We start from the raw sequence: 57,671 nt of genomic DNA on the forward strand, positions 1-57,671 counted from the left end.
TGCGCCCACTCACGCCGCCTCGCCGAGAACCATCCACAGGTTCTGATCATTGCTCTCCATACCAGTGGGGGCCGGACAATTTTAAAGTTCTTTGGAACGATGTCCTTCAGCTAGTCGAGGATCGTCCCGACGACCCCCTCGCTACGCACTTCATGGGTTCGCTGGTCCTCGCTCCAGTGCCAGATAACATAGCTGGCAGTGTCACTCGCTACCTCGTGGTCGATGGTCAGCAACGATTGACCACGGTGACGCTGTTGTTGGCAGCCATACGTGACCATCTCAGGGAGAACGAGCCCGCGTCGCAACGTGTCTTCGACCGAATCCATAACCAGCTACTTACCAACCAATACGAAGACGATCCGTACAGGCTCAAGCTTGTGCCTACTCAAGCTGACCGTCACGTGTATTCGGCAGTTATCGACGCCAGTCCCACGGCCGGTGGAGACGACGCAGTTGGCGGTGCATATCGATTTTTCCGAGCGCGTCTGTCGGACCTCTCTGCCATTGACGAACAGTTGACTGCAATCCAGATATACGACGCAGTTACTTGCGGATTGTCGGTTGTATCTATCAGCACAGACCCGCGCGACAATGTGCACCGAATTTTCCAGTCACTCAACAACACTGGTCTCCAGCTGACCCAAGGTGACTTGCTCCGAAACTATCTATTCATGCGTATGCCTGACCGCGGTGAGGAAATCCACCGCAAATTTTGGCGACCCCTCGAAGAGGCGCTTGACAGTAATGATCAGATCGAAACACTTTTCTGGCTCGACCTCGTTCACCGCAGGCCCATCGCCAAGCGGACCCAGACGTTCACAGGGCAACAAGCCCGTATTGACCGCTTCACAGACGAAGCGGCCGTTGTCTCCGAGGTGGAGCGCATCGCTCGGCTGGGTGGGCTGTACCGCCTGATGCTCCACCCTAGTGAAGAAACCGATCCTGCGGTGCGCGAGCGACTGGCACGACTTGCAGAATGGGACTCAACGACACCAGCTCCACTGGTACTGCATTTGCTCGTGCTTCGAGACCAGGGTGAAGCTAGTTCTGAGCAGGTTGCTCGGGCTTTACTGTGCATTGAATCGCTGCTCGTGCGCCGTTTCCTCGTCGGACGCGCCACTCAAGGCCTCAATCGGCTATTTCCAGCGGCGGTCCAGGAATTGGACTCCTCTCTGCCGGTCGACGAGGCTCTGCACCGGTACTTGTCCGAAGGACGCAAACATTATGCGACCGACGACCAGCTCCTCGCCGCGATTCTTACCTCGCCGCTGTTTGTCACTGGCCGCGCGGCTCATCGTAAGACCATGCTGACGTGGATCGAGAGACTCTTTGGTAGCAAGGAAATCGTCGACGACGCCAAGCTCAGCATTGAACACGTGATGCCGCAGACGCTGTCGCGGGAGTGGTGTGAGCAACTAGCTGCGCTACATGGCGCGGACAATATCGACGAAATTCACGACCGGCTCGTGCACACCCTCGGCAACCTCACCTTGACGGGCTACAACGAGAATATGGGCAACCGTGAGTTCGACTACAAGCGGAAGATCCTGCGTGCCAGTAGTATCCGCATGAACCAGCGCATCGCAAGTGGCTCCGAATGGGGACCTGAACAGATCGAGCAGCGTGGTCGAGATCTAGCGGCGCGAATCATCACCGCGTGGCCAGGTCCGGTTATCACAGGCAAAGCAAGCCCTGAGGATAGCCCGCTGTGGCACTCGCTCAATCAGCTGTTGGCTCTGTTGCCGGCAGGCCGATGGACAACCTACGGAGATCTGGCCAAGGCCATCGGAACCGGCCCGCAAGCTGTTGGTAGCCGTATCGCGACCTCACCTGCGCCAAAAGCTCACCGCGTTCTGAACGTGCAAGGGCAGGTATCGGAAGGATTTCGATGGTTGGAGCCCGAACGCACCGATGATCCCCGTAAAGTACTGGAACAGGAGGGGCTGCGTTTCAGTGCAGCTGGCAAGGCTGACCCCACACAGCGGCTGTCGACCGCAGATCTTGAACAGCTGCGAGCAGCGGCAGACGATGAAATCGAAGTCGGTTCGCGCGCGGAATGACTAGTCAAAGACGGCTTTAGGCTCTTTGCTGCCTTTCGCTGGTCTGTTCATCACAGCGCAGATGGTCATGATATCCCGATGATAAGAAAAGGCGCCTTCGTCGATGCTCATTATGAGTTCACTCGCGAATGCATGCGGCCAATAACTCTACGCTCACCGTTAGTGACGAGCGATAGGTGCTGGTCATAGTGTCAGTAGAAATGGAATGGGGGTAACGAGGTGCTCGATGACTCGGGTCGAGATTGCCTTCATTGAAACGAAACTTTTGTGTCTCAAGTCTCGTGGTCGTTGGCCAGTTCAGTGCTGACCGACTCAAAGGAATTTGGTCCAGGAGCTTTTGTCAGAAGTACTTAGTACGTGGGATCACAACAAGAGATGTTAAAAGACGACCAGTCAACTGCTGATATCTGCGCGAGAATCGCGGACTTATCTAGCTGAGGCGAAGGTTTGTTCGTGTGGCATTTTCGGTGTTTTCTACAGCAGATCACCGTGATTCGTTGTCGTTGAATTGGGGTGCGGGTTGCCCCGGTCTGACGGCGCGCTATGCCAATGGAGCACTGGCAACAGGCCGACGCATAGAGTGATCTCACTCCGGAGAGTGAAGGCCCGGCCGGTCGACATCGGAACCTGAAACAACATAGAGCGGAACCAAACGATGATTGCGAATGAGGAGGGGCGTTGACGGAGGCAGTTGCGATTGGTGGTCCGCGGTTGCCGGAACACGGGCAAGTCGTAGAGGTGCGCGGTTCGACGTGGGCCGTCGCCAGTGTTCAGGCGCAGGGCCTTCCGCGTAGTTCAGCGGACGATGCGATCGCTCAACTCAATCATGTGGTCGAGCTTCAGTCGTTGGACGAAGACCGGCTCGGTGAGCAACTGAGCGTGGTGTGGGAACTTGAGGTCGGCCACACGGTCACCCCGGCGCAGGGGTTGCCGGACCGCATTTCTACGGAGTCGTTCGACGACCCGACCACGCTCGCGGGTTTCGTCGACGCGATGCGTTGGGGGGCGGTAACGTCGGCCGACCCGAACCGCTATCAGGCGCCGTTCTGGTCGGGAGTCAACATCGAGGCCTACCAGCTCGAACCGCTGCGCCGCGCGCTCGGGGCTCCGCGCACGAACCTTCTGCTCGCCGACGACGTGGGTCTGGGTAAGACGATCGAGGCTGGTCTGGTGATCCAGGAGTTGCTCCTGCGGCATCGGGCACGCACTGCGGTGATCGTGTGTCCGCCGAGTTTGTCGCTGAAGTGGCAGGACGAGATGCGCGACAAATTCGGTCTGGGGTTCACAATCGTGAACAGTGAGCTGATGGCTCAGATCCGTCGGACGCACGGGTTGCATGCCAATCCGTTCCTGATGTTTACCCGGGTAATCGTGAGCATGGCGTGGCTGCCTCAGGTTCGTGCACAACGCCTGCTCCGTGACGTGTACGCACAGGCCGGTAACCCGAAGTCCGGCAAGAGGTTCGCCTTCGACCTTCTCGTCGTCGACGAGGCTCATCACGTTGCACCATCAGGCCCTTCAGTGGTAGCAGGTGGGCGTGGATACTCCGTCGACACACAACGGACAGTCGCGGTCCGGCAATTGGCAGACAAGTGTGAGCACCGCCTGTTTCTCAGTGCCACCCCGCACAACGGGCATCCGGAATCGTTCACAGCACTCCTGGAGATGATCGACCCCCGTCGGTTCTCGCGCGGCGCGCTGCTCGATTCCAAAGCACTCAAGGACGTCACCGTGCGGCGACTCAAGCGCGATCTAGTTGGGAAGGGGTTTAGACAGCGCAAGGTGAGCGCAGTGCCGTTCATGCCGAGGGCAGACGAGCAGGAGATGTTCGCACTGCTCGACGAGATCGTCACCAAGAGCGCAAAGCTCAACGGCACCAAGCCCGGTGGTGACATCGTCACGATGCTCCTTAAGAAGCGTTTCCTGTCCAGCCCTTTCGCATTCGGCATGACGCTAAGCCACTACCTGGGCTCCAGAGCCGGGCGAGGACTTTCTGAGGACGACTACGACGACATCTTCGGCGAAGGCCAGTCCGATGAGGAAGAGGGCCTCTTGGATCAGGACGAGGCCGACCGGCTCCGCGAGTCGAAGGGTTCCGACCCACTCAGTGCCGCCGAGCCCGGCCAACTGCAGATACTTACAGAATGGGGTCTGGGCTTCGAAAGCCGAGCAGATTCCCGCCTCGACGAGCTGCTGAAGTTGCTCGACGCCGTCTGCCGTCCGGACGGCAAGCACTGGACCACCGAGCGCGTCGTCATCTTTACCGAATATGCCCACACCGTCGACTGGCTCACTCGTGTACTGACGCAGCGTGGATACGCCGACGTGCTCGCGGTGATCCAGGGCTCCACTAAGACCGAGGATCGTGAGTACATCCGCTCCCAGTTCACCGAGGACCCGTTGAACGAGCCGGTTCGCGTATTGCTGGCGACGGATGCTGCTGGCGAAGGCATCGACCTTCAGACGTACTGCCATCGGCTGGTGAACTTCGACATCCCGTTCAACCCCTCACGTCTGGAACAGCGGATCGGCCGCATCGACAGGTACGGGCAGACCGAAGAACCACAGGTCTTTCACTTCCTACCCGACGCCGATTCATCCACCTATACTGCCGACGCGGGTTTCATGGCACGAATCGCGAAGAAAGTGGCGAACGTCGAACAGGATCTCGGCTCGGTCAACGAGGTGATCGGTGGAGAGATTCAGAATCACTTCGCCCGACGGATGCCGACCCGGACAAAAGCTAAGGGCGTCGACCCGAACGAGGTCATCAACAGCGCTCTTGCCGGCGGCATGGAACTTAACGCGCGACTTACGCAACTCGAGCAGGGCTTCGACGCTTCGCGCACCGAGATGCACCTGGACCCGGCGAACCTGCGACGCGTGGTCGACACCGCCCTGCGAATCAACCACCAATCGGCGCTTGTTCTCAATCGTGATTTCGCCCAGGATACCGACGCCGAGGTCTTCGATGTCCCCACACTGACCTCTGGATGGCATGACACGCTCAACGGACTCGACACACGACTACGGCCAGGTGTCTTGCGCCCGATCACGTTCGACCCTGTAGCTGCCAAAGATCACTACGGCAAAGATCGCAGCGACCTGGTGTACGTCCACCTAGGGCATCCGATCGTGCAGAAGTCGCAACGCCTGCTGCGCCGGTCATTGTGGAGCGTTGACTCGCCCCTCAATCGCGTCACCGCTGTGGTGGTCGACGATCTGCCCGAGTCGTTCGTCGCGGCGGTCACCCGCATGGTCCTTGTCGGTCGTGGTGGCCTACGCCTGCATGAGGAGGTCTTCCTTGCAGGCGTACGTCTGACCGGTCGCCGTGCAATGGCTGAGGAGAAAGCCGAGGCCGCGCTAGACAAGGCGCTCGACGGCGACAATCTCGAGCTCGCGGACGATAAGGTCCGCGACCAGTTGTGCGACATGTGGAATGTCCCCGATGCTCCGCTCCGCGCGAGGCTGGAAGAGTCGATGCAAGCTCGCGCGGCCCGGCGCCACGACTTGGTCATGGAGCAGCTTGCGAAGCGTCAAAGTGCGGATGTGCAGCGCGCACGCGAGATCTTCGCGGCCTTCCGCACTAATCTTCACGACTCACTCAGGGCGTTCGGGACTGACGACGAAGAGGCACAGATGATGCTCTGGTCCGATGACCAGCAGCGTCAGCGTCGCCGTGACATCGAGGCGATGAGCCGCCGCCTTGATGAATTGGACGACGAGGAAGCACGCGAGATCGCCGCGATCACCGACCGGTATGCGGACGTGAAACCTCATACCACCGCTGCTGCGGTGGTATTCGCGCTGACCCGCACCGATGCTGAAAGATGGATGGACTGATGGCACGCCAGACTCGGCGCAACGCGCCGACAACCAATGCTGCCGACCTGCACCGAGGATGGCTCGAACTCGTCGACACCGAGGGGCCATTCCTCGCGATCCCGCCGCTGAAGAGGGTGTGGCCTAATGGCATCCCCGACTTCCGGAAGAATCACCCGGACCGCTTCGGCGTGCTCGTCGATGCCCGGAAGAGCTTCGAATCGGCGTGGGAGGCACTCGACCGAGCCCTTGACTACGAGGTGACGCTCGATTCCTACCGCACCGCCCGTGATGTGTGGATCGAGACAGTCTTGTGTGAGGTCGCAGGGTGGGCCGAATCGCTGTCCTGGGGCGAAGTTCCCGCCGTGCAGGCACAGTCGCCGAACCGCATTGTCACCGTAACTGCGCAGGCGGCACTTCGGGGCGCCGACGGCATCGGTGCGTTGGTACATGTCGTCGACCCGGTCGACTCGCTGCGGCAGACGCCGAGCGACGTGTGGGCCGCGACTCCTGTTGATCGCCTCGAAGTGTTGTTGCGTGAGAACAAGAGCGAGATCGGTATCGTTACCGACGGACGTTGGTGGGGCCTGGTCTTCGCACGCGAAGGCAGCATGGCCGCCTCCGGCATCGTCGACGCACTGACCTGGGTCGAGGAGCCGCGTACGCGGGATGCCTTCCTCACTCTGATCGGTCGGCAGCACATCATTGGCGGTGAGCCTTCCGAACGACTGCCGGTGCTGTTCGAAGAGTCGGTGGCCGCAGCAGAGGAAATCACCGAGGCGCTTGGCGGGCAGGTGCGCAGCGCTGTCGAACTCCTTATCCAGTCGTTCTCGGAGTCGGCCGCCGACGCCCGCCGACGAGGTCTACCCGATCCACTCCCTGCTCGTACGCATGACACCTACGAGGCTGCCGTCACCGTCATGATGCGCGTCGTATTCCTCTTGTTCGCGGAGGAACGCGGTCTACTCCCGACGGGAGAGTTGTTCGAGCAGGGGTACGGCATCTCTCGTGATCTGGCCCGACTCGTTGCGCGTGAGAGCGAGGAGAGCGAAGAAGCGCTCGACGCGATGTCTTTGACGTGGCACCGCCTGCTTGCCACAAGCTCAGCTCTTTACAGCGGAGCCTCATTCGAAAGTATGCGGATGCCGGCGTACGGTGGATCGCTATTCGACCCGGCGCGGTTTCCATTCCTGACCGCCCTCAACGAGCAAGGAACCCTCGCGATTACCGTAACTGATCGCGTCATGCTGCATGTGTTGCGCTCGGTGCAGTTGGCTGTACTTAAGGGTGGTGAGGCGCGCCAGATCTCATTCCGCGACATCGATGTTGAGCAGATTGGTTATATATACGAAGGCCTACTCGGCTACACATGCGCAACCGTTGACGAGGTGCATGTGGGACTGCTCGGCAAGACCGGTGAGGCACCGGAAATTCCGCTGTCAAAGCTCGAAGAGCTGTCCGGCGCCAACCCAGACCCGAAGAAACTGGCGACCGCGATCCGCGAGTGGGTAGCGGAGGATCAGCCGTCAGCAACTCTGCCTTCCACAGCCGCCATTGCCAAGGCGATGATCGCGTCGGTGGACCCGAGCGTAGTGAGCGCCCTCGCCCAGGCAATGGGCGACAACCAGGCTCTTCGCGAGCGTGTTCGGCCCTGGCTGGGGCTCGTACGCTCAGATTTGCGCAAGCATCCGTTCGTCGTGCTTGCTGGTGGGCTACTAGTCAAAGAAACCCCGTCACGGAAGAACGCGGGCGCTCACTACACGCCAAAATCTCTCGCTGAAGAGGTCGTCCTCCACGCTCTTCAGCCGCTATGCTACTCACCGGGTCCGCACCAGACAGCTGCGGAGTCGGCGTGGAAACTGAAGTTTTCCGATGAGCTTCTCGATCTCAAGGTCGTAGACATAGCCTGCGGATCAGGCGCATTCTTGGTGGCTGCTGCCCGCTACCTTGCGGACCGCGTCGTAGAGGCGTGGATCAGTGAGGACTCTGCCAATAGCCAGCGGAACGATCTTTACATTCGGGCCATTCGCAATGTTGTAGCGAACTGCCTTTACGGTGCGGATATCAATGACATGGCCGTGGAGATGTGCAAGCTCTCGCTGTGGTTGGTCTCCCTAGACCGCAACCTGCCGTTCTCCTTCGTCGACGACAAGGTTTTCATCGGTAACTCGCTGCTCGGACTCACAAGACTTGAGCAGATCCGCCAGTTGCACATTGATCCGAGTCAAGCGTCGACTCAACGAGTGTTCGACATGTTCGACGTGGATATCGACGATATTCTCCGCAAGGCGGTAGATCTGAGACGAAATCTCGCGACAGTTGTAGATGACGACGATCCCACGCAAAGCGCCACCACCAAGCGGCGCCAACTTACGCAGCTAAATGAGGTAACCGGGAAATTGAGCAAGATCTCGGACGGAGTTATCGCGGCCGGCCTTTTATTCGGAGGAAAGGCAGGAAAGCCGCTAGATGAGGCGTACGAGAACTTGAGGGAGGCCGTGCGTTGCGTTTATCCAACGAACGGGACAGGATTACGGCACACAGAACAGCTCGATTCGATCATACGTCGCGGGCTGACTCCCAGCGTTCAGACCGATTACGAGCTGTGGCGGCCACTTCACTGGGTGCTTGCGGCGCCGGACGTTACCGTCGAACGCGGTGGATTCGATGCGGTCATTGGAAATCCGCCATTCCTAGCCGGCAAGAAGATTGCTACCGCATACGGTCCAAACATTGAGAGCTGGATCAAGCTTGATCTTCGAGGACAGCGAGGAGCAGCTGACCTTGTCGCGCACTTCATCCGGCGGGCGTGGGCATTGATTAATGATGGCGGATCGCTCGGTCTCATAGCGACCGATCGAGTAAGCCAGGGCGACACGGCAATGATGAGCAATCAAATTTTGGCTGATGAAGGACAAATATACCGTGCGGTATCAGAATTCCGATGGCCTGGAAAAGCTTCCACAGGAGCCGCAATCATATGGGCGAGCAAAGGAAACTTTAGAAATCGAGATTTGCCTGTAAATCTGGACGGGGCCGGCGTACCTTCGATCTCGCCCTCGCTCGCCGATGGCAGAGAAGCCGACATATCGACGGCACTTGCCCTAACCCTGCCGTTCCTTGCCGGAAAAGGAATCGGCCTGTACGGAGAGGGGTTTGTGCTTGACGCCGACGATCCGATGATAAGTACCCTTAACGATCAGGAACTGCAAGCATTACGACCATTTGTGAACGGTCAGTCACTCCTTTCGGGCTCCTCATCCGGTCGAGTAGCTATTGATGCGGGCAGATTTAAAGACGAAACGGCTCTAGTATCAGAGATGCCAGCACTCGCGAAACACCTGCAGCGTACAGTCAAACCATTACGCGATGCGATAACGAGCCAAATTCACGAACGCAGGTATTGGGCGTTCTGGGACAAACGTGACCGCTTAATATCAGCCACTCAGCAATTAGATCGGTTCATTGTGATCGCGCGTGATACGCGAGTCCCTGTTTTCGTATTCGCATCTGATCACGAATCGATATATTCGGACAAAGTAGTAATTATCGCTACTGATTCGCCGTTAATCCTCGGCATTCTCTCGTCGACTGTGCATGCGGCATGGTTTGAACGAACTCGAACCAGTCGCGGAAGTACGAGTTGTTATATCGTCTCGCGGTGCCTTCGAACATTTCCACTTCCTCCATCCATAGATGACACCTTGCTGGATGCATCCCTCCGTTTTTCGTCCGCGCGAGACCGCGCACTGGCTGAACTGATATCAGTAACTCGATTGTACAATCTGGTCGATGATCCCGCTGTAAACGAACCGGTGGTGGTCGACTTTAGAAATGCCCAACGGGAGCTCGACCACGCTGTGTGCCGAAGCTATGGTTGGAACGATTTATCAATCGAACACGGCTTCTTTAAACTTGCCGATGTGCGGCGGTTTACATGTAGTTCAGTTCAACGAGCAGAGATGTGCCGTCGCCTACTAGTAGAAAATGGTACTCAGGCCGCTAAAGAAGAAAAGATAAAATCAACTGGGAAGAGGCGTGCATCTAAGCGTGTATCGGAAGAGTCGGAGACCCTGTTTTCATGAATATTCCTGGGTATGCCGCAGCCTCGGACATCTACCGGTTGAATTACGAACCTGACGGCACATCGTTCAATGTGCGAGAGAACCTCGTGGACATCTTGGATCGCGAACTTCTCGGGCCAATTCATGGTCCGGAAGAGATTCTGCCGTTCAGTCCTCGGACGCAGTACCTTGTTGGCCACATCGCGCCGGTCAAGCTCACCGGTGCCACCATCGCTAGCGACGACACTGGGGGATCGGCGGAAAGAGGCGACCTTGTCGAGGCGCGCACCGACGGCGACGCCCAGTTTGAGCAGCGCGGGGTGCCCGCCCACGCGGCTGACGAAACGGAAGCTGATTCCGAGGACGACGACACCGAGGATCGAACTCCCAAGCAGGGGTTGATGATCCCCGCGTCGATGGGGCTGCGGTTCCAGGTACCGTCGAACCTCGAGTCGTTCACCGTCACCTCGTCATGGGGAATGTACGAATCGGTCGAAACCGAGAGGACGACCAAGGCTGGACGGCCGATCCGCGACTTCCAGCGCACACCGGTGGAGGAACCGCGCACGATCAGGCTCGCTGACCTCACACCCGGCCAGACCACTGGGATCCCGTTGCGAGACTCCATCTGCCTGCGCGTGGACCGGTACGACGACCCCGAATTCGGGCGTGTGCTGGTGGAAATCGCACTGTGCAACGATCGCGAAACCCCCATGCCCATCCCGATGAACATGTGGATGTTCCAGACCAAAATCAGCATTCATGCGGGCGGAGCGGAGGTGTTCCTGCCGGTCCGAGATGTAATGGAACACTACTGGCCCGAGCACGACGACGAAGTGCGCCGCCTGAACCTCCAGTACCGAAACCGCCTGGAGTTCGCGATAGGACGAACCTGTTCGGTCGACTGGGTGGCAAAGGACGGCGCACGTCGCGCGACCGAGGTATCCACAACCTGGCTCCCTGTTGGAGAGACGCCCCAGACACGCGCGCGATCTGTGAAAGACGCGATGCTGTCCATGGACGCGCTTTCATCCGTTACGCCTGACGCACTTCGCGCCGGACTGGAGCCACTGGTGAAGGGGTATGCCGCTTGGATTAGCAGCCAAGAGGACGCTGCCCACGATCTACCCGACCACTTGAAGGAGACCGCAGAACTCGCGCTCTTGGAGGCCCAACAGGCACATAAACGGTTAGCTGCGGGCCTTGAGCACGTCGCGACCGATCCCGAAGCGCTGCAGTGCTTCCAGTTCATGAACCGCGCGATGCGCGATCAGCGGATCGCTTCTCAGGTAGCAGCAGCACGAGCCGCGGACGGCACCATGACCATCGAACATGCACAGGCCGAAGTTGCCGCCCGAGGTGCTGGAGCGGCATCATGGCGCCCATTCCAGCTGGCATTCATCCTGATGCAGCTCGGTGCGCTGACTGACCCTGCCGAGCAACTGCGCAGCGCCGAACATCATGCGCGGGTGGAGTTGCTGTTCTTCCCGACCGGCGGTGGTAAAACCGAGGCCTATCTCGGCCTCGCTGCGTACACCTTCGCGATTCGCCGCAGGCAAGGCGTCATCGAGTCCGGCGACGGACCTTTGGATGGCCGCGACGGGGTTGCAGTTCTGATGCGCTACACGCTCAGGCTCCTGACCGCCCAGCAGTTCCAGCGTGCGACTGCCCTGATGTGTGCGGCGGAGCTCGCCCGGATCGAAGACGAAACCACTTGGGGTGTCGAACCGTTCCGGATCGGCCTGTGGGTCGGAACAGACGTCAGCCCCAAGCGGTTCGAGGAAGCCGACGAGCAGCTCACCAAGGCCAACGAGTACGGCTCGCATCGATTGACAGTGCTCCAGATTCAGCGGTGCCCGTGGTGCGGCACCCCGATCGGGGCAGCGCAGGTCAAGGCCGATGCCACCATGCGCCGTATCTACGTGTATTGCGGTGATGAGCTGGCTCGGTGCCCGTTCTCCAAGGGTGGCGCGGCGTCCGAGGGACTCCCGGTGCTTACCGTGGATGAGGAAATCTACCGGCTGACACCGGCGTTCGTGATTGCCACCGTCGACAAGTTCGCGCGTCTCGCCCGCGAAGGCGAAGCTGCCGCGCTGTTCGGGTACGTCGCTCGCCGGTGCGGACGGCACGGGTACGTGCACTCGGACTACTCCAAGTGCGACATCACCACGACACACCCGGCGAGCAAGAGCGGTCATCCCGCTGCGACGGTTCGGCCGGTGAATCGCTTGCGGCCACCCGACCTGATCATCCAGGACGAACTCCATCTCATCACCGGCGCGCTGGGGACCTCGGTCGGCTTGTTCGAGGTTGCGGTCGAGACCCTGTGCTCATGGGAGACCAAAGACAGCAGGCCCGTCAAGCCGCTGATCGTTGCATCGACCGCAACGGTGCGTAACGCCCAGGAACAGGTACGGGGGTTGTACGGCCGGCAGGTCGAGATCTTCCCACCCCAGGTCCTCGACGTCGCGGACACGTACTTCTCCCAAGAGATTCCGATCGACAAGGCGAACCCAGGGCGCCGCTACGTCGGGGTGAGCGCGCAGGGCGTGCGCCTCTCCAGCGCGGAGATTCGCGTTGCGGAGGTCTTGCTGTCTTCCGGTCAATTGCTCTTCGATCATGCTGGGGCCGCGGCAGATCCCTACATGACGCTGGTCGGCTACTTCAATGCCACTCGTGAGCTGGCCGGCATGGCGCGCTACATGGCCGACGACGTCCAGAGCCGAGTCAAGCGTCCCCGCAAAGACTCCGGATTCCCCTCACGGCTCGGAACATCGTTCGGGCTGCTCAACATCGGCGAATTGACCTCACGCATCGCGTCAGCCGAAATCGGCCGCACCCTCGACCGACTCGGTCTGGAGTTCGATCCCGACCACGACACCACCGAGGCGTTTCGGGCACGAATAGCCAAGCAGGACAACGGAAAGAAAATGTCCGCCCGCAGCGAGATGCCATTCGACGTAGTGCTCGCAACGTCGATGCTTCAGGTCGGAGTCGACGTCCAGCGGCTGGGTCTGATGCTGGTGGTCGGACAACCGAAGAACACAGCCGAATACATCCAGGCATCCTCCCGCGTAGGGCGTGACCCTTCCGATCGTCCGGGTCTTGTTGTTTCCCTGGGAAACTGGGCGCGACCGCGCGACCTCGCGCACTTCGAACAGTTCCGGCACTATCACGAAACCTTCTACGCCCAGGTCGAAGCGTTGTCGGTCACGCCGTACTCACCTACCTCGCTCGCCCGGGGGATCGACGGTCTACTGGTCAGCGTTGCCCGGGTTATGCAGGCCGTGCAACCCGACGGGCTCTCGCAGGAGCGCGGCGCATGGCGAATCAAGGACGAACGTTCCGCGGTCGAGGCAATGGTCGAGCAGCTCAAGAAACGCATCGCCGCCGCCGCGCAGAGCGACGCAGCGACCAAGCATGCCAATGACTTGCTGGTCAATCGGCTCGACCGGTGGACCGAACGCGCCAAGCGTGCGGCCCTGATGAGCAAAACTCTCGTCTACGAGCGCACCGGCGAGGGTGACAAGTACCTACCGTTGATCATCAGCCCGGAAAATGCGAAGGCGTCAGCGGGCAGTTCGACGGAGGCGCCGTTCATCATCGCGAACTCAATGCGCGAGGTACAGCCGGAGATCAACCTGCTGGTCAGCCCGATCCCGGATCGGCTGTTCGCCCGAACACCTGACGATGCACCGACGTGGGTTCTGCCGTCCGGGGAGGACAACTGATGACTGACACCACTGCCACTGAGTCGGAACTTCCCGTCGAGATGCTGCACGATGCCTCCGATGTCCTCGACCCGCTCGCAGACGCGGAGGAGGGTCTGGTCAAGAACCGCGCCAAGGTCGGCTCGGCCCGCCCCTCGTCGTTGCTCTACACGTACGGTCCCGGCGCGATCATGGATCTACCCGGTTTCGCCGTCATGCCGGCGGGACTCGACGATTGGGGGCCAATCTGGAAGCGTCGCGAGCACATCCCGAGCATCCTCGAACCGCGGCTGGTCAGCGTGGTCCGACTGCATCTAGGTCCCCAGGTCGACGCACTGCGGCCCTACCCGTGGCAGGCCAAACAGGGCGCGATGTCCAAGGAGGGGTCCGACCTCGGCATTCCCGCCCGGGTGTTCCCGCAATGGTTTCGCTGTACTGGCTGCGACTATCTAGGTCCGTTGCCGCGGTTCAGTTACACCAACACCCATCCGTTCCGGCCAGACCTCGCACAGTTCACTCACAAGAGTTGCCCAGGTCGGGGTCGACCGCGGCCCGGAGCACCTGCCCGTAAACGCGAAAGCCCCGCCGTCCCGGCGCAGCATCTGCTGACATGCACGAACGGACACCTCGACGAGTTCCCCTACACGTTGTGGGTGCACCGTGGTCGCCAGTGTCCCAAGGCGGAGCTGCCCGATCTGAAGATGCGTGACGCCAACGTCGGCCAGAGCGTCGGGTCGATCATCGCTTGCGCTTCGTGTGGATCCACTCGCGGCATGGCCGAGGCACAGGGAACGGTTGGGCGCGAAAAACTTCCGGAGAAGTGCCGCGGTCGGCACCCGCATCTCGGGGCGTTCGACAGTAACTGTGGAGCCCGCCCGGCGCTCATCATGATGGGCGCATCGAATCTATGGTTCGCGTCCACACAGTCGATCATTGTCATGCCCCGCACCGAAGCCGAAGAGAAGAAGGCCCTTGCCGACAAGCTTCGCGTCGAGCTGGGCCTCGATCAGGTCAAGCAGTTCGGGGACCAGATCGCCGTGATCCGGGCCCTGGCCGGAGCCAAAGGCATCGACATGTCGAGTGTCACCGACGATGACCTTTCGACGGCCATCGCCGATGTACTCGCTCCTGCCGACTCGGAGGAGGATCGGCAGGAAAAGCTGGCGGCTTGGGACCCGGTCGAGCTGCTTGTACCGGAATGGCGGTACTTGCAGAAGCCGGCGCTGTTCCCGCAGCAGCCGAACTCCAGTGGTCTGATGGTGACCGAGATGCAGCGCGCGCCCGGGTTCCATCCGAAGGTCAGCCGCGTCGTCGCGGTCAACCAGATGAAGAAGGTCAATGCGGTACTCGGGTTCACGCGACTCGACGAGATGGATCGCGTCAACGATCTCGCCAGCCGTCTCGTCAAGCTCACCCGCAGTGGTCGTCCCACGTGGGTGCCGGCCACCGAGGACCGCGGTGAGGGTGTCTTCCTCCAGCTCGACCTCGATGCAGTCTCCGAGTGGGAGAACAATATTCGTGGATCGCGACTCTGGGACGCGCACCAGGATGCGCACAGGCGTAACTTTCAGCGGCGTTTCTCCGAGACTGCCAAGCAGGTCGACCCTGATACCCGGTTGCCGGCTCCGCGCTACTGGTTGCTCCACACCCTCTCGCATGTCCTGATCCGTGAGATGGCGATGTCGTGTGGTTACGGTGCTGCCAGTCTCAGCGAGCGTATCTACGGATGGACCGCAACCCCGCAGCGCGAGGCGGCGGCAGGACTGTTGATTTGCACCACCGCTTCCGACAGCGAGGGCACTCTCGGCGGGCTGGTGGCACTCTCCGAGCCGGCCCGGCTCCATAACCTGATGGTGTCGGCGCTGCGCCGCGCATTGCGGTGCTCCTCGGACCCGGTTTGTGCCACACGGACCCCGCGCGACCCGGAGGATTTCCTCCACGGCGCTGCATGCCACTGCTGCTCGTTTGCATCAGAGACTTCGTGTGAGAAGGCCAACCGATTTCTTGATCGGCGGTTCCTGCTGGATCTCCCGGCGGCCTCGGGCGAGTCGGTGCCAGGGTTCTTCGGGAGCATCGATGCCGTCTGATCCATTCGGGTCACTCGGCGAATACCTCACCGCGAACGAAGCCGTGGGGCTTGCAGCACTCCTCGAAATCGGTGATCACACCGCCCACGCGCTGAGGTCGATCAACGCCAGCCGCCGTGAGCATGTTGCGAACTTGCTGGCACGAGCCGGACTCGGGCACGCGGAACCCGCTTTGTCAGTTGCGGTGCTGCGCGCGGTCGCGGGAGCGAAGACGGTGCACCGCGAACTCATCCCGGTGTGGACGATGCCGGGCAATGAGGCCACTGTCGGCCATCTGACCAGCGAGTTCTATCGTCTTGTGTCTGGAGCGCGGATTTCCGTAACGTGCGCGACGTACAACTTCACGAAGAACTCCAACATGTGGCACGCGCTCAGGCTCGCCTCTGAACAACCGGGTGTCACCGTTTGTGTGTATGTCGATACTGAAAAGGGTGAATCGGGCAAAGTGAAAGCTCAACTGCCGCTGGCGACGGTCTATAGATCAGCGCAGCTCGGTGGCGGTCGTTCGATCGTGAGCCACGCCAAGTTCGTCGTCGTCGATCACGAGATCGTTCTGCTGACCAGCGCGAATTTTTCCTACAACGCGGAGAATCGCAACATCGAGTTCGGGATCCTCATAAAGGACAACGCGCTCGCCACCTCAATCGAGTCAACAATGTCCAGCAAACACGGTTCGCTGTATGTGCTCACAGATAGTTGAGAAACCTGCCTACGCGGAGTCAGAGTGCTGCAGGAGGTCATGAGGCTGAGGAGGTTCAACTCAACTTTCGCCCCTGGGCATGCGGTTGACTGGCCGGGTGCGGATGCATGCCTGATGTTGCGGAAACCGTGACTTTGCAACGTATTTCGGGACAGAGATGCACGCACGCGGCATAATTCGAAGCTCGCGTGCATCTCTACGAAGGGTGATCGACTACTTGGTGGTTGACGCGCCTGCCGTGAGGCCAAGCTCGCCGTCTGCGTCATCGCCGCAATCGCAGTCGCAGTCTCCGCCGCAACCGCCGGGATTGCAGTCTCCGGCGTAGCTGTCGTCATCCGGGTCGCAGTCGAGGGCTCCGCCGAAGGATTCAGCAAAATCGTCGTCGAGTTCGTGAGTGAAGTCGTGAACCTCGTCGATCAAGTTCAGCAGATGCTGCGGGGCGAAGGGGTCCGCGTCGAGCATCGTGGAGACCAGCAGGTGGTCGCCGCTGAAGGCGAAACGGAGGCGCGGCCATTCCTGCGCGAGTTCGATGAGTCGAGTCGCAGCGTGCGAGGGATTGCCGAGGCCGGTAAGGACCGAGGACCAGACGTTGATCTGGGGTCCGTCGTCGGCGACGGTCACGTAGACGACAAATCCGTGAACCGGTACGACGATGTCGCCATCGTCATCGGTGGCAGGCTCACTACCCAGTAGTTCGGCGAGGGTCTGGACGCACAGGCGAACCAACTCGTCGCGCTCGTCCGTCACCAAGGCAATTGCGCCGTTGATATGGAGGGGCTGGTCGGCGGTCGTGTCGTGGTCGCTCATGGATCCTCATGTTCTGTGCCAGTCCGAGCAGGCGCTGGGCACTGTTTTCGTGCGGTAGCTGTCAGGTCTACGGTAATCGGCGCACACTATTGTCCGCGCAGTGGATGATTAAAGATGCCTGGGTACGTCCGCGTTGATCTGGACTTGACAGCCGGCCAGCGACGAGATGCGAGCCCCGACAGATCGGGCAACCTTGTGGCAGTGAGTATCTCGGCTGTCGGTAGGTAGATCTAGCCTCCATACATGACGGGTCAGCGAGTTCGGCGAGCTTCACATCTGCGTTTGGTACCTGCATATCAAGCGGCGCAAAGCCAGATGAAGGTCCTTACACCGAGGCAGATGCGGAATCAGCGTCGACGGCCGGCGGCGGCGGACTTTGTCATGCGGATCGAAATCGATTGCATCACGCCGCCTATTTGGAGACGGTTTTCGGTTCCGTCGAATATCGAACTGGACCAGCTTCATTCGATTGTGCAGGCGGTGATGGGATGGGGAGATCAACACGCTCATCAGTGGGTGAGTGTCCATCATTCAACGGACAATGGCCCAGATCGGTATATCGCGCCAGAGGTGATCGAGCGCGACGGATACCAGGAAGACGAGTTTGGTGAGGACGAAGTCCGGATCGACGAGGCAGTTACCGCGGTCGGGGAGTACGTCCGTTATGAGTACAACGCCCGCGCAAGGTGGAGTCACACGTTGGTTCTCGAGCAGATTGTCGAAGACCAGCCGATTTCTGAGCCATCTTGTCTTGACGGTGCGAGGGCGTGCCCGCCGGAGGATTCTGGCGGTCCGATCGGGTATCGCGAGTTCCTGAACGGGCAGGCGAGTAATGGACTGTTCGATCCCGAACGTTTTGTTCCCGCAGAGTCCAATGCAGCGGTCACCATTGCAGTGGCACTGCATAAGTCACCACCTGTGGGAAGCTCGTTGTTCGAGAAGTTCTTGCGCCGCCTGTCGGTTCATTCCGCACCGAAACTGTTTGCCGCAGTTGCCAAATCGGAGCTTCGTGGCGGATACGACAACTACTTCGAGGTGATGCGTGAAGGAGCAACCCGTCAACTGCTGTGGCTGCTGAACTCCGCGCGAGGTGGTGGGATTGTTTTGACGGCGTTCGGGTCACTGCCTCCCGACCTTGTTGCGTCTGCCCGAGACGAACTCGATTGGGACAGTGAGTGGATCGGTGTCACGGCAGGGAGCGGCTCGCAATTAGCAGTACTCGTTGAAGCCGCAAAGACACTGAGATTTGTCCGGAGACTCCGAGGCACATTGATTCTGACTCGACTCGGCGCGTCAGTGCTTGCATATGAAGGCGAGCTGTGGCGTCACATCGTGACGGCCATGCCGTTGGGAAAGGGCGAGTTGGGGCAGGAAGCCGGCCGAATTCTGTTCCTTACGTTGGCTGCCGGCTTGTCGGAGTCCGAACGTAGTGAAGTCATGATCGAAGGCCTCACGGCATTGGGTTGGTCGACAACAGACGGAACACGACTCGGAGATGACGATTGGACGTGGATGGTGCGAGACACTCTCGTGTACCTGCGAATGATCGGGGCGATTGTCTCCAATCCGCTGGACGAGCATGTTTCCGCCGATCCCGAGTGGGGCCGACGGTTTGCCAGGATGGTGCTGTCGAAGTAGCTGAGCGCTCGAATCGAGCATCGATTTCAATCGATGCGGAGTTGTTATATGCGCTGGAAGCGCACGATTTTTCTGCTGCGGAATCATGAATCTTTTCGGGTGGGAAAATATTGGAGTTTTTGTTCGAAATTGCCATCATGCTATGGTCGATTCTCAGTTGTTGAATTGCGTGGTCGAGCCAAAAGCTTGCGCAGAAGATTTATTTTGTGGAGGTTGGGTTTCCGAAAAGACGAAGTGCGTGTTGCTAGTCAATTGAATATGTGACCGGTGTTGGTATGGCGGTCGCTCCTAGGGCGTGCAGAAACGAAGCGCAAAGATCCTGAACAGGGGTTTTGTGCTTTGTTCTGCCGATTATGTGCGAAGGATGTGGCATGTGACGGGGTCCGACATGGTCCAGTTCAGTACATTGGTAATTGTTTCACTGCTTGTTGCTTTTTATGGTGGAACTTTTCTGATTTCTCTTCGTATTGGTAAGAAGCAGGAAAATGCCGACGGTTTTATGACCGCCGGAAACAAGTTAGGATTTGGTGTTTCGGCCGCGAGTATGACGGCCACCTGGATTTGGGCGTCGTCGATGTACGCATCCGCCACTTCTGGCTACACCTACGGAATCTCCGGCCCCATTCACTACGGTTTATGGGGCGCGTTGATGATTCTCTTCATTTATCCGTTTGGCCAGCGAATTCGCAATGTAGCGCCGAAAGCCCACACGCTGGCTGAGGTCATGTACGCGCGGCACGGACGCTCGAGTCAGCTGATGCTCGCGGGCTCCAATATCGTCGGTAGTCTCATCAGTTTGATGTCGAACTTCATCGCTGGTGGTCTGCTGATCGCGTTGCTTTCGCCGTTCAACTTCATCCAGGGTGTGTTCATCGTTGCGCTGGGCGTTTTGCTGTACACGCTGTGGTCGGGCTTCCGCGCTTCGGTGTTGACCGACTTCGTTCAGCTGATCGGAATGCTCGGTGCGGTAGCGGTTTTGGTGCCGTTTATCTTCTTTGCGGCGGGGTTCCCGGCAGCCTTCGAATCCGGCGCAGGCAACCTCACCGCTGAGCAGGGCAACTTCTTCTCGAGCGTTGCCTTCTTCGAACAGGGGGCGCCGTACATCGCGGCAGTTCTTGCCTACGCAATCGGCAACCAGACCATTGCCCAACGTCTGTTCGCGGTCCGCGAAGATCTGATCAAGCCCACCTTCATCACCGCAACCGTGGGATACGGCGCAACGGTCATCGGCGTCGGAATGCTGGGTGTTCTCGCGCTGTACCTCGGAATCGAGCCGATGGATGGTGACGTCAACAACCTGATTCCGCAGATGGCCGCGTCGTACCTGCCCGGAATTTTGCTGGCTGTCTTCTTTGTCATGATCATCGGCGCGCTGTCATCGACGGCGGACTCGGACCTTGCTGCGCTCTCGTCCATCGTGATGACCGACGTTTACGGCCAAGCTGTCGCAGGCAAGGCTAATGCGAACCCTCGACGGATGCTGCTGATCGGCCGAGTAACGATGATTGTTGCCACGGCGGCGGCTATCTCCTTGGCAAGTCTGCAACTGAGCATTCTGGATCTGTTGGTGTTCGTCGGCGCGCTGTGGGGCGCGCTGGTGTTCCCGGTTATCGCGAGCTTCTATTGGGGAAAGGTCACCAACAAGGCCTTCACTGTGTCGGTGCTGGTGGCTCTTGCTGCCTTCTTGCCCGTCCGATTCAGTTGGGTGCCGATGGATGGGATGTTCGGGATTCTCTCCGACATCGTTGCCGTTGTCGGCATCGGAGTGGTGCTGGGGCTCATGGTATTTGGATTCTTCGGTCTGAAGGTTGCGCAGATCGTCGGTGGCCTGGCGATCGTGCTGTCCGCGCCGTTCGCGATCGGCTTCCTGCACGACTATCCAACGCTCAGCGGATCTTTGGTGGCCTATGCCGTCAGTACCGTCGTGTGCTTTGCGATGTCCGTCAATCAGCGTGAGACGTTCGATTTCGAACTGATCAAGCAGCGGACGGGAGACTTCGACGATGACGAGCTTCCTGCCGTGGGAGCGTCCGGAAAGTAACCGTCGAGACAAGTGGAAGGGATACGAATGAGTACAGCTCTACTGACCATTTACGTTCTGATCTGGCCGGCGTTGGTGCTGGTTGTCTTGGGAGTCATCAGCAAGGGATTCTTCAAAGATTGGGCAACTGCTCGCCGCAACGGTGAGGATCTGGTCTAACTTTTCACGCCGCCACCGACGGACTTCTTGTCGGTGGCGGCGGTCATATTGCAATCGGGACTAGGGGCAGCGTTATAGTTGCCCAGTGCAACACGACGGAGCAATGGCGCTCACCGGTCCACCAGCCGTTCATGACGAGCTGGTGCACCTGACGCGGCAGCTGATGACGGGGGATCGGCATTCCGACGACCACCCGTCGATCGCGCAGCATTCATTCCTCTCCTTCATCGGCCGCAACGACGGCTGCAAGGCCACGGAGATCTCCGAAGTCTTCGGCGTCAACCGCTCGACCATCTCGCGCCAAGTGCGCGGGTGTATCGAGGCAGGCTGGGTGTATGCCGATCCGGGATCCGTTCGACAGGGCAATCCGCTGCACCTGACGGAGGCGGGCCGCAAATACCTCGACGCCGCCGACGCGCGTCGGCTCGACCAAGTCGTCGGCAGGCTGCACGATTGGACCGAGTCCGAGGTCGCAGACTTCGCCCGCGCACTCCACCGCTTCAGAATCAGCATCGAATCGCAGACCAACGGAGATGACACCCTGTGAGTGAGTACAGCGCCAAAGCCCAGTTCACCATCTCCGACAACGAGTCCGTGGTGCACACCGTCTTCACTCACGCCGAGCGCACGCCAGATCTGACGGTGTTCTCCCGCCCCAAGGGAGAGGGTTGGGTAGACGTCACAGCCAAGGAGTTCGCCGAGCAGGTCACCGGCGTCGCAAACGGGCTCATCGCCGCTGGTGTGCAGGCAGGCGACCGCGTCGCACTGCTCTCCGCGACCCGATACGAGTGGACGCTCTTCGACTTCGCCATCTGGGCCGCCGGCGCCGCTACCGTCCCGATCTACGATTCGTCGTCTCAGGGCCAGGTCAGCTGGATCCTCGAAGACTCCGAGGCCGTCATCGCGATCGTCGAAACCGGCGCGCACGAGCAGCTGTTCCAGGACGCGCCGAGCACTCTCAAGGCCGTCATGCAGATCGACGACGGAGCAGTCGAAAAGCTGACCGCACAGGGCGCCGACGTTGACGACACCGAGTTGAAGAAGCGACTCGCGGGCATCAAAGCCGACGATCTGGCGTCACTCGTCTACACCTCCGGCACCACAGGCCGTCCCAAGGGATGCATCCTCACACACCGCAACTTCCTGTCCGAGGTGCGCGGGATTCTCACGGCATCGATCGGCAAGGTGGCGGTTCCGGGAAACCGAGTCCTGACCTTCCTGCCGCTCGCTCACGTACTGGCCCGCGCGGTGTCCCTCGCGACGTTCGAAGCTGGTGCGTCGCAGGCCCACTGGTCCGACTTTGCCACCATCACAACCCAATTCGAGCGCTACAAGCCCAACACCATCCTCGGTGTTCCGCGTGTCTTCGAAAAAGTTCGTGACGGCGCAGCACGCAAGGCGGAGTCCGGTGGAAAGATTCCGGGCGCGATCTTCGCTTTCGCAGAAGTCACTGCAAAGGAATACAGCCAAGCCCTCGACAAGGGCGGTCCCTCGCTGATCTTGAAGGCGAAGCACGCAGTGGCGGACAAGTTCGTGTACTCGAAGCTTCGTGAGGCTCTCGGGGGCGAGTGCTGGTTCGCGATCTCCGGCGGCGGCGCCCTCACTCCTGAACTGGGGCACTTCTTCCGTGGGCTCGGAGTTCCGATCTACGAAGGCTATGGCCTCACCGAAACCACAGCAGCGCACTGCGTCAACGTCCCGGGTGCTCAGAAGATCGGAACCGTCGGACAGCCGATGGGCGGCAACGGGGTACGCATCGCCGAGGATGGCGAGATCGAACTCAACGGTGGAGTCGTCTTCAAGGGATACTGGAAGAACGACAAGGCCACCGAAGAGACATTCGTCAACGGCTGGATGCGAACCGGTGATCTCGGTGAACTCGACAGCGACGGTTACCTTTCCATCACCGGACGCAAGAAGGATCTTCTGGTGACGGCGGGTGGCAAGAACGTCTCGCCCGGCCCGATGGAAGACCGTATCCGTTCGCATTCCATCGTCTCGCAGGCAGTTGTCGTCGGCGACGGGAAGACCTACATCACGGCGCTGTTGACCGTCGACCCTGAGGTGTTCGAGAAGTGGAAGGCGGAGAACGGCAAGCCTTCTGGTGCCAGCGTCGCCGAACTACGTGACGACAAGGACCTTCGAGCGGAGCTGCAGAAGGCCGTCGACGACGCCAATGCTGCTGTCTCGCATGCGGAGTCGATCAAGAAGTTCGTCATTCTCGATCGCGATCTGACCGAGGAAGACGGTGAGATGACAGCGACGCTCAAGATCAAGCGCAATGTCGTCGTCGATCGGTTCTCGAAGGAGATCGAAGGAATGTACGCGAAGAGCTAGGCGCGTTTGGGGAACTGCTCGCGGTAAGCCATCACGTCATCGAGGCGGAACCTGCGGTGGGTGCCGCGTAGTTCGATCGGGAGTTTCCCGGCGTCGGCGAGCTTACGTACATACGTGTCCGAAACGCCGAGGATCTCTGCTGCCTGCGAGGTGGTGAGGAGTTCTGCAACTGGCCCGAGGGCGACGCTGTCGCCGGCAGCGAGGTAGGTCAGGAGCTGCACGACGGCGTCGCCGACCGATGGCGGAATCTCGATGCTCACGCCGTCGAACACCAGCGTGGTCGTGTCCGTCGAGGTTGCGGCTCTCTCGGCCAGGGCCGTTTTGATTCGCTCGGCAGCGTCGCCGTCGACTGCGGAAACGATGTGGTCGATGCTCACGCGGTATATCTCCGATCGAAGGCAGTGTTTCGCAAGCATAGACAGCGACAGTGTCCGTCGGCACGCTGGCTAGCGCCGTGTGCGTTGCATTACATGGGTGCCGTGAGTGGAAAACTATTTACCCACGTAGATCGGAATTCGAAGGTTTTGGCGCCCAAAGATATTGGACTCGACGCATATGTAACTCACCAAATTTGGTGTACCCGCAAGTAACATCCTGAGCGTGGCTAGACGATCGGTAACGGTGAGATTCGACGTAGAGGAACTGAGGGCCCTAGAGACCCTCCAAGAGCTCACGGGCGCGGACATTTCCAGCGTCATACGTGAAGCTGTGATCGAACATGCGCGTCGATGTGTTGCGCAGGGAAAGCCCCGCGACATCACCGAGCGACGCAAATCGCTGACCTTGCAGGAAGCCTTCGCCAAGTACTCCGCGTTGTGCACCGACGAGGAGCGGGAAGCGTCGTAGCGCTCTGCCGATGCGGCGGTGACTGGTTGAGTTCACAGTGATTCTGACTGTGGCGCTGGGTAGTTCGTTCGAGGAATATTGCGGCAACAGAAGTGTTGCGTAGACCTCTGACAGGAGCTGGCCAGTGACGGACGTCCTCGAACTCTCCACCGATGTATTGGTGATCGGTGGTGGCCCCGCCGGCGCGTGGGCGGCGTTGCGTGCGGCCAAGGCCGGTGCAGACGTCGTCCTGGTCGACAAGGGATACTGCGGAACGAGTGGCGCGACGGCCCCATCCGGAACGGGTGTTTGGTACGTCGAGCCGGATACGACTGCCCGTGAGCGGGCAAAGGCCGGTCGTGAGGCGCTCGGCGGATATCTGGCCGACCACCATTGGATGGACCGCGTCCTCGAGCAGACCTACTCCAACATGGATCTCCTCGCGGTGGAGGGTAGATATCCGTTCCCCGTCGACCCCAGCACGGGCAAGCAGATACGTACCGGCTTGCAGGGACCTGAATACATGCGACGGATGCGCACCTGGATTCGTCGAGCCGGTGTGCGAATCCTCGATCATTCGCCGGCGCTCGAGTTATTGGTGGACGGTGCCGGTCGAGTTCGCGGAGTCGCCGGATACCAGCGTCACGAACACCAGGACTACCGCGTCTCGGCAGGCGCGGTAGTGGTCGCCAGCGGAGGTTGTGCGTTTCTGTCCGGTGCGCTGGGCACCAACGTCGATACCGGTGACGGTGCATTGATGGCAGCCGAAGTCGGAGCCGAGTTCTCCGGCATGGAGTTCTCGAACGCGTACGGGATCGCGGCGGCCGGATCGACGATCACCAAGACGGCTTACTACGCGTACGCGACGTTCTTTCACGCAGACGGAAGCGTGCTCGAAGGTGCCGGTTCGGCGAAGGGGAGGTCCGTCATCGCCAGCACGTTGCGGAGCGAGTCGGTCTTCGCGCAGATCGATCGGGCCGACGCAGAGGTGCAGCGTCGAATGAGGCTGGGGCAACCCAACTTCTTCCTGCAATTCGATCGCCGCGGAATCGATCCCTTCACCGACAAATTCGAGGTCGGCATGCTCGCTGAAGGCACTGTTCGCGGGACTGGGGGAATCAACGTCGTCGATGACGATTGCGCGTCATCCGTTCCAGGACTGTTTGCCGCCGGGGACGCTGCGACCCGAGAGCGAATCTGCGGAGGGTTTACCGGCGGGGGAAGTCACAACGCCGCGTGGGCGATGTCTTCTGGTTCGTGGGCGGGAACCGGTGCTGCGCGCTATGCGCTGTCGGTCGGACGTGGGTCTACCAGTGGTCTTCGCGGAGCCGGAACCGTCGGATTGCGTAATCCGGCACGAACCGGGTTTACTGCCGACTATGTGGTGAAAGCTGCTCAGGCGCAGCTGATTCCCTTCGACAAGAACTACCTCCGCAGCGGTGATCGGGTATCCGCAGCGCTCGCTGAGCTCGAATCGCTGTGGGGTGCAGTGAGTGCGGATCTGGGCGCGGATCCAGCAGGTCGGATGGCGGCGCGGCAGGCTGCCGCGATCACGGCCGTCGGTCGCTGGATGTACCACTCGACGTTGGCGCGGACCGAGACTCGGGGAATGAGCAAGCGGGACGATTATCCCGAACTCGATGTGACGCAGCACCATCACGTCCTCACCGGCGGTTTGGATTCGGTGTGGACCCGGACTTCTGAATCTGTCGGGTCTGCACTGGTGGCGTCATGATCGAGCTGGTGTCCGCGCCTGACTGCATCGGCTGCGACAAGTGCGTAGATGTTTGTCCTACAGATGTTTTCGATCGGACGCCGTCGGGCGTCCCGGTGATTGCGCGCCAATCGGATTGCCAGACCTGCTTCATGTGTGAGGCATATTGCCCGACGGATGCGCTGTATGTGCATCCGCAATCCACGCCGTTGGAAACGGCCGATGTGATCGAGGACGATCACATCGGCCGCTACCGAGAGAAGATCGGATGGGGCAAAGGGCGGGCACCTGGGTCGCTGACTGCGGTGGGCCCGGAGGTGCCCCGTCCGGTTACGACCTGACGAGAATCTTGACCGCAGTGTCGTTGTGCTCGATCAGAGTGGTGAATCCTTCGGAGATCAACTCTTCGAGCTGAATACGACCGGTGATGAAGGGCGCCAGATCGACGACACCGTCCTGGACCATCTTGATGACCGCTTCATGGTCACGTACGTACGCGATGGTTCCGCGTAGGTCGATTTCCTTGAGGACCAGCTTCTGCATGTCGATGGTCGCGGGCTTGCCCCAAATCGACACGTTGACAACAACTCCGGCGGGCCGGACCGTGTCGAGCATGGTGTCGAGGACCGCGTTGACGCCTGCGCATTCGAAGCCGATGTCTGCGCCGATGCCTCCGCTGAGTTCGAGGACGCGCGCTTTGACGTCTTCGGTGGTGGGATCGATGACGTAGTCGGCGACTCCACTGGAGAGGGCCTTGGCCTTGCGGGCTTCGCTGAGTTCGGTGACGATCGTCGTGACACCCAGACCCTTGAGAACTGCCGCAACGAGGAGTCCGATCGGTCCGGCTCCGCCCACGATGGCGACGTTGCCGCTTTCGGCTCCACTGCGTACGACTGCGTGATGGGCGACGCTCAACGGTTCGATGAGAGCTGCCTCGTCGAGCGGGATGTTGCCGATCTTGTGGATCCAGCGACGGTCGACGACGACCTTCTCGCTGAGTCCGCCACCGCCGCCGGCCAAGCCGATGAACCCCATCTTCGTACACAGGTGGTAGTTGCCCGCCTTGCACGGGGCGCACTCGTTGCAGACGAAGTACGGCTCGACGACAACATTTTCACCGACCTCGACGTCCGTGACACCTTCGCCGACCTCTTCGACGGTGCCGGAGAACTCGTGGCCCATCGTGACCGGCGCATTCTCGTGTGAGAGTGGATGCGGGTGTCCGGGTGCGGAGATGAAGATCGGTCCCTCGAGGTACTCGTGGAGATCGGTGCCGCAGATTCCGCACCATGCGACCTTCAGCTTGACTGTTCCTGGCCGCAATTCGGGCTCAGGGATCTCTTCGATCCGGATGTCTTTCTGCCCGTGGAACCGTGCTGCCTTCATTGATCCGCACCTCACTTCGTTGTGAATCCCCTGGTAGATCGACGTTAGGTCGATTGTTGGCGTGGGTGAAGGGTTGCAACGGAATGCAATGGGGTGGAACCGATCGGTGCTGGGGAGCGTCCAATACTGTGAGCGGGCCGCGAATGAGGGGGAGTGCTGTGGGAGTGAGGGGTGCAGTGGTCTTGGTCGCGGCCGCGCTGGTGGTTGGGGGTTGTTCCTCGACGGTCGAGGGGCATGCAGTACGAGCCGACGAGGCTGTTGGGCTATTTGACCCTTGTGGCGGCATTAGCGACAGCGCCTTGCGGTATGTCGGCGTTGATCCGGCGACTGAGGAACGCGGGATTCTTGGAGTTCAGATTCCACGATTTGAAATCTGCTCATGGGATGGGACGGGAATTTCGCTGAGCGTCTGGTCAACTGACCACACTCTCGACGAAGTCGAAGCGAACACCAACAATGCCGATGTAAGGGCTGCGAATGTTCATGGCGGCCCTGCTATCAAATTCGGGCAGCGTGACGATGCGACCGGACAGATTTGCTCTGTAGCTTGGACGACCAATCAGGGGGTGCTGATCGTTCGGATCGCCCCAGATTTCGGTGAGACGCCAATCGACCCGTGTGGCCTCGCCTCGACGATTACCGACAAACTCTTCCCGGAGCTCCCCAGATGAATCGCTCGCTTGATGAAGGTGGTGCTACGCATGAGTTCAAATGAGGACTCCGGGGCCGAGGTTTCGTTCTCGCTGGATCCGGACACGGCGCGATTGCTAGTTACGGCATGCGGCGAATACCAAATGACGTTGGAGCATTTGTCTGTTGCTGCTGCGAAACTGAGTTGGGTTGGTGGTTTAGGGACGCTCGCATCAGGTCGAGCGCTTCAGACGAAGTTCGAGGAGAAGGCCGTCGGTGGCCACGATGCGCTCGTCGATGTGTTGGCGAGTCATATCGCGGTCGTGGAGGCAAGGCAGGCTCAGTTTCAAGCCTGCATCGACAACGCATTGGATCAGGAGTCGTCGAACGTCTCGACTTTGAGGTCGATCGACCAACCGAACTGAGTCAGTGGATGTGTTGCTGCCAATCGGCCGGGACACGACCCTTAGGTCCCGGCGTCGGCTGATCTACGGGATGTGAAGTGGGCGCCGCCAATTCAGGTCCGTCGTACGCCTCGTTGGTTTCGAAGCTCCAGAACCAATCCTCACCGGGTTCGTAGCTCTGCATGAACGGATGCTTTGTCGAGGCCGCATGCTTGCTCGCGTGCTGTGACGGTGAGGAGTCGCAACAACCGACGTGCCCGCACTGCGCGCATCGACGCAGGTGCACCCACCAACCGCCGCTCGCATCGCATTCGACGCATCCCGCGCCACTGGGCGGCACACTCGGATCGATCCCCGCTGGAAGTCCGTCGGTCATGGTCCACCCTCTCGCTGACTGAAGTCGGTCATTTCATCGTGCGCTTTGCCTACCGGCCGTGCAAGGGCGACTAGTCGTCGCGCGTATCCCGCGGTGGGCCCGCGATGGGCAGCAAAACTCTGAACCGGGTGTTACCGGGCTCCGACGTGACCCGAAGCTCACCACGATGCTTGCCGACCACAATTCGCCACGAAATATCAAGGCCGAGACCGGTTCCCTCACCAACAGGCTTAGTCGTGAAGAAGGGTTCGAAGATCCTGTCGATGACGTCATCGGGAATCCCGGCGCCGGTGTCGCAGATCTCGATGCACACGCGGTCACCGTCGCGGCTTGTCCGAACGGTGAGTGTTCCCGATCCGTCCATGGCAGACACCGCATTGTCGATGAGGTTGGTCCACACCTGATTGAGTTCGGCGGCGTAGGCGTCGATCGGTGGCAGCGCGAGGTCGTATTCCTTGACGACTTCGATTCCGCTTCCGATCTTTTGCCCCAACATGATCAACGTGCTGTCAAGTAGTTCGTGGACATCGATGGTCTGGAAGGGTGCGCGGTCCATCTGAGAATACTGTTTGGCTGCACCGACGAGAGTTGAAATCCTCGTTGTGGAGTCGGCGATCTCGTTCATCAGGAGTTCGGATTCGATGGTGTAATTCAGCCAGCGAATTGCGCCTTCGAGTACGGACTCGTCAACGGCTGCAGCAACATTCTCGAGCCAAGCGGTGTCGAGACCAGCCTGCACGAAGGTCGGAGCCAGATCCCAACCCTCTCGAATCGAATGATCCTCGAACCATTCACCCAACGAATCCTCTCGATCCGAGGCTTCGAGGGGAGTGAGCGTCGGCGCCTTGGCGACAACCTCTGCAACTTCCTCTTGAAGTCGCATGAGAGTGACGAGGGCATCGCGGTCGTAGGTGCCCGACGCGACCATTCCCAGTTTGTGACGCATGCCTGCGACACGCTCGCGCAAAGACGCTGTCGCTCGAACCGCTGCGGCTGCAGGGTTATTGAGCTCGTGAGTCAACCCGGCCGAAAGTGATCCGAGTGCAAGGAGTCGCTCTCGCTGATCGATGATTTGCTGAGTGTTCTTCTTGCCGAAGAAAACACCTTCGAGCAGATGAACCGCCATTGGAAACCACTCGCGCATCGCGTTGCCGAACTTGTCGGCGTCCAGGACGAAAAACGTCGAAGGAGTCGTCACTCGCATCGACCCCGCGTAGACCTGCGGTACACGATCGCCGAGATACGCCGTCCAGCCTCCCGAGTAGACGCCGCGCTGGGTGGTCCTGTTGATCTCGATGTCTTCGCCGCCCGACAGCTTGGACAGCACCACCTCGCCCTCGATGAGGACGTAGAAGCAGGTGGCAGGCTCACCTTCGAGGTAGACCTGACCTCGATCGATCTCGGTGATATGGCCTGCCTGGCACAGTGATTCGAGCTGATCGTCGGTGAGCTTCTCGAACAGGAACAGGGTGCGAAGCAAGTCTGGGCTGCATTCAGGAATGGACATCGAATCTCCCTATTGTTGAGCGAGATAGCGGTGGACGAACATCACGGCCATCGCGCCCTCTCCGACGGCCGACGCGACGCGCTTGGCCGATTCGGCGTGTACGTCCCCGGCGACAAATACTCCGGGGACACTGGTTTCGAGATGATGTGGTGCGCGGTCGAGCGGCCACCCGTCCGGTGTGACGCCTTCGGACGGAAGGTCCGGGCCGGCAAGAACGAAGCCATTTCCGTCGCGGACCACCACGTCTCCGAGCCAGTCGGTCAGTGGAGCGGCACCGATGAAGATGAACAACCACTGAGCATCGACAGTGTCTTCTTCTCCGGTGGCTCTGTTACGCAGTGTGATTCGTTCGAGGTGATCGTCACCCTCGGCTCCGATCACCTCCGTGCACGTGCGCACGGTGATCTTAGGATTCTTTTCGATCTGCTGAATCAGGTAGTAGGACATCGAGGCTTCGAGCGAGTCGCCGCGAATGAGAATGGTGACGGACCTAGCTCCGCGGGAGAGATAGACCGCAGCTTGGCCTGCCGAATTGGCGCCGCCGACTATGTACACATCTTGTTCGCTACATCGAGCGGCTTCGGTGACGGCTGACCCGTAGTAGACCCCTCGGCCGGTGTATGTGTCGAGCCCCGGCGCCGAAAGTTGGCGATAGGAAACACCTGTCGCCAAGATGACCGAATGAGCGTCGACCGACGAACCGTCGTCGAAACGCACAGTGCGGGCTGAGCCGTTGATTTCCAAACCGGTGACGTCTCGCGCGGTGATGACCTCGGCGCCGAACTTGGTTGCCTGGCGTCTTGCGCGATCGGCCAACTGTGCGCCGGAAACTCCGTCGGGGAAGCCGAGGTAGTTCTCGATTCGTGAACTCTGGCCGGCCTGACCGCCAGTCGCCCGCCGTTCGATGAGAACCGTCCGAAGCCCCTCCGAAGCGCCGTACAGAGCAGCGCCCAGACCCGCAGGGCCGCCGCCGATGACAACGAGATCGTAAAAGTCTTCGGAGAGAGTAGTACTCAACCCGAGTTTGTCGGCGAGTTCGGCGTCAGTGGGCTCGACGAGGACATCCCCATTGGATGCGATGACGACGGGAAGCCGCAGTTCGTCGGTACCGGCAGCCGAGAGCAGTCGTTGGCCTTCCGGCTCGTCCGACATGTACCAGCGATAGGCAAGTTGGTTGCGTGCCAAGAACTCTCGAACGTCGGAGGATCGCTCGGACCAACGATGGCCGATCACCTTTGTTTCCTCGGCGGGGTGATGACTCGAGCTTGCCCAGGCATCGAGCAGCGCATCGATGACGGGGTACAGCTTCTCTTCCGGCGGATCCCACGGCTTGAGGAGGTAGTGGTCGAGGTCGACTACGTTGATGGCGTCGATCGCAGCATCAGTATCGGCGTAGGCGGTCAGCAGAACGCGCCGAGCTACGGGATACAGGTCCATTGCCTGTTCGAGGAACTCGATCCCACTCAAACCAGGCATGCGGTAATCGGCGACGATCACAGCGACTGCATCGCCGCGAAGTTTCATTTCGCGCAAGGTTTCGAGAGCCTGGTCGCCGGACTCCGCACGAATGATTCGGTACTTCTCGCCGTACCGCTTGCGGAGGTCTCGAACGACGGCACGCGAAACACCAGGATCGTCGTCGACGCTGAGGATCGCTGGTTTGGCCGGGGCTTTCGGTGCGCTCACTCGGTGCCTTCCCGAAGTTGTAGTCAACCTCTCCAGTATGCGACTGCTGAGCTGAGCGTCAATCGCTGGAGATGCGCTCTGAGTGAACCAGAGATCGTGACCTGGGAATTTCAAGATTGCGGGAACCGATCGAGCCTCCGATGCATCCAATAGAGTGGGTCCACATCAACAGGGGGTGCCATGCGGGGGTCGGTGGGGGTTGGGCGACTGCTCATGGCTGGGATGTTGGTGTGGGCTGCGGCAGGATGCAGCTCAGTCGTGGAGGGGGCGGCTGAGCCTGCATCCGGCCAAGAGGGTTTGTTCGATCCGTGCAAGGATATCCCGGACTCGGTGTTGGAAGAAGTGGGGCTTGATCCGGCTACCGAGGAAGTTGACATCGAGGGCGTCGAACAACCCGGCTGGAAGATCTGTTCGTGGACAGAACCGTGGTACTACCTGATTATTTACTCGAACCGCTTCACCGTGGACGATGCCAAGAAGAACCCCGACTACACCGGCTTTGAAGAGATCTCTTTGAACGAGCGTCGTGGCGTTCAGTACCACCGAGCTTCAGACGTCAGAATCGACAAGTGTTATATCGCGTTGGAAGCGAAACAGGGTTCAATCTGGATCGTGGTCGACACGAAAGGTATTGCAGAGCAGGAAGGCTCGACGTGTGGTCTCGCGTCTGAGTACGCACGCACATTGTTGGGCGCCTTGCCTAGATAGCGCTGGATTTGCACCAATGTTGATTTCGGGCGAGCGAGCACTCGCCCCGGAGTGGACCGGATGGGAACGATGACTGGACTGAGTTCTGATCATTTCGCCTTGGATTTCGACACGGCTGCAAGGATGGCTTCGGCTTGCAAGGCGCTGCTCGATGAACTGGCGGCAGCGCTTCGAAGCGTAGAAGTTGTGAAGGACGCTAAAGGGATGGGGACGCTCCAATCTGGAATCGACCTCGCCGCGAAATTCTCCAAGAAGGCCGTCGGCGGTGAGGATTCGTTGGAGAAGTCGTTGAACAGCCACATCCAGGTGGTCACCGAGATGCGGGACTTCTTTCAGAAGTGTCTGGACAGCTACAGCGGTGTCGATGCTTCCAACGCAGTCATGCTTGCAGGACAGGACCTTCCAGGCTCGTGAGTTTTCGGATGAAGGCCCGCAGTGTGGTGGCCGTTCTGTTCGCGGGCGCACTGGCAGCCGGGTGTGGCGCGTCGGTACAAGGGTCGCCGCAGCCTGCGTCGGGTCAAGAGGGTTTGTTCGATCCATGCAAGGAAATTCCGGACTCAGTTCTGGAAGAAGTGGGGCTTGATCCGGCTGCCGAGGAAGCTGGTGCGGCGGGCGTGGAGCAGCCAGGATGGAAGATCTGTGGGTGGAGCGGGTCCTGGTATTTCTTGACCGTGTATTCATCGTCGTACACCGTCGACGATGTTCGACGGAATCCTGATTTCCGAGGGTTCGAGGAACTTAATGTCGGTGGGCGGCGTGGTATCGAGTATCAGCGCGTCGACGACGAGGACAACAATGGTTGCTACCTTGCTTTCTCGGTCGAACACGGCTCAATCTGGTTCAACGTAGAACGAAAGCTGTCTGAGGCTCGGCAAGAGTCCAGTTGTGTTGTTGTGCAGCGTCTGTCGGTCAATCTTGAACCGACGCTACCGAAATGAGGTCTCGGTGAGTGGGTCTGATCGAAGCAATGGGTCTGACGACTCGCGACTGGAAGTTGAGCCAGACATCGCACGTGATGTGGTTGCGGCATGCGAAGATCTTCTTGGCGAACTCGATCAAATGCGCAGAAATCTGTTCGTGATTGCGAATGTTTCTGGAATGGGAACGCTCCAATCTGGAATCAACCTGGCCGAGAAGTTCTCCAAGAAAGCTAAGGATGGTGAAGATTCGTTGGAGAAGTCGTTGACCAGCCACATCCAGGTGGTCACCGAGATGCGGGACTTCTTCCAGCAATGCGTCGACCGCTACGGCGAAGTCGACGACTCGAACGCCTCCGCACTGGCAAGCGTCGACACCCCTCGATAGACACAAAAAATCTCGCTGAGCCGATGGCATTCGACTCAGCGAGACTTGGGTAACGACTAGCTGGTGGGCAGGGCCTTCAACGACTTGACGGTGGCGTCGACCGCGCGCGCAGCCTCGGCGCCCTTTTTCACGAAATGCGTGCTGAAGTAGTCGACGTGCTCGGCGTGCTCGTGGAAGTGATGCGGCGTCAAGACCACCGAGAAGACCGGAACGTCGGTGTCGAGCTGCACGCGCATCAGACCGTCGATGACAGCCGTCGCCACGAAGTCATGCCGGTAGATACCGCCGTCGACGACCAGACCTGCGGCAACGATGGCCTGGTAGCGGCCGGTCTTGGCCAACCGCCGAGCATGCAGGGGGATCTCGAAAGCTCCCGGTACCTCGAAGAAATCAACCGTGTCCTTGGGGTAGCCGAGCTCGACGATCGCGTCGGTGAATCCGTCGCGTGCACGGTCGACGATGTTGCGATGCCACGTCGCCTGAATGAACGCGATGCGCTGTCCCTGGATCTCACTCATAACCATGAAACTAGCGCACTTGGAAGCATCGACGCGACCACCCGTCCTAGTCCTGCTGACGGGGGAAGGCGGTCGAACGACCCCATCCGGCGTCATTGGTGAGGTGCTCGAGGAGAGGCTGAATTCGATACGGAAGGGGATTGGTCAGAGCGATGGTCGTGGTCGAATGCGTGACGCCTGGAAGTGACACGATCTGCTCGGCCAACTTCTGCAGCGCCGCGTGCGTCGAGGTGGCGACGCGAACGAGCAAATCCTCGCGACCGGTTGTGGCGTGAATTTCGATCACCTCGGGCAACTCGGTCAGACTCCGAGCGACTGCGCTGATCTTGCCCTGCTCGAGTTCCAGACCGACAAATGCCTGAATCGGGATACCGACCTCGGGGAGATTGAGATTCGGCCGAAACCCGGTGAGAAGTCCGTTGGATTCCATGCGCTTCATTCGCGACTGGACGGTGTTGCGGGCGACGCCCAACGAGTTGGCCAACTCGGCCACACTCATCCTCGAGTCCTTGCTGAGCAGTCCGAGCAACTGGACGTCGAGCTTGTCGATGCTGAGCACTTTGTGAACCTCTCCTCAGTGATATGGGTCACTGGATGATCGAATTGACTAGTTCAAGAGATTTGCATTGACCAAATCGTAGCTCAGGCAGAGCATTGGTTCCACGAATTGCTCAGCGGGATTCTCTTTGGGTTATTTGTCCCCAATAGTACCCAACGGCCATTTCGTCCCAATATTTCGACTGCACCCCGTTTATCCTTCGGAAAGGTCTATCCCACAATGACTCTCACCGCCGAGCCCGTGAACTCTGTTGTTTCCCATGGCGACACTGCGGGCGTGTTCGATCGCGCCGACTACCTGCGCGATTACCCCCACGAGCAGGTGAGCTTCTTCCAGGATCCCGCGAGCGGCCTCAAGGCCATCGTCGCCATCCACTCCACGACGCTCGGCCCCGCGCTCGGCGGAACGCGCTTCTACCCGTACTCCGACGAATCCGCCGCAGTCACAGACGTTTTGCGTCTCTCGCGCGGAATGACCTACAAGGCTGCGGTTGCCGGCGTGGACCTCGGCGGCGGCAAGGCGGTCATCATCGGCGACCCCGCAACGGCCAAGACCGACGAATTGCTCGGCGCCTACGCAAAATTCGTCCAGACCCTCGGCGGCCGCTACATCACCGCTGGTGATGTCGGAACCAACTCCAACGATCTTGACATCATCGGTCGTAACACCGACTTCGTCGTCGGCCGCAACGCTACGGTCGGCGGTTCCGGCGACAGCGCTCCGATGACGGCCCTCGGCGTATTCCAGTCGATGCGCGCCGCGGCACAGTCGCATTGGGGCACTCCGTCGCTCGCAGGCAAGACTGTTGGTGTCGAAGGCACAGGCAAGGTCGGCTACGAGCTGATCAAGCTCCTCCTCGCAGACGGCGCGACCGTTCTCGCGACCGACGTCAACGCCGGAGCGCTCGATCGCGTCAAGACGGACTTCCCGCAGGTGAGCATCGTCGACAGCATCATCGACGCCGATCTCGACGTTTACGCACCCTGCGCGATGGGCGCAACCCTCACCGACACGACCGCACGCTCGATCAAGGCCGAGGTTGTCTGCGGCGCTGCCAACAACCAGCTCACCGTGCCCGAGGTCGAGAACATCCTCCGCGACCGCGGCATCACCTGGACCCCCGACTACGTCGCCAACGGCGGCGGCCTCATCCAGGTTGCCGGCGAGCTGAAGGGCAACTCGGCCGAAGAGGTCAAGCTCAAGGTCGAGAAGATCTTCGACACGGTCACCGAGATCTTCGCGAAGTCGAAGAAGGACGGAATCCTCGCCGGCGAGGCTGCTGACGCGGTCGCCGAGGCTCGGATCGCCGAGGCAGCTCGCGTAGCCAAGGGCTGACATCCCTCTCGCAGTCATGTAGCGCGGCCGGTCCCGACTAGTGTGGACACCAGACGAGCAGATTTTGCAGATCTGGACCACATCAGCCGGTAGACCGGCCGCTATGCGTCGGACGCCGGAAGGGCTTACATGACTGAACAATTCGCAGTGTGGACCGAGAACGACGTCGAGCAATCGGCCCGTTGGGGTTCGACGAGCAACGCCCCGGTGCCCAAGCGCATCGTCGTCGCCGACGACACGATGAAGGCCGACTACGCCTATCGCTTGGCATGCGAAGGCACGGCGTTGTTGTGGCGCGGAGATTTTCAGAACGCTCGCCAACTGTCGAAGGCCGTCGCGTCGCGCATCGACCGCAAGCCGCGCCGAGCGTCCGACGACCCAGCCAAAGCCTTCCATCTCCACAGGCAGACCCAAGGACGCCGCGCGCAGATCCTCGGCATGCTGCTCATTCCCTTGGATGCAGATCTGTCGATTCCACTCCGGCGAGCCCCGGACGCGCAAGTAGCGTTGACTGAAGCCTTCGGGATTACCGGTGAGCCTTCGGTTCGCTCGTTGCGTGACATCCTCGGCGCGATCGGCGCTCACGAGTGGCACCGCAAAGGTGTTTTCATCGAGGCTCTCGACGCACGAGTGCATCCCGCCTTCGGAGTGTTCTCACCCGTCCGCGGGGAGTATGTCGATCTTGTCGCGTCTGCGCCGCTACCGTCGACGGAATCTGCTTTCGATATCGGAACAGGTACCGGCGTTCTTGCTGCCGTCCTGGCGCGGCGTGGAGTTCAGACAGTGACGGCCACCGACCAGGACCCCCGGGCATTGCAATGCGCGCGCACCAACCTGTTGCGGCTTGGCTACGGCGATCAGGTGAACGTGATGGAAGCAGACCTCTTCCCCGAAGGCACCGCTCCGTTGGTGGTCTGCAATCCTCCCTGGATTCCGGCCAAGGCCACCTCGCCCATCGAATACGCCGTCTACGACCCTGCTGGAGCGATGCTGAAGGGCTTCCTGACTGGTGTCGCAGCGCATCTGGACGACGGGGGAGAAGCGTGGCTGATCCTCTCGGACATTGCCGAACACCTCGGTCTCCGAACGCGATCCGAACTACACGACCTGATTGCGGCCGGTGGGCTCACTGTTGTCGATCGCATGGACGTCAAGCCGACGCACGCAAAGGTCAGTGACCGAACCGATGCGCTTCACGCTGCCCGGGCACGAGAGACGACCTCGCTCTGGCGGCTTCGCCGTCGCTGAATTCATTCTCAGTCAACGGTATTTCCCTGCCATGAAATGGTAATGAACGAGTAACAAATCGGGTCTAGCTTTCTTCGCAGTCGCACATCGTCACGCACTCCGGAGGAATCTCGATGGAAAACACTCTTGCCCGCAACGCAGCCGAAGATCTGACGAAAGGTCTTGGCCGACGCGGATTCATGAGGGCAGTCGCGGCTCTCGGTGCGGGAGTAGGCGTTGCGGGTGTGGCTTCGGGATGCGCGCACTCGAACGCATCGCCGGCTGGATCATCCTCCTCTGCGCTGCCGTTCGCCGATGGTGTGCCGATTCTGCAACCGGGCAGCGGAAACGTCAGTGGCGATCACTATCTGAGTTCGGATCCGTCGGACGTCATGTGGGGTTATGTGCCCAACATCCACACCCGCGAGGTGATGCGGATGAAGTCGGGCCAGACCGTCACGATCGACGCCCTCTCGCACGAGGGAATTCTCGAGGATCAAGGGCGCAATCCTCTCGAATACTTCGGTAGCAAAGGCGTTTCCGAGAAATACGTGCTCGAAGATGCGATTGCCGTTGCGGCCGAATACAACCGAACCGAACGAAACTTCGACAAGGACGGACCGCACGTCGTCACCGGCCCGGTCTTCGTCGAAGGCGCCCAGCCTGGAGACGTACTCAAGATCGAGACTCTCGAAGCCATTCCCCGCGTGCCGTACGGCGTTGTGTCGAGCAGACACGGCAAGGGCGCTCTCGCCGTCACAGCAGACGGAACCGCTCCAGCGGGAATCACTCTGGACGAAGTCATGCCGCCGGTCGCCACAGACGGGCGCGCGACAAAGGACCCGTTGAAGTACGGCGGTGTTTCCACCTTCACGGCGATCGAAGACGGCAAGGGCGTGATGCCTTTCGGACAGTCGAAGGTGCGGTTTCCCTTGCGACCCTTCATGGGAATGATGGGAGTTGCCTATTCCTCGGATGCCGACCCGACGTCCCCGTCGTCGAACTCCATTCCTCCGACCCTGGGCGGCGGAAACATCGACATCAGGCATCTCGGTGTCGGATCAACCTTCTATTTGCCGGTATTCGCTGAAGGCGCCCTCTTCTACGTCGGTGACCCACACATGGCCATGGGCGACGGTGAGGCGGCGCTGACGGCGATGGAAGGATCGCTGCGCGGCACGTTCCGACTCAGCGTGTGCAAGAAGGATTCCGGTGACGCTCCATCGGTGGCTTTCGGATACCCGTTCGCCGAGACCGAGGAGGCCTGGATTCCGATCGGCCTGTCCGACCCCAACGGTTCGGTCGATGGGCAGAACAGTGACCTCAACGGCGCCATGCGGCGCGCGGTGGTCAACGCGCTCGACTTCCTCGAGCATGATCGCGGAATGGATCGAGCGACGGGCTACGCCTATCTTTCTGCCGCAGCGGATTTCACGGTCTCGCAGGTAGTCGATCGAACCGTGGGCGTCCACGGACAGATCTTCAAATCCCACTTCGAATAGAGGGAAGGCGATCCGTCGTGTCAGGACGGATCGTCGAAGAGACTCTGTTGCAAGGGATCGGCAAACAGGCCCATCTGCTCAGGTTGCGGCTTTGCCGGCGTCTCGGTTCGAGAATTGGGCAGGACCACCAGTCGCAAAGCCCCGCGCAGACGGTCGACCATGAGTTCCCACCCGCCGACCTGATCCTCGTATCCTGCAGCCTCTTCGGCGTCCCCGCGACTGTGGGCGTCCACCGCCTGACTGCGGAGCTGAATCTGCCATTCGTTACTGATGTGGAGGAGCTGAAGAATCAGATCGCGATCGCGCCCGCAGACATCGGCTACCGCGTCGAGATCCTCGGCCACGTCCAGATCGAGATGCAGCAGGGTCTCGAGTTCGGGAGGCAGGTCCTCGGCCGTCAGATCGGGCTGCAGCGAGGAGGAGTCACCGCTCTTGTTCGCGAAGAAGAGGTCTCCGCCGACGCGTGCGGCGAACTCGTCGTCCACGGTGCGCAGGAACGACGTCAAGGCTGCGCATGTATCGGTGAGTTGTTTGGGAACGAATGGTGAGCCCGCCACCTCGAGGAACACCGACAGACGGTCGTCGATCAAGACGAACTTGATGCGCGACCACTTGCGGTTGAGATCGGCGATGACCTCGGCTGCACGAGTGCGGTTGCTGATGTCCTGAACGAGTGGGGAGAACAACTGCACGTCCATGGACTCGGAAAGCGGACCGACGAACATGACAGTCGAACCGACCCGAATTGGTATGTCGCCGTCGCTGTCCCGCTCGGGAAGCGTGCCGAGCATGGGAAGCAAAGCGAGAGTGACCAACTCCTTGAGGTGGTCGACGTCGTTGGGCATGTAGGCCGCGGTGGGGTCGAGTGTCGGAAGTTCTGTCGACTCGACAACCGACGGATCGAAATCCGGAGTCTGCTCGTTGCCGGTGAGATCGCTGGATAGAAAAGCCGGGTGCTGCACACCGAACACATCACGGAACGCAGCGACAGTCATCGCTGCGAGCTGATCGGCCCAGTTCTGCGCCTTGTCGACGCAGAAGGCGGGGGAGTTGTTCGGATCGTCGAGATTCTCGGAAGGCGGATTCCAGCCGAGTGCGATCAACTTTTGTTCGTCGGCATCTTCGAGTCGATAGCGCGGATGAAGGAAGTCGTTGGAAGGAACCTCGCAGCGGACTGTGTTCTCGTCCCACACGAGGAACTGAACACATGGCGCTGCGCCGTCAGCTGGATCGAAGTCGCCGGTGGACGATTCCACGGCAAGCACGTCGCCGTCGACCATGATGGAAATGTGATCGCCGAGGCGACGTTGAAATTCTGCCCATGCCCGGTCGACACTGACATCGAGATCGAAGCCCATTGCGCTCATCAGCCACCTCCTTCCGCAAAAGCTCAGACCTATACGGTATCGCGAGGTCCCGACAATGCTGCTGTCCTTTTCCGGTCGACCGGATTGCAGCGGGCCACGAACCGTGACGACTAGGAAGGTTGTCGCAGGTAGATCGGGTATTTGAGAGCGGCGACTGAAGTGTGCCTGTAACCGCCGTCACGCTAGGCGGTATGCAGGCGAAAGAGCGAGGACTATCCGGCGAGAACGGGCGAGACCTCGACGACGGGCGGCGTGGACCCGGTCGTGACAACTGGGGTGGTGCTGGTCTTGGTGGTCGTGGCTGTCGCGGTCGGTGACGAGGTCGCGGTAGCCGACGCGGTGGTCGTGGACGATACCGGTGTTGTCGTACTCGTTGCAGTCGTAGTGGACGTAGCGGAGCTCGTGCTTGTCGCGGTCACCACCAGCGGCTGATTACGAGGAGCAGTCGTCTCGTCGGCGATTCGCCAGGTCGGCGTCGGCGGGATGACAACCGTGGGAACTGCAACCGAGCTGTAGAACGCGGCCGGTTCGATCCCGGCGACGGACTCCACGGAAACCGACGAGACCAGAGCGGGAGGCTTCACCACAGGGCCGCCGGAACCGAATGCGCCGGCTGCTCCGCCGAAAACGAGGCCTGATGTCAGAGAGAGAGCGGCCACTGCGACAGCGCCGATCATGACTGTTCTGTCTTTCATGCACACCTGTCCTTCGGGAGCAGTACGGAAGTACTGTAGGCGAAAAGATGCCGCAATGGAGTATCAGGGCCTGCTGGGCGGGACGCGAATCTGTGTGGCGTAGAACACAAAAGGCCCTGGGTGCCGACGCGGACGTCGGCACCCAGGGCCAGGTCAAGCAGTGAATCAGGCGGGGATCGTCAGTACCTGACCGGCGTTGATGAGATCCGGGTTCGGGATGCCGTTTGCATCCGCGATGCGCTGGTACTGGTTGCCGTCACCGTAGAAACGCTCGGCGATTGCCCACAGGGTGTCGCCGCTTTCGACGGTGTAGCTCTGCGCTGCCGGAGCGGCGGGTGCAGGCTCGGGCTCCGGGGCCGGAGCGGGCTCCGGGGCAGCCTCGGCGGCCGGAGCCTCGATTGCAGTGTCCGAAGACCACAGAGCATTTCCACCGGCGGACAGAACGACGTTGCGATCGTCCTGAACCGAGAGGGAGGCACCGTCGTTGCCTGCGGTCTGCGATGCCCACACGGCGTCGGAGTCCTTGTAGATGACGAAGTTTCCGTCAGCCTGCACCTCGGCGCGGTTGGCGCCGGATCCGTTGGTGCCTGCGGCCCAAACAGCCTGTCCGCCCTCGGACAGAACCAGGTTGCCGTCGTCCTGCAAGGTGAGGGTGTATGCGCCGTTGTCGGACTTGAGTTCCTGGCCGACTCCGAGGCTCTGACCTGACTGCAGTGTGCTCACGCTGTCCCTTTCCAAATCTGTTGCGATGACTGTGCCTCCAAGATTCCGCTTTACCGTCCAGTTACCTTCTGGCCGTTGGTCTCGTAGGCGACCGAGTGTACGTTACCGAAGAGTACGGAGAATTGTGCAGCGTTGACGGACTGCGTGTCGAGCGTTCGGATCTTGCTGATATTAAGGCGTTTTGGGTGAAAGTGCCGGATCATGGTACGTGACCTCGTCAGGTTTCGGTGCGCATTCTCCTGAACTCCAGGTGAACTCGAAACTCTCTCAGCGCATTATCAGTAACTACTGCATTTTCAGTAACCGCTAGGGGCGTAGCGACTTGCGCGTCTCGTCGTGGAGAACGGCAAGCAGTTCGCGCTCGACGTCGGCGAACTCGGGCGTGGTGATCATGTCCAGCTCGCGTGGTCTCGGCAAGGGAACGTCGACTACGCACCTGACCGTTGCCGGACGCGCAGACAGAACGACCACGCGGTCGGACAGATAGATCGCTTCACGAATATCGTGGGTGATCATCAGCACGGTCCACCGGTACTGCTGCCACACGTCTTGCAGCCAGGCCTGCATCTCGGTGCGGGTCAACGAGTCCAGTGCGCCGAACGGCTCGTCGAGCAGCAGGACAGGTTTGCCCTGAACAACGGTGCGCAGCATCGCCGCTCGCTGGCGCATACCGCCGGACAGCTGTGACGGCCGGGCGTCCTCGAATCCGGACAGGCCGAACGCGGGGAACAACTCACGAGCGCGCTCGCGTGCTTCCTTCTTGCCGACTCCCTGCACTTCCAAACCGAGGGCCGTGTTGTCCAGTACCGAGCGCCAAGGGAACAGAAGATCCTTCTGCGGCATGTACGCGGTGTGCACCTCGGCGGCTGCTTCGGATTCAGTTGCGCGCGTGCCTACACGGACTGAACCCGAGGTCGGGGATTCGAGCCCGGCCAGGACGTTGAAGATCGTGCTCTTGCCGCAGCCGCTCGGCCCGATCACCGACACGAATTCGCCCGCGTCGGCGCGGAAGGACACCGAATCGAGTACGAGACGCGATTCTCCGGCAGTGTCGAACCTCTTGGTCAGGTCCTGAATTTCGACCATTGCCTCCTCGACCGTCGGGTCGGTCATGTCCGCGACCTTTCGTTCATCGCCCATGGTGCAACGATGCGCTCGATGACGAACGTCAGCAAGTACAGCGTGACGCTGATCAACGCGGTCACCAGTACGGCCGCCAACACCAGATCGGTGCGGAAGGAGTTCTTCTGGGTGCTCATGTAAATGCCCAAACCGGAAGTAGCGCCGACGTATTCGGAGAACACCGCGCCCACGACCGCGTAGGTGATACCGATACGCAGGGCGGTGAAGAATCGCGGAATCGCCGAAGGAAGGCGGACGTATCGGAACTCCTGCCAGCGAGTGCTGCCCATACTGCGCAGGAGAGCGCCCGCTTCACGGTCGGCCGCGGCAAATCCCTCGATGAGTCCGATGGTCATGGGGAAGAACGTTGCAAGTGCGATCACCAACACCTTCGGCAGCAACCCGAAGCCGAACCAGATGATCATCAGTGGCGCAATGGCGATGATTGGCAAGGTCTGCGAGACGACAAAAAGTGGTACCAGCGCGCGTGACAACCACGGCGAAAAGTCCACGACCACAGCAAGAATCCAGGCCAACACCAGTGAAACAGTGAAGCCGACCAACGTGACCTGCAATGTCGACCAGGCGTGGCCGGAGATGATCTCGCGGTTGTCCCACCCCTGGGACAGAACGCGCCCCGGAGACGGAAGTACCTGCGGCCGAATCCCACTGATCTCGACGTAGATCTGCCACGCCGCCACGAGGAGCACCACCACGGCGAGCGCGGGAAGCGCCCGCCGCATGGCCGAGACCAGCCGTCCGCTCACGTCAGGACGCGTCGAGATACTCATTGGTGAAGTACTCCGACCAGTCCGGCTTCTGGGTCAACGGCTTCCCGTCCGGTCCGGCGAGCAATCCGTTGTCGAAGAGGAATCCCGAATAACCCGACCAGGTTTCGAGATTCTGGGCGCCCACGACGCCGTTGGCGTCTTTCATGTAGTCGGCGGCGAGCATCCGCTGACTGTCACGGACGAGGTCTTCGTCGGTGAAAGCTCCGGGGTTCGCGTCGATGAGATCCTGCGCGGCCTGGTCCGGGTTGTCGGCAGCAGTCTGATATCCGCGTTGAACGGCTTTGACGAACTTGCGTGCCTCGTCGGGATGGTCCTTCAACCACTGCTGGTTGCCGTTGATCACGATCGAATATGCATCGGGGAAGCCGTAATCGGTGTACTGGAAGTACCGCATCGGGGTTCCGTTTCGCTCCGCCTCGAGGCCTTCCCAAGCAAAGTAGGAGACCGTGAAATCGGCCTGGCCCGAATACACGGCTTCGTAAGCAGACGTTCCGAGCGTGACCGTCGTGAAGTTCCCGGTCCCGCCGTCGTTGCGGATGATCTGCTGCAGCGTTTCGACTTCGCCGGGATCGCCGAACCCGGCGTACGTCTTCCCGTCGAGATCACGTGGGCGCGTGATGTCCGCACGATCCGCCTTCACACCGATGCCGGTGGCGCGGTGCTGAAGTGGCGCGATGACGGACGTCGTGGCGGCGCCGGCCGCTCGGGCGAACGTGGCCTGACTCTGTGTGCTGATGCCGAACTCCGCGTTGCCGGCGTCGACCAGGGTGTCGGGAGAGGTGTTGTTGTACGGCAGGATCGAGACGTCCAGACCGGCGTCCTCGAAGTAGCCCTCTTGGAGTGCAACGTACAAACCGGTGTGGTTCGTGTTCGGGGTCCAGTCGAGTGCGAACCGAATGGTCCCGTCGGAAGCGCCGGTGTCAGCGGCGCATCCGGTCAGAACTGTGAATGCGGCTGCGATCGCGGCAGAGGTCGCAAGTGTGCGGCGCAGCGCCGCAAACGACATCACGACGCCGGCCAGGGTTGCTGGTGGAGTGCGGAATCCCAGAACATCAACTCGTAGCGACTGGCGATGCGGAACGCTTCACTCATCGCCTCCCGCTCTGTCTCGGTGGCTGCTTCGGCAGCAGCATCGACCAGTACGCGGGCCTGCGCCACCGACTCGTGGAATTCGGGTGCGTCGTACGTCGTGACCCACTGCGCGTACGGATGCGACGGATCGGCGTCGAGTACCTCGCGCGCTGAAGCGGCAAGATCGCGGCCGACCTCGGCGTAGATCCAGAAGCAGGGGAGTACTGCCGCTGCGGAGACCGGGTAAGGCGCAGTTGCCGCAGTCGCCGTCAGATACGAGACGTATCCCAGGCAGGCCTGCGAATGCTCGAGCCTTCCCGATCCCGCTGGAAGAATTCCACCGGTGAGAAGTCCGTCGTGAAGCGCAGATTCCACTGTCGCTGCCGTGGACGCGGAATTCGACCAGAAGCCCGCCGACTGCGGATCCGGGGCGTGGGCCGCGACCAGGGACAACGCTTTCGAATACCCCTCGAGATAAAGCTTGTCCTGCTCGATGTACGTGCGGAACGCGTCGAGAGGCAAGGTTCCGTCGCCGAGGCGTTCGAGGAACTCCAGTGAGTCGATCGACTCGCGGAGGACCTTCGTCTCGGCCCAGAGCCGATCGGTGAACCGATCCGTCGACGGCGCTGTGGCCACCGAGTTTTCGGCAGAATTGTATGCAGGCTGCGTAGTAGCCATGACATCCCTTCGTCAGCATTACCTGATCAGGTTCCCGGGTGTGTTCTCAGCCCCGCCCATGCGGAGCACCCCGTGTCAGAACTAGGCGACCTTAACACCGAGCCTCTGCTTCGTCGGCGCCTACCTGGCAGTTGACTAGTCGACGCACATCGGCCTTATGTTGGTACGTTTGGTCTTGTTTGCCACACGCGCGGGTCGGGAGGGGATTCAGACATGGAGACCGACGTTCGACCGAATCTCGGCGAGGACGGAACACTCGTGATCCGTGCCCGCGGCGGAGATGCCCGCGGGTATCCGGATGGCGGAATATTCGCGTGGAAGGGCATGCCTTACGCAGCAGCGCCGGTGGGCGAACGGAGATTCCGCGCGCCGCAACCCGCTGAGCCCTGGGACGGGGTGCGCGACTGTCGTGAGTTCGGGCCGATCGCGCCGCAGGGCCAGAGCCCGGCGGTTCCGATCGATCGGGCCTTCAAAATCGACGAAGACTGTCTGTCGATCAACGTGTGGGCCCCGCGCCCCGACGGCACGCCGCGACCGGTGATGGTGTGGATTCACGGCGGCGCCTACTGCCTCGGGTCCGCCGCCCAAACGATCTACGACGGCCGTCATCTGGCTGAAACCGGTGACGTCGTTCTCGTCTCCTTCAACTATCGCGTCGGTGCCCTCGGATTCCTGGACCTGTCTGGATTCTCCACCGCGGATACCGTTTTCGAATCGAACTGTGGTCTGCGAGACCAGATTGCGGCACTCGAATGGGTTCGAGACAACATCGACGCCTTCGGGGGTGATCCGAGTGCGGTGACGGTGTTCGGTGAGTCCTCCGGCGCAGGATCCATCACGACGCTCATGACCTGTCCGAGCGCCGAAGGTCTGTTCCATCGTGCGATTGCCCAGAGTCCTCCCGCGACCTCCGTCTACGGGGCCGAGCGCGCCAAGACCGTGGCGGAGCGGTTTCTCGAACTGCTCTCGATCGACCCTGAAGACGCAGGCGATCTGCTGACCACGGATCTGGAACTGCTCGTCAAGGCAAGCGATGACCTGGTCAACGAAATTCCGACCCGGATTCCGGGAACTTTGGCGATGGCACCCGTTGTCGATCGTGATCTGGTGCCGCACTACCCGGTTGCGGCTTTCCAGAAGGGTTACGCGCACCGAATCCCACTGATCATCGGTTCCAACAAGGACGAGGCGTCGATCTTCAAGTTCATGAAGTCTCCGCTGATGCCGGTGAGCGCGCAGTCGGTCGAGGCCATGCTGCAACTGCTGGCGGATGATCACCCAGACATCTCCGCGACCAAGCTTGCCGAGATCATGTCGGCTTACCCTGATCACGCGAAACCGAGTGGCGCGCTGGCACTGTCGCGGGACGCGGCGTTTCGCATGCCGACTCTGTGGATCGCCGACGCTCACTGCAGGCATTCCCCTACGTGGGTCTACCGCTTCGATCACGCGACGCCGATGCTCAAGGCGGCGCGGATCGGTGCGGGCCACGCGACCGAATTACCTTATGTATTCGGCAATTTCGGAACCCTGAACGTCGACCCCACGTTCTGGCTGGGTGGACGGAAAGCTGCGATGGAGGTAGCCGGCCGTATTCAACGGCGATGGTTGGCCTTCGCGCGGCATGCCGTGCCGGCAGCTCTCGACGGTTCGAAGCACTGGGCGCCGTACGAGGAAGAGAGGCGGTCGACGCTGTTGATCGACTCGGCTGACACCCTCGTCAGCGACCCCGATCACGGACTGCGCGTCGCCTGGGGCAACGACGTGATGGGGTTCAACTGACGTCGGTCGAGTGTCGCGGACGATCCAGTTCGCGAAGCACCGGCAGGGAGGCACAGACTGCGGCGATCAGGATGATCGGAATCGACAGGGCCACAAAGGTCGACGCGATTCCGAGTTGATCGAGCAGAGGGCCGACCGCGAGGTAGCCCAGCGGGCCGGCGGCGTAGGCCGTCGACGTCATGACACCGACGACGCGTCCGCGCATGTGCTCCGGGCTGTGCGTCTGCATGGCGTAGTTGGCGATCGGGCCGACTGGTCCGTAGACGAGCCCCTGCAGTCCGGCGAGCACGAGGATCACCCACAGCGGAGGTAGAAGCGCCATGGCAAGCATCGCTATGCCGAGAACGGCGACGGCAAAAATCATGATCAGTCGCCGGGACATGATCGGTGCCAGCGGAGCGTAGGCGAGAGAGCCGATGATGCCGCCGATCGCCAATGCCATCAGCACCGATCCGAGTTGCGCCGGTTGATCCAACTCTGTGAAGTACACCGGGAACACGACACTCTCCACCGGCATGTAGAGCGCGACGACGGCCATGTCGATCAGCGCCAGAGTGCGCAGCAGTTTGTTGTTCCAGACGAACCGAAGACCGTCGAGTGTGCCGTGCCAGATCGATTTCGGACGATGTTCGTGTTCGGGGACTCCGGCGCCAGGAAGGCGGATGAAGGCAACCACGACTATCGAGAACACAAAACCAGCCGCCGTCACCCAGAGCGTGTTCACCGCCCCGATCGTTGCGATCAGGACACCGCCGATGCCAGGGCCGATCAGATATGCGACGTTGAAATTGGCCTCGTACACGCTGTTGGTGCGATCGAGCTTCCACTTGGCGGTCCGAGTTGCTGCAGGCAGCATGGACTCCCTCGCCGCCATTCCGGCGGGGTCGAACACCGCACCGAGCGCGGCCAACGCCGCGATCACCGGGATCGTCAAGCCCGCGGTGGCCGCGATGATCGGGATCGCCGCTACGGACATCGCCGAAAGAGCGTCGGAAATCATCGACGTTCGACGGCGTCCGAATTTGTCGACGAATGTCCCCGAGAACAGGCTCGACACGAGTAACGGAATGGCCGCTGCGCCGGCAACTATCGCCGCGTCGGTAGCCCGGCCGGTTCGTTCGAGAACAAGCCAGGGGAGTACGACGATGGCGATACCGTTGCCGATCGCCGAGAACAGCGTCGCGAGATTGACGAGGACGAGAGGGAGATAGCTGGGGGTAACTACGTCCTCGGATGCAGGTGGGCGCCGATCTGCTGAGGCGACCACGTTCTTTCCTTCCCCGAGATGGTGCCGACCAGGATTTCGAGAGTTTCGACGACGGCACCATCGACGCTAGCAGCGGGGGTTGCAGGTCCGCGAGTGATTTTTCGCGGACCGTCCTCGTTCGGTTATGCCTGGTAAACGGGGTTCTCTGCAACAAACTTCTCGACGTACGAGCACGTTGGAAGGATCTTCAATCCCTCGTTCCGGGTCTGATCGAGCGCTTCACGCACCACGATGGCGGCAAGCCCGCGCCCGCGAAACTGTGGGTACGTCACCGTGTGGTGGAAATCACGGACATCGGAATGGTCCGAGTACTCGGCAAAACCGGCCAGTTCGCCGTCGACACGGATCTCGAAGCGCGTTTCCGCGGAGTTGTGCGCCACTGTCTCGGTCATCTTCGGGCTCCGTTTCGAAAGGGCGGCCGGTTGCGGCGCGCCGCGTCTGCGTTCTGTGGAGCCACGCTACCTGGCAGGCGGTCCGCAATATCGCTTGCCGGCGTGAGTTCCGTTACTTAGCGCAACTACAACTGGACGACCGTTCAAGGGATCTTGGTCGTGTCGGATCAGGAAGAAAACTGGTCTGTACGTGCCGATTTGCCCGTACTTTTGTGCCCACATTGGGTGATACATATGCATCGCGATCGTAAACATCTCAATATGTGGGACTCGTCACAAAGTTTTTTGTCATCTGTTCGGATGGATTAAGTGGAGGGCCTGAAACGGGCAAATTGCAGGTCAGCGGGGCGCTGATTGCGTGCCGGCGAAGGGTGCGAGCGCCCGGAAACCCCAGGGGTATTGCCTTGGTCATCAGATCGTTTCTCGGACGTGATCCCAAAGACCCGCTTGGGGGGTTAGCGTTTGAATCGTCGGGGATAGAAGAAGCGTTACAACTTCGCCAAAAAAACTTTGGCGCGGCTTCGCAACGGTTCGATTTCGAGTCTTCGTCGGACAACTTCGAGGAAGGAACGCACATGATTTTCGGGCAGCGTGAGTCGAACAGTTACTTTGCCGCAATTTTTTCGTACGACTTCCTTGACGAAGGTCTGGGATACGAGACCATCGCACGGATCCACCGGGGCGAGATCTGCGAGTGGATTCGCGATCTCGAGGCGTCCGGGTTGTTCTCGGCTGCGGAGGTCCATGCCGCCGAACTGGCATGGCGCGAAAATCCGCGCCTGCTCCTCGACGCCCTTCTCGAGGACGCCGACGAGGTCTCGGTCAAGCGCTGGGAGATTGCGTGGACGAGGCTAGAGCGTCAGTCGCCGGCAGCAGGAACCGCGGTGGCAGAGCACGGCTGATCCAGTCGGGCCGAGTCGACTGCCCAGTCTGCGTCAAGATCAACCGTCTGCGTCAGATCAGCGGTCGACGACTATCACCTCTTGATCAGTAAGCACGGTGAATTGCGCGCCAGCAGTGGTCAGCGCTGCGACCGTCCGCGCGGTCACCTGCGGATCTTCGAGTAACGAATCGCCGCCGTGCGGCACTATCGCGAAGTCGACCAGCGCGAGCCCGGACCAGATCGGGTCGATACCGCACGTAGGCGTGACTTCAGCGGGGTCGTCCGACGCATCGAGCCCGATCAGAGTCGGAGTCGCCAGACACGCTCCCGCGCTGTATCCCGCATAGGCCACGAGGCCCGAACGAACCAGCATCTCGATGACCCGATCTGCGCCGCTTCGGGCTAGCTGAGCTCGCAGGACGAACGTGTTTCCGCCGCGAACCCACAGGCAGTCGAATTCGCGAAGCCGGACTTCGAGTGCTTCCGGTGCCCCCAGGAAGTCTCGGACGTCAACTTCCTCTGCCGTGAAGCCCGCGGCCCGCAATGGGGTCAATTCGCTTGTCACTGCCGAACTGCGGGCATTGACGGGCCACGAATCTGCAGCCGCGGCGATCACCGCTATGCGCGCGCCGCGGCCTACAAGATCGACAAAAGCCTCGCGGTGGTCGCCGAAACGGTAGGACGAGAGAAACAGTTTCACTTCTCAGTACCTTCGCGACCTACCCACCCAGCTCTCAAATCGTGAACGCCAGATTGTCGACGACGCGTGCGCCCACCGTGGTGTCGCCGCGAAGTGAGATGTCGGTTCGATGATCGGACGCGTGGACGCGGCCACCGGCAATCCGGGTGAAGAGCGGTGAGCTCATCGAGATGGTCGTGGTCGCCGGACCGTCGAGCTCCGGGACGAGCGTTGCACGCGCATCGACCGAGATGTGAAGTGAACGGGCAAGTGGCCCTTCGAGTTCGAAAGTGATCCGTGCTCCCTCGGGTGCCTTTCCTCGTTTCCCGACGACAAATCCGAGCGCGCTGGTGATTTCGCCGAATGCAGTCTCCGCGCGCAATCCGCCTTCCTCGCCCGGAATGCCGACTGCATCTCTGATGTCGAGTTCGTGCATCCAACAGTCGAAGGTCCGAATGCGCATGAACCGGCCATAGGGCGCAAGACCGACTGGTGTTTGTGTCTCGGCGTCCCAGTCTGCGCCCGTCATCGAGCGAAGAGCGTCGGCTCGCGTGGCAGTGATATCGCGATAGTGGGCCAACAAGTCCGCGTGCGGCGTCCGCCTCAGGCCTTCGACCCAGCGCTCGTTGAACGCCGCAATCTCGTTGTGGACGTGAGGCAATGCGTGCACGTCCAGGTCGATCGACGGCGGATTGATGCCCGCGAGCAGTGATTCCGTACCGATCAGGTGGGACACGATGTCATGGACCGTCCACCCCGGAAGGTTGGACGGTGCCAACCACTGGTCACCGTCGAGTTCGGCTAGCAGTGCGTCGATGACTCTCCATTCCTCGGTCAACGCGTCGACTACTGCGTCCTGGGGCCAACCACTCATGCGGACATCTCCTGTTTCGGACGGTGCGGTTCTCCTCACTGTATGTCGCGCCGGATAAGTGAGCGGGCATTCCCATGGTTCGAGTCGGTGTCGCCAAACATCCGAGGGAGGCAGAGTTCCTGTGGTAGACCAGGATTGTCGACGCCGAAGCAGGCTCACGCGGCGTTGTCGTCACCGACAGAGGAGTCTTCGTGTTTCCAGGAAATTTTGTCCAGTCCACCCCGGACAAGCCCGCCGTCATTCGCCCGTCGACGGGTGAGTCCATCACCTATCGGGAACTCGACGAACGGTCGACGCAGTTGGCGCGATACTTCCGAAGTGTCGGTGCCAAGCCTGGGGACCACGTCGCTCTCATCTCGAACAACGATCTCCGGGCGTTCGAGGTGTACTGGGCAGCATTGAGATCAGGTCTCTACATCACTGCGGTGAACTGGCATCTCACGGCTGCGGAGACCGCCTACATCGTCGACGACTGCGAGGCGACAATTCTGGTGGCGTCGGGTCAGGCGTCGACAGCAGTTCCGTTGGACGAGAAGCTGATTCCGCGCGTGCGTCACCGATTGGTGTACGGCGGCGCCCTCGAGGGTTTCGACGACTACGAGGATGCGGTCGATGCTCAGTCCGCCGATCCACTCGACTCGCAGCCACGTGGGGCTGACATGTTGTACTCGTCCGGAACCACCGGCAGGCCGAAGGGGATCAAGGGAGACCTTCCGGAGGGCGAGGTGGACACCACCATGGATCCGTACACCGCGGTGTTCGCGCCGATGTACGGGTTCGATTCCGACACAGTCTATTTGTGCCCGGCTCCGGTCTATCACGCGGCGCCCCTGCGCTTTTGTGGCGTGATCAATTCGGTCGGCGGAACCGTGATCTTGATGGATGCATTCGAAGCCGAAACCGCGCTGGAGTTGATCGGTAAATACGCTGTGACGCACAGTCAGTGGGTACCGACGATGTTCGTTCGAATGTTGAAACTTCCGAAGGAGACCCGCGATCGTTACGACGTTTCGACGGTGAAGGTCGCCATTCATGCTGCTGCTCCTTGTCCGCCTGAAGTGAAGGCGGCAATGATCGACTGGTGGGGGCCGGTGATCCACGAGTACTACGCCTCGACCGAGGGTTCGGGCGCCACCTTCATCAACAGCGAGCAGGCCTTGGCGCATCCGGGTTCCGTCGGTCGTGACGGAGTGATGGGGATCGTGCACATCTGTGACGACGCCGGGCGTGATCTTCCGGTCGGCGAGATCGGTACCGTGTTCTGGGAGCGGGAGACTCTGCCATTCCGGTACCACAACGACCCTGAGAAAACGGCTGCCGCGCAGCATCCGGATCATCCGACGTGGACGACGAGTGGAGATATCGGCTATATCGACTCCGAGCGTTTCCTTTATCTGACCGATCGTGCGGCATTCACGATTATCTCTGGTGGCGTCAATATCTATCCGCAGGAGTCCGAGAACATCCTTACCTTGCATCCGAAAGTGTTCGACGTGGCGGTCATCGGTGTTCCCGATGAAGAAATGGGCGAACAGGTCAAGGCGGTTGTCCAACTGGCGGAGGGAGTCGAGCCGAGTGCCCATGTCGCCGAGGAATTGCTGGAATACGTTCGCAGCCAGATTGCACATTTCAAAGCTCCGAGAAGCATCGACTTTGCCGACGAATTGCCTAGGACCGCGACAGGAAAGCTCGTAAAGCACAAGTTGCGGTCTCAATATGTGAGCAGTTGATCCTCCGGTGAAATACTAGGACATCAGAGTAATTCTGCGAGATAGTCGGCAAGGACCTGCGCGTGGCTGTATGGCAGGTCCTTGCTTGCTGTCAGTAGAACAACGGGTCGAGAATCCGATGCCGGTGCGATGCGTACTGCAGGTTTTCGCGTTTGACGCCGCGCGGCCAGAGTTGGTCGATGAGAAGCCCGACGGCGTTACATTCGGAAGCCGGTTCGTAAACTCCCTCGACGGTGATTATTCGGCGCGTCATTTCATGCCTTTTCGTCTTTCGGCCGTTTCAAATAGTGGAATAGCCCGCCATTCGAGTGTGATCGGCGCCACAGTAGGCTTCTCAAGGTATGTCCAAACATACTGTTCGGACTCGATTCAGATGGAGAAAGTGCGTCGTCGGTTTCCCTACGCCGCGGTAACTCTGGCTACTATCAGTCACCATTCACCCAAAAGCGGGTCATCTTCCGCTCATCACATGCTGGTTGCCGCTCGTCGCAGCAGGCGAACCACCAACCGCAGAAGGTAATGGAAAATGGAAACATCGAAGAGCGCACAAGTGCGTCCGACGGTCGGCGTCCCTCGAGAATCGAGTGATGGTGAGCGTCGGGTCGCATTGGTGCCGAAAATTGTGTCCGCTTTGATCGGCAAGGGCGTCGACGTGGTCGTCGAGTCCGGGGCCGGTCTCGGGGCGTTGATTCCCGACGAGTTGTACACCGCTGCCGGCGCGAAGATCGGCGATCCGTGGACTGCTGACGTCGTGGTCAAGGTTGCGCCCCCGTCGACAGAAGAGATCGCCCGGATCAGTACCGGCGCGAAGCTCATCGGTTTCCTGAATCCGCGTAATGCGGACAACCGCATCGCCGAGTTGAAGGCCGCCGGCATCGAGGGATACGCCGTGGAGGCGATTCCTCGTATCTCCCGCGCGCAGGTGATGGACGCGTTGTCTTCGCAGGCGAACGTGTCCGGGTACAAGGCTGTTCTGTTGGCAGCATCGGAGTCGACGCGGTTCTTCCCGATGCTCACCACCGCTGCAGGCACGGTGAAGCCTGCGACCGTTCTGGTGCTCGGAGTGGGTGTGGCAGGTCTGCAGGCGCTGGCGACAGCCAAGCGCCTCGGTGGCCGCGCTACCGGGTACGACGTGCGTCCTGAGGTCGCCGACCAGGTGCGTTCGGTGGGTGCACAGTGGCTCGACCTCGGAATCGATGCGGCGGGTGAGGGTGGATACGCCCGCGAGTTGACCGACGACGAGCGAGCGAAGCAGCAGCAGGCACTCGAAGATGCGATCAAGGGCTTCGACGTTGTGATCACCACTGCTCTGGTTCCGGGTCGTCCGGCGCCGCGCCTGGTCACCGCTGCCGCGGTCGAAGGCATGAAGCCGGGCAGTGTCGTGGTCGACCTCGCGGGTGAAACCGGTGGTAACTGCGAGCTGACCGAGCCGGGTCAAACCGTCGTCAAGCACGGCGTGACCATTTGCTCTCCGCTGAATTTGCCGGCGTCCATGCCTGAGCATGCGTCCGAGTTGTACTCGAAGAACATTTCCGCGCTGATCGAACTGATGCTCGTCGATGGCGGGGCGAGCGAAGCGACGGGGAATGTTGCTGCATTGGCGCCTGATTTCTCCGACGAGGTTCTGGCCGGTGCGTGCGTCACCCGTGAAGAGAAGGGCGCCTGATGTACACATCACTTCTGGCGAACATCGCGATCCTGGTGTTGTCCGGGTTCGTCGGTTTCGCTGTGATCTCCAAAGTTCCGAACACCCTGCACACCCCGTTGATGTCCGGCACGAACGCCATCCACGGCATCGTCGTCCTGGGTGCGTTGGTCGTCCTGGGCAAGGTGCACGATCCCTCGATCGGGTTGCAGATCATCTTGTTCGTCGCGCTCGTCTTCGGAACCGTGAACGTTGTCGGTGGTTTTGTGGTCACGGACCGCATGTTGGCGATGTTCAAGGCCAAGCCGGCCGCCAAGTCTGTGTCGAAGGATGGTGACCAGTAATGGAATACCTGGTCAATGCGCTCTACATTGTCGCGTTCTCGATGTTCATCTACGGCCTCATGGGCCTTACCGGCCCGAAGACCGCAGTCCGCGGCAACCAGATCGCCGCGGTCGGCATGCTCATCGCCGTCGTTGCAACTCTGATCTCCATTCGTGATGCGGAAATGGGGAACTGGATCCTCATCGCTGCCGGCCTTGTCATCGGTGTCGTGCTCGGCGTCCCGCCGGCGCTCCGCACGAAGATGACGGCCATGCCGCAGTTGGTGGCACTGTTCAACGGTGTCGGCGGCGGCACGGTCGCGTTGATCGCGTACGCGGAATTCCTGGACTCGGACGGGTTCACCGCTTTCCAGCACGGCGAGTCGCCGACGGTGCACATCGTCATCGCTTCGCTCTTTGCCGCGGTGATCGGATCGATCTCCTTCTGGGGCAGCGTGATCGCGTTCCTGAAGCTGCAGGAAACTCTGCCTGGTCGTCCGATCGGAATCGGTAAGCTCCAGCAGCCGCTCAATGCTCTGCTGCTCATTGCCGCCGTCGCATTCTCGGTAATCATCGGTGTCAAGGCGATCTCACCGGAAGGCCCGACCAGCTCACTGTGGATCGTCGGCGTGCTCGTACTCTCGGGCATCCTCGGACTGATGGTCGTGCTGCCCATCGGCGGCGCGGACATGCCCGTCGTCATCTCGCTGCTCAACGCTCTGACCGGTTTGTCAGCTGCTGCTGCAGGTTTGGCGCTCAACAACCAGGCGATGATCGTCGCCGGCATGATCGTGGGTGCTTCGGGCACCATCTTGACCAACCTCATGGCCAAGGCCATGAACCGGTCCATCCCGGCAATCGTGGCCGGCGGCTTCGGTGGCGGCGGCGAAGCGCCGTCCTCCGACGGCGTCGTGCGCACGGCAAAGGCGACCTCGGCCGCCGACGCGGCTATCCAGATGGCCTACGCCAACCAGGTCATCGTCGTACCCGGATACGGACTTGCCGTCGCGCAGGCTCAGCACGCGGTCAAGGACATGGCGAAATTGCTCGAGTCGAAGGGCGTCGAGGTCAAGTACGCCATTCACCCGGTCGCCGGCCGTATGCCCGGTCACATGAACGTTCTTCTCGCAGAGGCGGATGTCTCGTACGACGCGATGAAGGAAATGGACGACATCAACGACGAGTTCTCTCGTACCGATGTCACCTTGGTGATCGGCGCGAACGACGTCACCAACCCGGCGGCGCGCAACGATCCGAGCTCACCGATTCACGGAATGCCGATCCTCAACGTCGACCAGTCGAAGTCGGTCATCGTGCTCAAGCGTTCGATGAACTCCGGTTTCGCCGGTATCGAGAACCCGCTCTTCTTCGCCGAGGGCACCTCGATGCTCTTCGGTGATGCCAAGAAGTCGGTCTCCGAAGTAACCGAGGAACTCAAGGCGCTGTAGCGCTCGAGCTCGGAAGGGGCGTCCACTCGTAACCACGAGTGGGCGCCTTTTTCATGTCCCTGTGCTGAAACGGCTTCTTGTGCTGAAACGACAAAGGCGCCTGGTCCGAGACGAAACTCGGAACAGGCGCCTCTGGCGACGTTTTACGGGACCTCGGGGGTTTCGGGGTCGGAAGAGAAGCCGGAAAGTAGTTCGATCAACTTCTGGATCAGTTCGAGCGGGTTCAGATCTTCGAGGCTCACGGTAAAGACTCCTTCGCTGTGGAACTACTTGATTCGGACATTTCAGAACATACGTCATGCCCCGCCGTCGCGGGAGGGCTTAACGGCGAGAATCTCTGAATCACAAAGATTTAGGACTAAAGTCGGATGCTCCGGTGCCTCGAGAACGCGATTGCTGCCGTATCCGGGCGTAGCGCTTCACGTTTCGCGGCGATGGGCGATCGTGCCATCAAAATGGCTGCAGCACAGGCCCATACCAGAGCGATCAGAACGCCAGCTATCACTCCGAAAAGGCCGCTCAACTCGGCGGCCAGTGCGCTGGCACCGATCGCAGCAACCCCCACGAATCCGAGACCGGCGACCACCGGACGCCACTGCGGGGCGGAGATCAAGATCGCCGAGCAGTACAGCGCGGTCGCCGCTGCCACGTGACCGCTGGGCAACAGGTCCTGGGGCACATCGGGGAGCCAGGAACCGAATGCCGCGTTGGTGAGATTGGCGCCCATTCCGAGGAGCAGGATCGCGCCGATGCCGTATGGCAGTCCGCGGACCATCGAGACGACGGCCAGAGCAGTAGTGGCTGCGAGTACAGCGGTGACGTCGAATCGGCCTACCGTCCACTCGGCAAGTGCGCGCACCTGTTCGGGGACGCTCACCACAGGCGAGGTGGGTCGCACGAAATACAAGACGCCCAGCGCTACGACGGCGATCGCAGCAAAGACGAGGAAGCGAGTGGTTGTGGAGGGAGCGGGGTGCTGGGTGGAGGTCGAGACGGTCACGAGTACCAGCATCCCTGTTGAGTCTGTGCCGATCGTGAGGATCAGCTGTGAGGTCTGTAGGCGGTCGGAGAATCGCGCCGAACGACACCCGCAC

At 60.6% G+C, this 57,671-nt stretch carries 51 protein-coding genes and 1 riboswitch (1 of these 52 running past the window's edge); of the genes, 29 read left to right on the plus strand and 22 right to left on the minus strand.

Features of this window, described 5'->3' with window-relative positions:
* From ACKAMS_RS28250 to drmC, 6 genes are all read left to right on the plus strand, one after another.
* Nucleotides 1-2,060, plus strand: a 2,060-nt coding sequence (locus tag ACKAMS_RS28250) for a DUF262 domain-containing protein (protein ID WP_408989885.1), incomplete at its 5' end; no start/stop codon positions are given.
* Between the two features lie 678 nt (nucleotides 2,061-2,738).
* A complete protein-coding gene (gene drmD / locus ACKAMS_RS28255) occupies nucleotides 2,739-5,903 on the plus strand; it encodes a DISARM system SNF2-like helicase DrmD (protein WP_408989886.1) in 3,165 nt (1,054 codons plus the stop codon).
* Nucleotides 5,903-9,967: a DNA methyltransferase gene (locus ACKAMS_RS28260; protein ID WP_408989887.1), complete on the plus strand. Its 4,065-nt coding sequence runs from the start codon at nucleotides 5,903-5,905 to the stop codon at nucleotides 9,965-9,967. The genes drmD and ACKAMS_RS28260 overlap by 1 nt, the downstream gene beginning before the upstream one ends.
* On the plus strand, nucleotides 9,964-13,677 hold the full coding sequence (drmA, locus tag ACKAMS_RS28265) for a DISARM system helicase DrmA (RefSeq protein WP_408989888.1): 3,714 nt from the start codon (nucleotides 9,964-9,966) through the stop codon (nucleotides 13,675-13,677). Before ACKAMS_RS28260 ends, drmA begins: the two co-directional genes overlap by 4 nt.
* On the plus strand, nucleotides 13,677-15,743 hold the full coding sequence (drmB, locus tag ACKAMS_RS28270) for a DrmB family protein (RefSeq protein ID WP_408989889.1): 2,067 nt from the start codon (nucleotides 13,677-13,679) through the stop codon (nucleotides 15,741-15,743). The genes drmA and drmB overlap by 1 nt, the downstream gene beginning before the upstream one ends.
* A complete protein-coding gene (gene drmC, locus ACKAMS_RS28275; RefSeq protein WP_408989890.1) occupies nucleotides 15,733-16,443 on the plus strand; it encodes a DISARM system phospholipase D-like protein DrmC in 711 nt (236 codons plus the stop codon). The genes drmB and drmC overlap by 11 nt, the downstream gene beginning before the upstream one ends.
* A gap of 213 nt (nucleotides 16,444-16,656) precedes the next feature.
* Here the strand turns inward: drmC and ACKAMS_RS28280 are convergent, their stop codons facing one another.
* Nucleotides 16,657-17,250, minus strand: coding sequence for a T3SS (YopN, CesT) and YbjN peptide-binding chaperone 1 (locus ACKAMS_RS28280; RefSeq protein ID WP_408989891.1), 594 nt, complete (start codon nucleotides 17,248-17,250; stop codon nucleotides 16,657-16,659).
* A 381-nt stretch (nucleotides 17,251-17,631) separates the two neighbouring features.
* On the opposite strand from ACKAMS_RS28280, the gene ACKAMS_RS28285 reads away from it, so the two are divergent.
* From ACKAMS_RS28285 to ACKAMS_RS28305, 5 genes are all read left to right on the plus strand, one after another.
* On the plus strand, nucleotides 17,632-18,888 hold the full coding sequence (locus tag ACKAMS_RS28285) for a plasmid pRiA4b ORF-3 family protein (RefSeq protein WP_408989892.1): 1,257 nt from the start codon (nucleotides 17,632-17,634) through the stop codon (nucleotides 18,886-18,888).
* 388 nt (nucleotides 18,889-19,276) lie between these two features.
* Nucleotides 19,277-20,929, plus strand: a complete 1,653-nt coding sequence (locus ACKAMS_RS28290) for a sodium:solute symporter family protein (RefSeq protein ID WP_408989906.1) — start codon at nucleotides 19,277-19,279, stop codon at nucleotides 20,927-20,929.
* A gap of 27 nt (nucleotides 20,930-20,956) precedes the next feature.
* Entirely contained in the window at nucleotides 20,957-21,088 is a 132-nt protein-coding gene (locus tag ACKAMS_RS28295) for a putative transporter small subunit (protein ID WP_003941363.1), read from the plus strand.
* Between the two features lie 85 nt (nucleotides 21,089-21,173).
* Nucleotides 21,174-21,635, plus strand: coding sequence for a MarR family winged helix-turn-helix transcriptional regulator (locus ACKAMS_RS28300; RefSeq protein WP_408989893.1), 462 nt, complete (start codon nucleotides 21,174-21,176; stop codon nucleotides 21,633-21,635).
* Entirely contained in the window at nucleotides 21,632-23,425 is a 1,794-nt protein-coding gene (locus ACKAMS_RS28305; RefSeq protein ID WP_408989894.1) for an AMP-dependent synthetase/ligase, read from the plus strand. The genes ACKAMS_RS28300 and ACKAMS_RS28305 overlap by 4 nt, the downstream gene beginning before the upstream one ends.
* On the opposite strand, the gene ACKAMS_RS28310 is transcribed toward ACKAMS_RS28305, so the two are convergent.
* Entirely contained in the window at nucleotides 23,422-23,802 is a 381-nt protein-coding gene (locus ACKAMS_RS28310; protein WP_003941392.1) for a helix-turn-helix domain-containing protein, read from the minus strand. The genes ACKAMS_RS28305 and ACKAMS_RS28310 overlap by 4 nt on opposite strands.
* A 223-nt stretch (nucleotides 23,803-24,025) precedes the next feature.
* Between ACKAMS_RS28310 and ACKAMS_RS28315 the strand changes: the two genes are divergently transcribed.
* The 3 genes from ACKAMS_RS28315 to ACKAMS_RS28325 all read left to right on the plus strand — a co-directional run bounded on the left by ACKAMS_RS28315 (nucleotide 24,026) and on the right by ACKAMS_RS28325 (nucleotide 26,305).
* Entirely contained in the window at nucleotides 24,026-24,271 is a 246-nt protein-coding gene (locus tag ACKAMS_RS28315) for a hypothetical protein (RefSeq protein ID WP_231915792.1), read from the plus strand.
* Between the two features lie 124 nt (nucleotides 24,272-24,395).
* The gene (locus tag ACKAMS_RS28320; protein ID WP_408989895.1) at nucleotides 24,396-25,985 is read left to right on the plus strand and encodes an FAD-dependent oxidoreductase; all 1,590 of its coding nucleotides are present in this window, start codon (nucleotides 24,396-24,398) and stop codon (nucleotides 25,983-25,985) included.
* On the plus strand, nucleotides 25,982-26,305 hold the full coding sequence (locus ACKAMS_RS28325; RefSeq protein ID WP_007726052.1) for a ferredoxin family protein: 324 nt from the start codon (nucleotides 25,982-25,984) through the stop codon (nucleotides 26,303-26,305). The genes ACKAMS_RS28320 and ACKAMS_RS28325 overlap by 4 nt, the downstream gene beginning before the upstream one ends.
* Here the strand turns inward: ACKAMS_RS28325 and ACKAMS_RS28330 are convergent.
* The gene (locus ACKAMS_RS28330; RefSeq protein ID WP_003941279.1) at nucleotides 26,295-27,350 is read right to left on the minus strand and encodes a 2,3-butanediol dehydrogenase; all 1,056 of its coding nucleotides are present in this window, start codon (nucleotides 27,348-27,350) and stop codon (nucleotides 26,295-26,297) included. The genes ACKAMS_RS28325 and ACKAMS_RS28330 overlap by 11 nt on opposite strands.
* Before the next feature lie 176 nt (nucleotides 27,351-27,526).
* Between ACKAMS_RS28330 and ACKAMS_RS28335 the strand changes: the two genes are divergently transcribed.
* Nucleotides 27,527-28,021: a DUF3558 domain-containing protein gene (locus tag ACKAMS_RS28335; protein WP_408989896.1), complete on the plus strand. Its 495-nt coding sequence runs from the start codon at nucleotides 27,527-27,529 to the stop codon at nucleotides 28,019-28,021.
* A 30-nt stretch (nucleotides 28,022-28,051) separates the two neighbouring features.
* Complete coding sequence (locus tag ACKAMS_RS28340) at nucleotides 28,052-28,405, plus strand: hypothetical protein (protein WP_408989897.1); 354 nt, start codon at nucleotides 28,052-28,054, stop codon at nucleotides 28,403-28,405.
* Nucleotide 28,406: 1 nt separating this feature from the next.
* On the opposite strand, the gene ACKAMS_RS28345 is transcribed toward ACKAMS_RS28340, so the two are convergent.
* The 3 genes from ACKAMS_RS28345 to ACKAMS_RS28355 form a co-directional block, all read right to left on the minus strand.
* Complete coding sequence (locus tag ACKAMS_RS28345; RefSeq protein ID WP_003941317.1) at nucleotides 28,407-28,760, minus strand: UBP-type zinc finger domain-containing protein; 354 nt, start codon at nucleotides 28,758-28,760, stop codon at nucleotides 28,407-28,409.
* 70 nt (nucleotides 28,761-28,830) lie between these two features.
* The gene (locus ACKAMS_RS28350) at nucleotides 28,831-30,267 is read right to left on the minus strand and encodes an ATP-binding protein (RefSeq protein ID WP_003941311.1); all 1,437 of its coding nucleotides are present in this window, start codon (nucleotides 30,265-30,267) and stop codon (nucleotides 28,831-28,833) included.
* 9 nt (nucleotides 30,268-30,276) lie between these two features.
* Nucleotides 30,277-31,953, minus strand: a complete 1,677-nt coding sequence (locus ACKAMS_RS28355; protein ID WP_408989898.1) for an FAD-dependent oxidoreductase — start codon at nucleotides 31,951-31,953, stop codon at nucleotides 30,277-30,279.
* Between the two features lie 222 nt (nucleotides 31,954-32,175).
* Here ACKAMS_RS28355 and ACKAMS_RS28360 point away from each other — a divergent pair, with 222 nt between their 5' ends.
* The 4 genes from ACKAMS_RS28360 to ACKAMS_RS28375 all read left to right on the plus strand — a co-directional run bounded on the left by ACKAMS_RS28360 (nucleotide 32,176) and on the right by ACKAMS_RS28375 (nucleotide 33,966).
* On the plus strand, nucleotides 32,176-32,661 hold the full coding sequence (locus ACKAMS_RS28360; protein WP_259349270.1) for a DUF3558 domain-containing protein: 486 nt from the start codon (nucleotides 32,176-32,178) through the stop codon (nucleotides 32,659-32,661).
* Between the two features lie 69 nt (nucleotides 32,662-32,730).
* The gene (locus tag ACKAMS_RS28365; RefSeq protein WP_336505375.1) at nucleotides 32,731-33,075 is read left to right on the plus strand and encodes a hypothetical protein; all 345 of its coding nucleotides are present in this window, start codon (nucleotides 32,731-32,733) and stop codon (nucleotides 33,073-33,075) included.
* Nucleotides 33,072-33,599: a DUF3558 domain-containing protein gene (locus tag ACKAMS_RS28370; protein ID WP_408989899.1), complete on the plus strand. Its 528-nt coding sequence runs from the start codon at nucleotides 33,072-33,074 to the stop codon at nucleotides 33,597-33,599. The genes ACKAMS_RS28365 and ACKAMS_RS28370 overlap by 4 nt, the downstream gene beginning before the upstream one ends.
* A gap of 160 nt (nucleotides 33,600-33,759) precedes the next feature.
* Nucleotides 33,760-33,966, plus strand: coding sequence for a hypothetical protein (locus ACKAMS_RS28375; RefSeq protein ID WP_241896139.1), 207 nt, complete (start codon nucleotides 33,760-33,762; stop codon nucleotides 33,964-33,966).
* Nucleotides 33,967-34,022: 56 nt separating this feature from the next.
* On the opposite strand, the gene ACKAMS_RS28380 is transcribed toward ACKAMS_RS28375, so the two are convergent.
* Nucleotides 34,023-34,484: a 6,7-dimethyl-8-ribityllumazine synthase gene (locus ACKAMS_RS28380; RefSeq protein ID WP_003941401.1), complete on the minus strand. Its 462-nt coding sequence runs from the start codon at nucleotides 34,482-34,484 to the stop codon at nucleotides 34,023-34,025.
* A 46-nt stretch (nucleotides 34,485-34,530) separates the two neighbouring features.
* On the minus strand, nucleotides 34,531-35,043 hold the full coding sequence (locus tag ACKAMS_RS28385; protein ID WP_003941343.1) for an Lrp/AsnC family transcriptional regulator: 513 nt from the start codon (nucleotides 35,041-35,043) through the stop codon (nucleotides 34,531-34,533).
* A 219-nt stretch (nucleotides 35,044-35,262) separates the two neighbouring features.
* Between ACKAMS_RS28385 and ACKAMS_RS28390 the strand changes: the two genes are divergently transcribed.
* From ACKAMS_RS28390 to ACKAMS_RS28400, 3 genes are all read left to right on the plus strand, one after another.
* Nucleotides 35,263-36,378: a Glu/Leu/Phe/Val dehydrogenase gene (locus ACKAMS_RS28390; RefSeq protein ID WP_080910626.1), complete on the plus strand. Its 1,116-nt coding sequence runs from the start codon at nucleotides 35,263-35,265 to the stop codon at nucleotides 36,376-36,378.
* A 129-nt stretch (nucleotides 36,379-36,507) separates the two neighbouring features.
* Nucleotides 36,508-37,626 (plus strand): class I SAM-dependent methyltransferase, encoded by a 1,119-nt coding sequence (locus ACKAMS_RS28395; protein ID WP_080910627.1) that lies wholly within the window; start codon nucleotides 36,508-36,510, stop codon nucleotides 37,624-37,626.
* Between the two features lie 113 nt (nucleotides 37,627-37,739).
* A complete protein-coding gene (locus ACKAMS_RS28400; protein ID WP_408989900.1) occupies nucleotides 37,740-39,107 on the plus strand; it encodes an acetamidase/formamidase family protein in 1,368 nt (455 codons plus the stop codon).
* A gap of 20 nt (nucleotides 39,108-39,127) precedes the next feature.
* Here the strand turns inward: ACKAMS_RS28400 and ACKAMS_RS28405 are convergent, their stop codons facing one another.
* The 7 genes from ACKAMS_RS28405 to ACKAMS_RS28435 all read right to left on the minus strand — a co-directional run bounded on the left by ACKAMS_RS28405 (nucleotide 39,128) and on the right by ACKAMS_RS28435 (nucleotide 45,554).
* Nucleotides 39,128-40,474: a T3SS (YopN, CesT) and YbjN peptide-binding chaperone 1 gene (locus ACKAMS_RS28405; RefSeq protein ID WP_070385708.1), complete on the minus strand. Its 1,347-nt coding sequence runs from the start codon at nucleotides 40,472-40,474 to the stop codon at nucleotides 39,128-39,130.
* A gap of 212 nt (nucleotides 40,475-40,686) precedes the next feature.
* Nucleotides 40,687-41,169, minus strand: a complete 483-nt coding sequence (locus ACKAMS_RS28410; RefSeq protein WP_020970103.1) for a hypothetical protein — start codon at nucleotides 41,167-41,169, stop codon at nucleotides 40,687-40,689.
* Between the two features lie 165 nt (nucleotides 41,170-41,334).
* Nucleotides 41,335-41,892, minus strand: coding sequence for a LysM peptidoglycan-binding domain-containing protein (locus ACKAMS_RS28415; protein ID WP_020908363.1), 558 nt, complete (start codon nucleotides 41,890-41,892; stop codon nucleotides 41,335-41,337).
* 306 nt (nucleotides 41,893-42,198) lie between these two features.
* On the minus strand, nucleotides 42,199-43,005 hold the full coding sequence (locus ACKAMS_RS28420) for an ABC transporter ATP-binding protein (protein WP_060939033.1): 807 nt from the start codon (nucleotides 43,003-43,005) through the stop codon (nucleotides 42,199-42,201).
* On the minus strand, nucleotides 43,002-43,805 hold the full coding sequence (locus ACKAMS_RS28425) for an ABC transporter permease (RefSeq protein ID WP_060938986.1): 804 nt from the start codon (nucleotides 43,803-43,805) through the stop codon (nucleotides 43,002-43,004). Before ACKAMS_RS28425 ends, ACKAMS_RS28420 begins: the two co-directional genes overlap by 4 nt.
* A complete protein-coding gene (locus ACKAMS_RS28430) occupies nucleotides 43,783-44,811 on the minus strand; it encodes an ABC transporter substrate-binding protein (protein ID WP_283567908.1) in 1,029 nt (342 codons plus the stop codon). Before ACKAMS_RS28430 ends, ACKAMS_RS28425 begins: the two co-directional genes overlap by 23 nt.
* Complete coding sequence (locus tag ACKAMS_RS28435; protein ID WP_019749242.1) at nucleotides 44,811-45,554, minus strand: TenA family protein; 744 nt, start codon at nucleotides 45,552-45,554, stop codon at nucleotides 44,811-44,813. Before ACKAMS_RS28435 ends, ACKAMS_RS28430 begins: the two co-directional genes overlap by 1 nt.
* Nucleotides 45,542-45,637: riboswitch (TPP riboswitch) on the minus strand. (Overlaps the previous gene by 13 nt.)
* A gap of 130 nt (nucleotides 45,638-45,767) precedes the next feature.
* Here ACKAMS_RS28435 and ACKAMS_RS28440 point away from each other — a divergent pair.
* Complete coding sequence (locus ACKAMS_RS28440) at nucleotides 45,768-47,336, plus strand: carboxylesterase/lipase family protein (protein ID WP_256065407.1); 1,569 nt, start codon at nucleotides 45,768-45,770, stop codon at nucleotides 47,334-47,336.
* Here the strand turns inward: ACKAMS_RS28440 and ACKAMS_RS28445 are convergent.
* Nucleotides 47,329-48,603 carry an MFS transporter gene (locus ACKAMS_RS28445; protein WP_020908357.1) on the minus strand — a complete coding sequence of 425 codons (1,275 nt, stop codon included), beginning with the start codon at nucleotides 48,601-48,603 and terminating at the stop codon, nucleotides 47,329-47,331. The two genes, ACKAMS_RS28440 and ACKAMS_RS28445, sit on opposite strands and share 8 nt — an antisense overlap.
* Nucleotides 48,604-48,725: 122 nt before the next feature.
* A complete protein-coding gene (locus ACKAMS_RS28450; protein ID WP_408989901.1) occupies nucleotides 48,726-48,995 on the minus strand; it encodes a GNAT family N-acetyltransferase in 270 nt (89 codons plus the stop codon).
* 575 nt (nucleotides 48,996-49,570) lie between these two features.
* Between ACKAMS_RS28450 and ACKAMS_RS28455 the strand changes: the two genes are divergently transcribed.
* Nucleotides 49,571-49,897 carry a hypothetical protein gene (locus tag ACKAMS_RS28455; RefSeq protein WP_003941297.1) on the plus strand — a complete coding sequence of 109 codons (327 nt, stop codon included), beginning with the start codon at nucleotides 49,571-49,573 and terminating at the stop codon, nucleotides 49,895-49,897.
* Nucleotides 49,898-49,954: 57 nt separating this feature from the next.
* Here ACKAMS_RS28455 and ACKAMS_RS28460 read toward each other — a convergent pair whose 3' ends face one another.
* Both ACKAMS_RS28460 and ACKAMS_RS28465 read right to left on the minus strand, forming a co-directional pair.
* On the minus strand, nucleotides 49,955-50,578 hold the full coding sequence (locus tag ACKAMS_RS28460) for a Type 1 glutamine amidotransferase-like domain-containing protein (RefSeq protein ID WP_020908354.1): 624 nt from the start codon (nucleotides 50,576-50,578) through the stop codon (nucleotides 49,955-49,957).
* Nucleotides 50,579-50,612: 34 nt separating this feature from the next.
* Nucleotides 50,613-51,431: a maleylpyruvate isomerase family mycothiol-dependent enzyme gene (locus ACKAMS_RS28465; RefSeq protein WP_020908353.1), complete on the minus strand. Its 819-nt coding sequence runs from the start codon at nucleotides 51,429-51,431 to the stop codon at nucleotides 50,613-50,615.
* 191 nt (nucleotides 51,432-51,622) lie between these two features.
* Between ACKAMS_RS28465 and ACKAMS_RS28470 the strand changes: the two genes are divergently transcribed.
* Nucleotides 51,623-53,161 carry an AMP-binding protein gene (locus tag ACKAMS_RS28470; protein ID WP_408989902.1) on the plus strand — a complete coding sequence of 513 codons (1,539 nt, stop codon included), beginning with the start codon at nucleotides 51,623-51,625 and terminating at the stop codon, nucleotides 53,159-53,161.
* Between the two features lie 91 nt (nucleotides 53,162-53,252).
* On the opposite strand, the gene ACKAMS_RS28475 is transcribed toward ACKAMS_RS28470, so the two are convergent.
* Entirely contained in the window at nucleotides 53,253-53,414 is a 162-nt protein-coding gene (locus ACKAMS_RS28475) for a hypothetical protein (protein WP_264613055.1), read from the minus strand.
* 273 nt (nucleotides 53,415-53,687) lie between these two features.
* On the opposite strand from ACKAMS_RS28475, the gene ACKAMS_RS28480 reads away from it, so the two are divergent.
* From ACKAMS_RS28480 to ACKAMS_RS28490, 3 genes are read left to right on the plus strand one after another with little or no spacing between them, the layout of a single operon-like run.
* Nucleotides 53,688-54,827, plus strand: a complete 1,140-nt coding sequence (locus tag ACKAMS_RS28480) for an NAD(P) transhydrogenase subunit alpha (RefSeq protein WP_041815059.1) — start codon at nucleotides 53,688-53,690, stop codon at nucleotides 54,825-54,827.
* Complete coding sequence (locus ACKAMS_RS28485) at nucleotides 54,827-55,150, plus strand: NAD(P) transhydrogenase subunit alpha (RefSeq protein WP_003941319.1); 324 nt, start codon at nucleotides 54,827-54,829, stop codon at nucleotides 55,148-55,150. The genes ACKAMS_RS28480 and ACKAMS_RS28485 overlap by 1 nt, the downstream gene beginning before the upstream one ends.
* Nucleotides 55,150-56,577: an NAD(P)(+) transhydrogenase (Re/Si-specific) subunit beta gene (locus ACKAMS_RS28490; RefSeq protein ID WP_021344886.1), complete on the plus strand. Its 1,428-nt coding sequence runs from the start codon at nucleotides 55,150-55,152 to the stop codon at nucleotides 56,575-56,577. Before ACKAMS_RS28485 ends, ACKAMS_RS28490 begins: the two co-directional genes overlap by 1 nt.
* Nucleotides 56,578-56,935: 358 nt before the next feature.
* On the opposite strand, the gene ACKAMS_RS28495 is transcribed toward ACKAMS_RS28490, so the two are convergent.
* Both ACKAMS_RS28495 and ACKAMS_RS28500 read right to left on the minus strand, forming a co-directional pair.
* Nucleotides 56,936-57,589, minus strand: coding sequence for a hypothetical protein (locus ACKAMS_RS28495; RefSeq protein WP_021344885.1), 654 nt, complete (start codon nucleotides 57,587-57,589; stop codon nucleotides 56,936-56,938).
* Between the two features lie 29 nt (nucleotides 57,590-57,618).
* Nucleotides 57,619-57,671 carry the 3' end of an MFS transporter gene (locus tag ACKAMS_RS28500; protein WP_019749231.1) on the minus strand. Its footprint extends 1,153 nt past the window's final position, so 53 of the gene's 1,206 nt are visible here — the last part of the coding sequence; its start codon lies off the right edge, out of view — the gene reads right to left on this strand; the stop codon is at nucleotides 57,619-57,621.

Source organism: Rhodococcus sp. 5A-K4 (assembly GCF_046097995.1).
Taxonomy (GTDB): domain Bacteria; phylum Actinomycetota; class Actinomycetes; order Mycobacteriales; family Mycobacteriaceae; genus Rhodococcus_F; species Rhodococcus_F erythropolis.

Coding starts and splice junctions, on each gene's coding strand:
- ACKAMS_RS28260 (WP_408989887.1), top strand. CDS start 5,903: ATGGCACGCCAGACTCGGCGCAACGCGCCGACAACCAATGCTGCCGAC.
- drmA (WP_408989888.1), top strand. CDS start 9,964: ATGAATATTCCTGGGTATGCCGCAGCCTCGGACATCTACCGGTTGAAT.
- drmB (WP_408989889.1), top strand. CDS start 13,677: ATGACTGACACCACTGCCACTGAGTCGGAACTTCCCGTCGAGATGCTG.
- drmC (WP_408989890.1), top strand. CDS start 15,733: ATGCCGTCTGATCCATTCGGGTCACTCGGCGAATACCTCACCGCGAAC.
- ACKAMS_RS28280 (WP_408989891.1), bottom strand. CDS start 17,250: ATGAGCGACCACGACACGACCGCCGACCAGCCCCTCCATATCAACGGC.
- ACKAMS_RS28285 (WP_408989892.1), top strand. CDS start 17,632: ATGCGGATCGAAATCGATTGCATCACGCCGCCTATTTGGAGACGGTTT.
- ACKAMS_RS28290 (WP_408989906.1), top strand. CDS start 19,277: ATGGTCCAGTTCAGTACATTGGTAATTGTTTCACTGCTTGTTGCTTTT.
- ACKAMS_RS28295 (WP_003941363.1), top strand. CDS start 20,957: ATGAGTACAGCTCTACTGACCATTTACGTTCTGATCTGGCCGGCGTTG.
- ACKAMS_RS28325 (WP_007726052.1), top strand. CDS start 25,982: ATGATCGAGCTGGTGTCCGCGCCTGACTGCATCGGCTGCGACAAGTGC.
- ACKAMS_RS28330 (WP_003941279.1), bottom strand. CDS start 27,350: ATGAAGGCAGCACGGTTCCACGGGCAGAAAGACATCCGGATCGAAGAG.
- ACKAMS_RS28340 (WP_408989897.1), top strand. CDS start 28,052: ATGAGTTCAAATGAGGACTCCGGGGCCGAGGTTTCGTTCTCGCTGGAT.
- ACKAMS_RS28345 (WP_003941317.1), bottom strand. CDS start 28,760: ATGACCGACGGACTTCCAGCGGGGATCGATCCGAGTGTGCCGCCCAGT.
- ACKAMS_RS28350 (WP_003941311.1), bottom strand. CDS start 30,267: ATGTCCATTCCTGAATGCAGCCCAGACTTGCTTCGCACCCTGTTCCTG.
- ACKAMS_RS28360 (WP_259349270.1), top strand. CDS start 32,176: ATGTTGGTGTGGGCTGCGGCAGGATGCAGCTCAGTCGTGGAGGGGGCG.
- ACKAMS_RS28365 (WP_336505375.1), top strand. CDS start 32,731: ATGACTGGACTGAGTTCTGATCATTTCGCCTTGGATTTCGACACGGCT.
- ACKAMS_RS28375 (WP_241896139.1), top strand. CDS start 33,760: ATGGGAACGCTCCAATCTGGAATCAACCTGGCCGAGAAGTTCTCCAAG.
- ACKAMS_RS28380 (WP_003941401.1), bottom strand. CDS start 34,484: ATGAGTGAGATCCAGGGACAGCGCATCGCGTTCATTCAGGCGACGTGG.
- ACKAMS_RS28390 (WP_080910626.1), top strand. CDS start 35,263: ATGACTCTCACCGCCGAGCCCGTGAACTCTGTTGTTTCCCATGGCGAC.
- ACKAMS_RS28395 (WP_080910627.1), top strand. CDS start 36,508: ATGACTGAACAATTCGCAGTGTGGACCGAGAACGACGTCGAGCAATCG.
- ACKAMS_RS28400 (WP_408989900.1), top strand. CDS start 37,740: ATGGAAAACACTCTTGCCCGCAACGCAGCCGAAGATCTGACGAAAGGT.
- ACKAMS_RS28405 (WP_070385708.1), bottom strand. CDS start 40,474: ATGAGCGCAATGGGCTTCGATCTCGATGTCAGTGTCGACCGGGCATGG.
- ACKAMS_RS28410 (WP_020970103.1), bottom strand. CDS start 41,169: ATGAAAGACAGAACAGTCATGATCGGCGCTGTCGCAGTGGCCGCTCTC.
- ACKAMS_RS28420 (WP_060939033.1), bottom strand. CDS start 43,005: ATGACCGACCCGACGGTCGAGGAGGCAATGGTCGAAATTCAGGACCTG.
- ACKAMS_RS28425 (WP_060938986.1), bottom strand. CDS start 43,805: ATGAGTATCTCGACGCGTCCTGACGTGAGCGGACGGCTGGTCTCGGCC.
- ACKAMS_RS28430 (WP_283567908.1), bottom strand. CDS start 44,811: ATGTCGTTTGCGGCGCTGCGCCGCACACTTGCGACCTCTGCCGCGATC.
- ACKAMS_RS28435 (WP_019749242.1), bottom strand. CDS start 45,554: ATGGCTACTACGCAGCCTGCATACAATTCTGCCGAAAACTCGGTGGCC.
- ACKAMS_RS28440 (WP_256065407.1), top strand. CDS start 45,768: ATGGAGACCGACGTTCGACCGAATCTCGGCGAGGACGGAACACTCGTG.
- ACKAMS_RS28450 (WP_408989901.1), bottom strand. CDS start 48,995: ATGACCGAGACAGTGGCGCACAACTCCGCGGAAACGCGCTTCGAGATC.
- ACKAMS_RS28455 (WP_003941297.1), top strand. CDS start 49,571: ATGATTTTCGGGCAGCGTGAGTCGAACAGTTACTTTGCCGCAATTTTT.
- ACKAMS_RS28465 (WP_020908353.1), bottom strand. CDS start 51,431: ATGAGTGGTTGGCCCCAGGACGCAGTAGTCGACGCGTTGACCGAGGAA.
- ACKAMS_RS28475 (WP_264613055.1), bottom strand. CDS start 53,414: ATGACGCGCCGAATAATCACCGTCGAGGGAGTTTACGAACCGGCTTCC.
- ACKAMS_RS28480 (WP_041815059.1), top strand. CDS start 53,688: ATGGAAACATCGAAGAGCGCACAAGTGCGTCCGACGGTCGGCGTCCCT.
- ACKAMS_RS28485 (WP_003941319.1), top strand. CDS start 54,827: ATGTACACATCACTTCTGGCGAACATCGCGATCCTGGTGTTGTCCGGG.
- ACKAMS_RS28490 (WP_021344886.1), top strand. CDS start 55,150: ATGGAATACCTGGTCAATGCGCTCTACATTGTCGCGTTCTCGATGTTC.
- ACKAMS_RS28495 (WP_021344885.1), bottom strand. CDS start 57,589: ATGCTGGTACTCGTGACCGTCTCGACCTCCACCCAGCACCCCGCTCCC.